Origin of the sequence: Oscillibacter sp. 1-3, from assembly GCF_000403435.2 — a bacterium.
Taxonomy (GTDB): Bacteria; Bacillota; Clostridia; order Oscillospirales; family Oscillospiraceae; genus Oscillibacter.
The window spans coordinates 1-56,601 of the sequence record NZ_KE159711.1 but is presented as its reverse complement, the minus strand read 5'-3'; the positions used below and the strand labels follow the sequence as shown (position 1 = coordinate 56,601).

Here is a 56,601-nt window from a genome sequence, read left to right as displayed (position 1 = left end):
GTCCCACTTGATCTTGACCTTCTTGTCCTTCCAATTTCAATCCACGCCCCCCGCATGGGGGGCGACCATCGTCGCCAAGGCCGACGACCGGGTCTTCACATTTCAATCCACGCCCCCCGCATGGGGGGCGACGTTGGATACCAAAAAACAACTAAGAAAGGAAATATTTCAATCCACGCCCCCCGCATGGGGGGCGACCCTCCTCAAAAGCTGCTGCTGTTACCCCATCTGGATTTCAATCCACGCCCCCCGCATGGGGGGCGACCTGCTTCATGTCCCTTGGCCAAGGTCCTCCGGATATTTCAATCCACGCCCCCCGCATGGGGGGCGACTCGGACGACAAATACCTCCGGAAAGAGCAACGAAAATTTCAATCCACGCCCCCCGCATGGGGGGCGACGACCCTAAGCCGAGTTATCTTTGGGAGAGCTCCCCATTTCAATCCACGCCCCCCGCATGGGGGGCGACAAGCTCAACATGGCCATTGAGTACTTGAGAGGCCATTTCAATCCACGCCCCCCGCATGGGGGGCGACTTTCCCTCAATCACCTTGTCCTGCATGGTCTTGGATTTCAATCCACGCCCCCCGCATGGGGGGCGACCACCCTGGTCCGGGTTAATTCCACGATTGCCGGGATTTCAATCCACGCCCCCCGCATGGGGGGCGACCCGTTCGGAGTGTTTTCATTCAAGATGTGAGAGGCATTTCAATCCACGCCCCCCGCATGGGGGGCGACGGTTTTCAAAGACCCCAATGAATATCGGACCCAATTTCAATCCACGCCCCCCGCATGGGGGGCGACACATCAGCCACAATAGGGACATCAGCCACAAACCATTTCAATCCACGCCCCCCGCATGGGGGGCGACCCTAGGGCTGGCTTCACCTTAAACTTCTCCTCCAGATTTCAATCCACGCCCCCCGCATGGGGGGCGACACCCCCACAATCATTACCCTCTATGGAAGGGCAGATTTCAATCCACGCCCCCCGCATGGGGGGCGACAGCAAAAACAGCCAAATAATGCGACCGTTTTTACAAAAAACATACGATTTTCACAAACATCATCCTGCAGTTATTCCCGACAGTGAATCTGCTGTGTATGCTCGTGAAAATTACCTAAAAAATTTGGTGCGAAGCTACCGCGCTTTTCTGTTTACTTGGACCTCGCACCTAAAGCATTAAGACATCCTCTGGACCATAAGAAGCCTTTGCTCCAAAATGCTCAATTTTGTTCTCATAACGATTCCCCAAGTAATAAAATCGAAGGCTGTCCTTCTCGGAATCCATAATCTTGCATAGCTTTGCCTGCAATATGCGGCACTGAGCCGTGTCCAGCAGGCACTCAAAGACAGAGTTCTGCACACGCTGGCCATAGTTGACACACTGCTTCGCAATCTGCCGCAGACGTTTGCGGCCGGCGGTATCCTCTGTGTTCACGTCGTAGGTAATCAAAACCAACATGATATCACTTCCACAAAAAAGGCGGGTAAGCGTCCAAGTCCCCCCGGAGGCAGCGGGCCAGCAGAAGTGCCTGGACATAGGGGATCATTCCCCATGACAGTTTTTCGCCAAGATAGGGGTGGGTCAGCGTCTCCTTCTTCTTTTCCTGCCAGCCTTTCAAAAATGCTCTCCGGCCTTCGTCGGTCAGAAGCACCGCACCGCTCTCCATATATATAAAATCTGACGCTTTGACCTGGCGGTTGTTGATAAGGGTCAGTACAAAGCGGTCTGCCATACAGGGGCGCAGTTCTTCCATCAGGTCCAGGGCTAAAGAGGTCCGTCCCGGACGGTCCCGGTGCAAAAATCCCACATAGGAATCCAGCCCTACGCTCTCCAGCGCGGAGGCACAGTCGTGGGCCAAGAGGCTGTACGCGAAGGACAGCATGGCGTTGACCGCATCCAGCGGCGGGCGGCGGCTGCGTCCGCGAAAGAAGAACGCTTCTTTATCTCCGAGGATCATCTCATCAAGAACTCCGAAGTAGGCGGAAGCGCCAACTCCTTCCAGGCCCCGCAGCTCTTCCAAATCAGTGGTCTCTTTGACCTGAGCCAACAGGCCGTGGATCTGCCGGGAAGCGGCAGTCAGCTTTTCGCTGTCCACCCGCAGGCCGTGGTCCCGGCGGGTGCGCTCGATACTCCAGCGGGCGTTGAACAGCTTTCCCAAAATCATGGTGCGGCTGATCTGACAGCACTGGACCGCATCGTCTGCAGCACGGTATTGACTCCGGCGAAGCAGGACGTTTCCGTTTCCCTCCCCACATACCCTTGCCAGGAATTTTCCTCGGGGAGTGCAAAACGCGAATCCAATCTGCCGTTCCGCACAGGCGCCCATTAAGGCGGGTGAGGCCCCGGAGTAGGAAAATGTGATAATGTTCTGCAAAGTATGCAGAGGATAGCGGGCTGCTGTCTGCTTGTCCCGGTTGGCCACAACATTTTCTCCATCCAGAGACAAGTAAATGTCCTCCGACAGGATATAAAGGGTGTTGAGCAGATGTTTCATTCCAGCTCCTCCATAGCGGTGGACAGATAATCCGCAACCTTTTTACGGCTCATCAGCTTCGGCAGGCACAAGTCCTTCAATGAGCAGGCATTGCAGGCTTTAGAGGGTTTGACCTTAGGCGTATAGTGTCTTTTATAGAGCTCATGCATCTCTGTGAGACTGTCATGGACTTGTTTGCGCAGCTCGGGTGTAAATCGAACGGTCGTCCGGCGGCGGGGCTCGCCATAGTAGAGAGCCCCCTCCGGGATGGTACAGCAGAGCATTTCCTCCAGGCACATGGCCTGGGCGCAGAGCTGCAGCTCGTCCGCGCTGTGCTCCTTGGGCTTGCCCCGCTTGTATTCCACCGGATAGGGCCGCCACAACCCCTCCCGGTCTTGCAGCGGAACGCCGGCCGGGTCCCGGTGAAATTCCACCGCGTCGCACTGGCCGGAAATGCCAAGCTCCGCCGAATGGATCGCCAGTCCTCTGACAGTCAGGCGGTCGCCCCGGCTCTCCCGAAACTCCTGATCGTGAACGTGTTCATGCATGAGATGGCCGTCCGCCGTTCGGAAATTCTCCGCCCACTGGGTTTCTATGTGGATCAGCGCCCACTGGCGGCGGCAGAAGGCAAAGTGCTGCAGCCCCGAGAGCTGGAGCCAGTCCTCCTCATTAAATCCCATTGAAGATCTCCGGCGCCAAACCGTCCAGAGGCTCCGCGATGATCTGGTAATCCTCTGCGCAGGAGGGAAGCTGACTGGGGTCCTTCAACTCGGCATGGACAGAGCGGTGGACTTTTGCGGAGGAATACTGTCCAACCTTGCAGTTGTGGCGGAACCAATAGAGCTTGGCCACCTCCATGGAACCGTCCGGCCGGGCGGACGAGGCGTCGTTGACAAAGAGTGTGCGCAGGCACTCTTTCAATACCTCGGAATCCTCCTCGGTGAAGCCGGTTTTCTCCGCCAGCTGAACATTGATAGAGCCTTTGATCTTATAGAGGCCGAAGCGTACAAAGTGCTTCATCCCCATAGTGTCGGAGGAGCGTCCCTTATCGCCGCTCTCTCCATTTACGCTTTTCGTGATCTGCATATCCTCCACCTGCACCGGAGAGACGCTAACTCCCTGATGGATGGAGACTGGGCCCCGCACGCCGATGGAAACGCCCTTGGTATCTTTGAACGCGAACACCTGACCAAAAGAGCGTACATCCAACCAGGTTTCACAAGCTTTTTGAGCGTAAGATTCTGAATCTTTGAAGTCCTTTGCCTTGCCTAGAACAGCGGAGGCCCGCTCGCTGAGGCTGCCGTATCCGTCGTCACACCGGTCGGCGGACTGGACAAACACCGCCTGTCCCAAATCCTGCATTCGGTTGCGCAGCTTGCGCTTGATACACACATCGCTCATTTCCCCCAGACCGCTGTAGTCGGTGCGGGGGCTGTTCCCGTTGAGGGGGTCGCCGTTGGGATTGGCCATAGTAACGGTCACAAAGGCCACAAAGTCAATCTTATTTTGTAAAATGCCCATTGATTCGTCCTCCTTTTTACGCTTCGGCTGGCTTGCCGTCCTTTTCGGTACGGTAAGCCCGTTGATGGTAGTATCCTAATAAGTAGATATCATCCAATTTTTGATTTAGATCACGGTCTGAAACAGAGAGCTTATCCGTGATCTCCTGAACCAGCTTTCGATAGTACTGGCACAGACCGGGGCTGAGCTGCTTGTAATAGGGCACCAGCTTTTCCTCCAGCAGCCGCCAGGTTGCCATAGGCCGCAGGGAAAAGGCCTTTTGCATCCGAAGCGCGTTTGTCTCCCGCCGGTCCTCGCTGGTGTAAGTGCTGTTTTCCACCGCGTCCGCAATGGCCAGCAGCCGGCCAAACAGGTAGCTGCGGTCGGAACAGTTTTTATCCAATGCCATATCCCACTCCTCCTTCAAATGGTCATAGTGATATTTTCGAATGGCCGCGCAGGCCGTGAACAGCAGCTTTTGCCGGTTTTCTCCCTCGTAGAGCAGAAGATGGGAGGCTTTTTCCACCAGTGCCCGCTCGATATCCAGCGGGAATCGCGTTTTGTCCACCCGGCAGGCCACCAACCGCTGCATTTGCTGGGCCAAAATGCGGTCGTCGAGTTCCGCTTTTCCGTTTCGGGGGGTTCCGAAGGCCTGGCTGACGATCTGGAACAGGGAGGGCGACTGAATCCCATAGGGGCCGTTCTCCCAGCAGCAGGAAGCCTCCCAGTCATGGAGCCGGTCCAGAAAATCAGAGGCCAGCAGTTCGTTGTAGTAGGTGACCGCCAGCCGGCCCGTGGTAGCCGCGTCGAACGCGGTGATGACCACCTCCGCCGACTGCGGCAGGTCGGCTTTCCAGCCGGAAAGCGACTCCTTCAACTGTTGACGGTACTGAGTGGGATTGGCCGCCCGCTGCGTGCCTCCGCTCCTGCGGCCCATAGGACCTGTTACCTTGGGGACTTGTACGCCCTTGGGATTCCAGCACAGAAAGGTTCGTCCGCCAAAGGGAACGCTTTGGTTCGCTACCAGCCACCGCAGGGCGCTGTGGGCCTTTTGGGAGGCGGTATAACTCACCGTCGCAGCCTGCCAGTCCTGGTCAAAGCGGCCCCGAAAGGTAAACCCGCTGGAGTCATTGGCGGAGATCAGTTTCGCGTTCCCGTTGATGGGGATGATGCCCTTTGGATGTTGGCCGGCCGGCGGCTCCACTGTGCCGGAAACCATGCACAGAGCAGACCGTGTGTCGGTCCGTTTTGCGCGGCTGTAGCTGATAAATGCCTTCATAAGTGTTTGGTCTGTCCAGCATGGGCCGCTCCATTCCTCACCCAGGCCGTTGACAATCCAGCAGACCATCCACTTCTCATCTTTTGGACCGCCCTCCGCAGTCAAGGAAAGAGTGCCGGACCCTGACAAATCGGACAGAATTGTGCCCCCGCACACATAGGTTAGGATAGGCTGCAATTTGGGGTGCGAATGCTCCGAGCTGGTCCAGTCTGACAGCGCATCCACATAGAGCGCGTGCTTTTTGGCGTCATACGGGGACACATACCCCAGTTGGTCACACAGAGGATGCGCACAGGGAGCGCTGGTCCTGCCCGCCGATTCCTCCGTTACTGGGATGATGATCTTGGGTTCCTCCTTCGCTGTGGTCCGGGCAGAGACAAACCTGCCATCCTGGTCCAGCGTAATCTCGATCTGTGCCCGCGCCATGATGTGGGAGACAGGAGCCAGCGGAACGTTTTCGCCGTCATACACAATTCCGGCCCGGTAGGCCATGACGTCATAGGTTTCACAGGCCTTTTGCAGCAATCCCATCACGTCACCTCCCCAAATTCCCGCAGACCGGAGAAATTCCCGAAGTCCTCCCCAAAAAGTTTTATCTCCATCTCCCGCAGGGGCTTTGTGAGCGGGCAGTCCTCCGGGCGGGGGAAGGTGATGACTCCCTGCTTCATGGTGGGATACCAGAACCGGGCGGTCATTTTCCCCTTGGTTTCGGGAGAATAGGCCTCGTCGGCATAGGTAATGCCGTGGTACATCAGCCCAAAGCTCAGCTCGGGCAGTTTGTCGTAGGCCCCCGGTCCCTCGCCGAAGACGCAGGGCTCCACATAGCCCTGGCATTCCCTGGCGCCCAGGAAAATATCCCGGCGGCCGCCCGTTTTGATCATCCGCCTGGCGATATTGTGGTGTTTATTTTCATTGCGGTCCTGGGCCAGCTCCGGACGGTTTTCGTTCCATTCAAAATGAGCCCGCACCTGATAGCGGCAGTTTTTCAAATAGGTGTAGTAGGACAAGTCGTTTTTGCTGTCCTGGTAATGAATCGGCCGGATACCCTTTACCTCAGTCTGAATCTGGTTCATCATCCGGACTGCGTCGATGTACCAGATCAGCGTGGGCTTCCAATAAACAGAGGACAGAATCCCCTTCAGCGCCTCATAGGTAGGCACCTGGTAGCTGCACTTCTCCCCGCCTACCCGCATGATGGGGTCGGAGAAGAGGGCGTAGTCCCCCGTGACCTGGAACTCTACAATGTTTGGATACTGCATGTTCACACCCCCAGAAAATCAAGGTTGGATTCGTCCATAGAAAAGCCGGTTTCCGCGAGATAGTGTCCGTTGAGCCCCAACGCTCCTCCCTGGAGCGGGATGAGGCTGTGCTCCGCGGTGAGACGGTCGATCTGGTACTGGTACAGGGAAACGGTATAGGGCTTTGCCTGTTCCAGCAGTGTTTTCAAATAAATCGGATCATGTTCCGCCCTTTCGCTGTTGAGATTTTGAATCAGCGCCGCCCCCTCCCCGTAGGGAACGATCACGTCGGTCGTGTTCTCCTCAAACACCTGGAACAGTGACCCGGCCGTCCGGAATGCCTGCCGGAAATAGTAGGGCGGATCGGCTGTGCAGGATTCGTTTCGAGACAGGAGGGAGAGCAGGGACGGACGGTCTTTTATGCAGTAATCATGGTGGCCCTTGTCCTCTCTGCGGTATAGGGCGCGGTAGTAGTACTGAATTGCCTCGGCTGAGTCCAGACTGTTGTGATACAACTCCGGATGAGCCGCGAATTCACTTAAAAGCTCCTGAGTTGCGCCCTGACCTTTTCTGATATCTGGAAGCTGTGCAAGTGATTCGTTTTGACACCGAACCAAATAAACCGGAGCCAGAACGCCCGGACCGGCCTCGCCGCTGCGGTTGCACCGCCCGGCCGCCTGCACAACGCTGTCCATCCCGGCGGCAAGGCGTATCACACAAGCGAAGGATATATCCACGCCGGCTTCAATCACCTGAGTGGAGACACAGACAACTTTCTGCGCGCACCGGGTCAGCGCGTTTCGGAGCTTGTCCAAGGTATCCCGGCGGTGGGCTATGCACATGGAAGCGGAGAGGGAAAAGAGCGCGAAATTCTGACCGTTCAACAGATTGTACAGCTGCTCTGCCTGACGCTTTTTGTTGCAGACGACCAGCAGGCTGTCTGCGTGCTCCAGCTTGTTCAGCGCAAAATCTGCAATCTGCTCCAGCGACATTGTTCTGGCATCCCGGATGTCCGTCCGGCGAAAAACCTCCCACAGCGCAGGCTCATAGGGCACGATTTCAGGGATCGGATTGTGGAGCGGGTGTTCAATTTGTTCTGTACAAGGTTGGGTCGCGGAGCAGAGGACTACGGTTGCTCCGCAGATTTCCGCCAGAAAATTGACGGCCAACGAGAACAACGAGAGCATTTTACTAGGTACGGTCTGTACCTCGTCAATTACGATGATACTGTCACATAGAGAGTGGAAGCGCCTGATAGCAGCCGTCTTTCCGGAGAACAGGGTGTTCAGGAGCTGGACCAAAGTGGTAATGATAATAGGGCTTTCCCAGGTTTCGGTCAGGAGTTCCCGTTCATCTAACTGCTGTCCATCCTCCTCCGTTTGGAGCAGATTGGAGTGGTGCTCCAGGATGAGACTGTCATCCTGAATGTATGTCCTGATCTCTTTTGCGTTCTGATCCAGGATGCTGAGCAATGGCGATGTGAAGATCATGCGCTGTTTCCGGTGCCGGTGCGCATGCGCCAAGGCGAACCGCAGACTGGACAGGGTCTTGCCGCCGCCCGTGGGCACATTCAGACGGAACACGCCGCCGGGCTGTTCCGCGGCCTGCTTGCACCGGTCGGAAATGGTCTGCCGGGCCTGACCGATTGGAGTCTCCCGCGGGAGCGCCTCCAGTTTTTCTTCGGTCCGTGACAGAAGGGCAGACCACAGCTGTTCCAGATCTTCCTTGTTTCGGGCCGGAGGAAACTCAGATCCCGTCATAAAGATCGCTGTATCCCGACGATCCCCCTCGATGACTGCGGAGAGCAGCAGCCGGGCGAGCAGACCGGAGTAAAAGGACGTTTCATCGTCAAAGTACGTATTGTCTTCGCTGGTCATAGCGAGGATTCGTTCCAGCACAGGTGTCAGTTCCTGTTGGGCCGCCTGGAACCGCTGGTCAAGCTCTTCTTGGCTGATGCAAAAGCGGAAGAAATTTTCGACTGCCTCTTCATAACCGGTGCCTTCCTTGACCAGACGGTGTTGAAAACCGCTTTTTTGCCGGTCATCTATACAGTCGAATAGGCCGTGATGCCCGCCAACCGCCAGGGCCAGAACTTCGCTGGCAACACTGGAAAAGTCTTCGGCGTCCTCGCTGAAAAACCGTTCCAACAGCAGATGTACACCGGCAAAGGTGTGATTCACGCTTCCCCTTTGTCCGATTTGGTTGACCAGATAATTTTGAAAGCTCGCAGTGTACTTTCCCATATCATGAAGCAGTCCGGCCAAATGCCCGCAAGAGGAGAGCGATACCGCCTCCAAGGCCTGCGCGGCATACTTTGCGGTGCTGCGGCAGTGCTCGCTGACTGTTTGGACCTCCATGGGCTGCCGGTCTCTTCTGATGTGAGCCAGATAGTTCTCCATTTTACATTCACATCTCCTTTCGTACAGCAATCGGGAACAGTATTCGAGTTTACAATCTAAACAAAAAACAACCTATTTGCGCTTAGGCCATGTTTGAAAAAAGACAAAACGCCCAAACGGTGGATCTTGATCTGCCACTCTGCGTTAAATTTTCTTGCCGGGCGTCAGCCCGCCTGCGAAAATTTGCCTTGATTGGCGAAAATATCTCTCGCCGTTGGGCATTCCGCCATTTTTCAAACATGGCCTAAATTTCGGGGAACGGCTCTCGCTTGCAGAGCTGCATCTTTCTATACGCCGCCGGGCAGGAATACAGTATCTTCAAACTGTGTACGAGCCGCCGAAAAGCAAATAGGAGCGAAAGAGGGTGCGGCCTGGGAGCGGAGAACTCCGCGCGCCAAAAAGCTTCGCATTTTTACTGACGCTATCCGATCATTCCTGCCACGCCGCAGGTCATAGCGGTTACCATCACGCCGGCGATGACTACGCCCAAGGTAACAGCCGGCAGGGCTGTCCGCATCCGGATGTCCAGCACATCCGCCACCAGCGCCCCAGTCCACGCGCCGGTTCCCGGAAGAGGAACGGCAACCAGCAGCACCAGGCCCAATGTCCGGTACTTCCGCACTTTGCGGCCTTTCAGATGCGCCCGGCGCTCTAATTGGTCGATCAATGTGCTCAGCCTGGGAAAATGCCGCAGCCAGCGAAAGACATGCCGGAGCAGCAGCAGAATAAGCGGCACGGGGAACAGATTGCCCAAAATCGCCGCCCCCATGGCCGCCAGAGGGTGCAGTCCGGCGGCCACGCCGAAGGGGATGGCCCCCCGCAGCTCCACCACCGGCACCATCGCCATAAAAAATGTTAAAAGAAGAGTCTTCAAATCGTTTTCTCCCTCGCTTGCGCTTATAGTTTGCCGCGCAATTGTAACATATCTGGCGGCACGGCGCAACTGTCTCTCCAGATCTTTTGCGGTCGGAAGCGCTTTTCTGTCCCTGCGGAGCTTCGTTACGATTGCATTACAGATACTTATTATATATAATGCATTTCCGCTTGGCGTGGTATGATCGTGAAAAAGAAAGGGCGGCGCTGGAAATACCCCGCATATTTCGCCGCATCGTGCAAACGCGAAACTTTTTTTCCGGAAATGGCGCATATTTTTCCAGAGAAGAGAAGAAAGCCCACTTTTCTTCAATGTTACAGTTAGATTACAAGCAATCGAAATCTATTGCATTTTGCTTTTCCGTCTGTTATCATGCGAAATGAACAAACGAGGAAGACCCCCCGGCAGCCCGGTATAGATACAGCTCAGGCTAGCCGCGGTATGTATACCGTGTGAAGGGAGATCCTCCGAGGGCGTTCAAGAACTTCACTGCCGGCCGGCCCCCCTGGGTCGTACGGCAAATAAAAAAGGAGGAAGATCCACCATGAAGAAGTTCCTTTCTATGGTCATGGCGCTGGTTATGGTTATGTCCCTGGTCACCATCAGCGCCGGGGCCAAGGACTTCACGGACAACGACGTCATCACCTATGATGAAGCCGTCGCCGTGGTGTCCGAGGTGGGCATTGTCGACGGTTATGCCGACGGCGAGTTCAAGCCCGCCAACACCCTGACCCGTCAGGCTGCTGCGAAGATCATCTGCAACCTGATCCTGGGTCCCACCACCGCCGCCGAGCTGCACGCGGATACCGCCCCCTATCGGGACGTTCCCGCCAACGGCGAGTTCGCCGGCTACATCGCCTACTGCCAGAGCAAGGGCATCATCAGCGGCTACGCTGACGGCGCTTTCCGCCCCGGCAACACCCTGACCGGCTATGCTTTCATGAAGATGCTGCTGGGCGCCCTGGGCTATGACGCCACCCTGGAGAGCTACGTTGGCTCCAACTGGTCCATCAACGTGGCCAAGCAGGCCATCGGCATCGGCCTGAACAAGGGCCTCGAGGGCGAGTTCAACGGCATCAAGGCCGTGACCCGCGAGGAGGCCTGCCTGTATGCCTTCAATACCCTGCAGGCCGACCTGGTTGAGTATAGTCAGCGGCTGACTACCACCATCAACGGCACCGAGGTCACCCTGTCCTCCGGCGGCGCTCACGCCAAGGAGTGGAGCACTCAGCAGACCCGGGTGAACAACATCCGCGAGGATGACATCATCCAGTTCGCCGAGGAGTACTTCAACAAGCTGGAGAAGAAGGCTGATACCGACGAGTTCATGCGTCCTTCTTACACCTGGCTGTATGACAAGGAAGAGATCGGCACCTATGTCAATTGGGAGCTGCTGGTTGAGGAGTATACCTCCGGCGTGACCGGCCGCGACCTGTATGACCTGCTGGGCGCCACCACCCTCCGCGACAGCGACATGACCTATTATGTCGACGGTCTGGAGCCCGATGAGTTCACCTCTGTCAACAACTTTGCCATCACTGGCATTGGCGACTGCGAGCAGTCCGACATTGTCCGCTCCAACACCGATGACTTCGGCGTCTCCGCCAACGGCGTTCTGACCCAGGTCTTCCTGGAGAAGGGCATTGGCCGTGACGAGCGCAACGAGCTCACCATCGTGTCCATCGACACCTGGCTGGGCCGTGCCACCGGCGATTATCAGGAGAACAAGGAGTACGCTCCCATCGACGTTTACTACGGCTGGACCCCTAGCACCAAGACTACCGTTAAGGCCGGCTGGAATGTTGACGTTGAGGACGTTCCCTCTGTTGTCGACGTGCAGGACGAGGATTACTTCCTGGTCAACATCTCCTTCAAGGAGAACAACAAGGGCGACGTGGTCTCCCTGACTGACCCCGAGGTCCTCGACAAGACCACCATCACCAAGTTCTCCAAGTCCGACAAGAAGGTCATTGACAAGCTGACCACCAACGGCACGGAGTACAAGTCCGCCCGTATGGCGTTTTATAGCGACGACGCTCTGGACGAGTACAACGCCACCCTGCTGCCCGACCACACCTACAACGTGTTCATGGATCCCTATGGCTACGTGATCGCTGTGGAGCTGGACGACGGCGCGAAGAACTACGTGTTCATCACCGGCTTTGACCGTCCCACCAGTAACCTGTCCATCAGCACCGCTAACGCCGCCGCCATCTTCCTGGACGGCACTATGGACACCATCAAGGTCAATGTCACCGAGACCAACAAGAACATCGACCGCATCAAGGCCAGCGAGACCGGCAGAGAGTACTTCATCAAGTGGACCAATACGAACTTCCCCGGCGACGAGGGTAGCTACCGTCTGAACCGCTGGTTCACTTACAGCACCAACAAGAGCGGCGTGTACACCCTGACTCCCGCTGTCCGTATGACCGCTACGAAGTATGGTGTGGCTGATGCCACCGACGGCAAGGTCACCATTAAGACCGCCAACGTGTCCCTGAAGGACAACGTTCTGGTGAGCACCAATTATCCCTACAGCGCCACTGCTGGCACTGTTGGCGGCTGGGATGCCAGTCTCGCTACCTGCGGCCATCCCAATCCCGACAGCCACGCTCCTTTCTGCAAGACCTACGTTGACAACAACAATGTCCGCGCTTACGGCAACGATGACTCCGTGTTCATCACTGTCGGCCTGGACGACGTTGACACCGACGACGGCACCCGCGCCATCACCGAGGTGAACGATGTGTTCAGCGGCGTGCAGGACGTGGAGCTGGAGATTGACGTCACCAGCGCCATCGAAGAGGCTCAGATCTACACCGTGTATGACCGCAACGGCTACATCATCGGCGCTGTGACCACCGGCGAGGCTAAGGGCGGCAACGCCACCATCGCCTACGTCCTGAGCGACGTGAAGAGCGAGCGCTATGACTCCGCCGAGGACGCCCACTATTGGGAGTTCGACGCCTTCGTTAACGGCGAGAAGAAGACCCTGACCGTTAAGGATAAGTACGGCACTCTGCAGGGCGCTGTGGACACCGAGTATGCCAAGAACACCCACAGCTCTGGTATTGGTACCAATGGTGTGACCGACTACAACCGGTACGATGGTATTGTGGAGTTGCGCTTTGACGCTGACGAGAACGTCGTTGACATCAAGAACGTTGTCGAGAAGGACATCTACAACTACTACCTGGGCGGCAAGAGCATTCAGGATAATACTGCTACTGGCATCGACGGCTACACCAAGATGAACCTGGATGACGCCAAGGTCTACCGTATGAACGTCCTGAATTCCACCTACACCAAGGGCCTCACCTGGGCTTTTGGCGGTGTGACCCACAACTATGACTCCGCTCCCGACACTGTGATGCTCCGCGGCCGTACCATGTACGTTACCGCTGACCGCCACGATGAGGGCCTGGCTCTGACCTCCGACGCTAAGGCGCTGGTCATCCAGAAGGAGAATGGCTCTTGGGAGAAGACCGAGTACAACACTGTCGCTTCCGCGATCTCCGGCCTGGCTGATGCGGATGAGACGACTGACGGCCTGCAGTACAACGGCGAGATCGTGGCTGCCATCAACGGCAGCGGCGCTGCCACTTGGGTTGTGTTCATCAACTACACTGAGTTGGTGACTGGCAGCCGTCCGGTTCCCGGCTCCGGCAGACTGACCGCGATTGATGTTGCTGGCGACGGCTTCTGGAACGACGATACTCCCGCGAGAGATTATGGCGACACCTATCGGCACCTGGGTTACAGCAATCCCGGCTATGATTACAGTGCTCGGTATTACGCTGCTGCTCCCACGGGTACCTACGGCACCGGCAAGCTGACCTATCAGCTGGTTGGCAGCGCAAGCGGCCAGACCTACAAAATGGTGCTTGAGGTTCTGGGCGCCAACGGCTGGATTGTCTACGACGAGTGGAATGTCAAGGCTACTACCGCGAACTACACTGACAGACACTATGTGGGCGTTCTGAATCCCGCTTCTCAGTGGAGACTGACCTGCGGCAATGTGGTTGCTGCTGTCTCTATCGTGCACTGATCGACAGATTCCCCACAAGCATCTAACCTCGAGTTAGAGAGACACAAAACCGGCCCCCGGACGAAAGTCCGGGGGCCGGTTTCCTTTTGAGCACCCCTGCCCAAGGCAAAGCTGATTAAACCCCCGCAGAATAAGACCCGCGACTGGATTTACTTCGCCCTGCCGGAATGTCGGGGGTAAAATTTGGGAGACCACGAACCAGAAACTCAGACCATGTCTGCCAGCTTCGCAAAACGGTACAGCATGGTGCAAAGCTGCTGGCGGGTCACGGGCTGGGTGAGCATCAGGTCCCCGTCGGCGTCCCCAGTGAGGATGCCATGCTCCACGCACCAGGCCACGCCCTCCCGGTGGGCGGGAGCGGGAGCGTTGTCCGCCGTCTGCCCGGAGACCGGCGTGTCAAACAGCGCCTGTTCCGCCGCCCGGCGGCGGACAAGGCCCGGCAGCTTCTTGCCGCCGCCCCGGTTGTACAGGGCCATGGCGTCCCGGATCTCCGGCAGGCCGCGGCCTTTGCACAGTGTTTTCAGGCGTCCCACGCCGCAGTTGAAGGTAAACGAGATCAGCGCATCCCGCTGATTGTCGTTGAGCTCCTCCGTCGGCGGGCAGTTTTTCGGATCGTCTACCGCGTCGGCGAACCGCTGACAGTCCGCCAGCAGCAGACGGTCCGCTTCCGCTTGGCTGATGGTCTGGTTCTCCTCCACATCGGGGCCGTAGTGCCCCCAGCCGATGGTCCAGTATTTTTCCGTTGGGACGGCTCTGTACGCCGTCAGGCGGCATCCCTCAAACTGCTTGATGAGGGCGAGGCCCGCCTCTCCGACAGGCCGCCCCATTATGCCGTCTCCGGCGGAGAGGGACGCTTTCTCTCTCCGCTCAGCTGCTTCCAGTCACACATCCGGCATACCTCCTTGAAAATCAGGTGTCCTTCCAGCCTATGCGGAAGCTCTCTTCCCGGTGCCCGGCGCCCGCGCTTCTGTGGGCTCGTCACCGGGCCGGTTTATTTTTTGCGGAGAATTTGAGGTAAAAAACGGGACAACAACCGCTTTTATCCTGTAAAATTGTAAAATAAGGACCTGTATTTGTAACGGGGACGTACCATATGGACGGAGAACTGTGCCGGTGGACAGCGTTCGGAGACTGCGAATACAGAGCCCATTTTAAGGATAAATAAAAAACGGAGGAGCTTCCATGGGGGAAAACACCTACGGATACATCCGGGTATCCAGCACGGACCAGAACGAGGACCGGCAGCGGATCGCGCTGCGAAAAAGGGCGGTGCCCAAGGAGAACATCTACATGGACAAGCAGTCCGGCAAGGACTTCAACCGGCCGCAGTACAAAAAGCTGGTGCGGCGACTGAGAACGGGGGACCTGCTGTACGTTCTGAGCATCGACCGGCTGGGGCGGGACTATGAGGAGATCCAGAACCAGTGGCGGGTTTTGACCAAGGAAATCGGCGTGGACATCTGCGTTATTGATATGCCTTTGCTGGATACCCGCAGCGGAAAGGATCTGATGGGGACTTTCATCGCCGATCTGGTGCTGCAAATCCTGTCCTTTGTGGCGGAGAGCGAACGCACCAATATCCGCCAGCGGCAGGCGGAGGGCATTGAGGCGGCCAGAGCCAGAGGCGTCCGCTTCGGCAGGCCGCCCAGGGCCCTGCCGGAGAATTACCACAGCGTCTATCAGCGCTGGAGGACCGGCGACATCACCGGCGTGGCGGCGGCCAGGGAGTGCGGAATGCCCCTGTCCACCTTCCGCTACCGGGCCCGAATTTATGAAAGCGCAAAGCGGCAAGATCACACTTGAAGCCCGGGGAAAAATGTGGTATATTCTTAGGGAATGTGGTATACTTTGATTCGGCACCCCCGGCGAAAGAGGTGAGTCCCATGGAAAAAAAGGGGATCAAGACCGCGGCGCAGAACCGCAAGGCCTTCCACGACTACTATGTGGAGGAGAAATACGAGGCCGGCATCGAGCTGGCGGGCACGGAGGTCAAGTCCATCCGGGCCGGCACGCTGAACCTGAAGGACGCCTACTGCACCGTGAAGGATGGGGAGCTGTTCGTCCACGGAATGCACATCTCCCCCTATGAGAAGGGCAACATCTTCAACAAGGACCCCATCCGTGTCCGGCGGCTGCTGATGCACCGCCGGGAGATCCGCAAGCTCCACGCCCTTGTCAAGCAGGACGGCTACACCCTGGTGCCCCTGTCCGTGTACTTCAAGGACGCGCGGGTTAAGGTGGAGATCGGTCTGTGCAAGGGCAAGAAGAACTACGACAAGCGGGACGCCGCCGCCCAGCGGGACGCCAAGCGGGAGATGGAGCGGGCCATGAAGTCCCGATGATGGCGGCCTGCACCGGCGCTGGACTGACGGTTCCCGCCTCCTTCAAGGTAAACGAGGGAGGCGGGGGACGGGTGATTATTGTCCAGGGTCCCGTTGTCCGTGTGGAGCCTCCGCTGCGGAAGGGACGGACCTTTTTCATCCGGCAGGCGGCGGGCCTCACCGTCCGCCGCCCCAGGGGCAGAAGCTTTGAAAACGTGCTGTTTGACGCGCAGGGCGAGACCCTCTGCCGCTTTACCACAGGGGAGAAAAACGGGCAGGTCTTCCTCCAGTACCTGCGCAGTCAGGGCGTGCCCTTTTACCGCCCCGACGGCCAGCCTCTGGAGCCTGTTCCCGCGGGCCCGGAGGAAAACGACGAGACCATCCGCCACACGGATATGGAAAAGGCGTTCGGCCCCCGTTTCACGCTCCAGCTCCGGCGGACCGAGCCCATCGGGGTGTGGATCGCCCTGGGGCTGGGCCTGGGGCTGCTGCTGTTCCTCTTCGGCTTTCCCGCCGTGGCGATTCTCAGCGGCTCCCGGGCGGCGTGGAGCCTGGACATTCTGCTGGCGGTCATTATCATTCTGATCGCCGGTCCCTGGGTTCTGGCGCTGGCGAAGGGGCAGCTCTTTCCGCCCGTCCTCGCCGTGGAGGGAGACCGGATGCGGATCATCACCTTTGGCTGCTTCCGGGAGCTGCGCCCGGAGGATGTGGGCGGCTTTTGCTTCCATCGCTCCGACGAGTGTTACATCTTGTATGACAAGAAGGGCAAAACCTTGGCGAAGTTCAGTATGCGGGACGATTTTGGCCCCCAGTTTATGGACTTCCTGACGGACCACAATGTCATCTATCGCCAGCGCATTTGAAGAGCCGCAGACCGCGGATATTCAGCCGGCGGACCAGTCGGCCCTGCCGAAGGGGCGGCGTCCTTGCGCGTTGACTACATCAGACCGCGCTCCCCAAACTGTGAGCGCCCAGAAAGGAATAAAACGATATGTCCAACCATCCCATTGTCACCATCACCATGGAGGACGGCAAGGTTATGACCGCCGAGCTGTACCCGGAAAAGGCCCCTAACACGGTGAACAACTTCATCTCTCTGGCCGGCAAGGGCTTTTATGACGGCCTGACCTTTCACCGGGTGATCCCCGGCTTCATGATCCAGGGCGGCTGCCCCGATGGCACCGGCACGGGCGGTCCCGGCTACGAGATCGATGGGGAGTTCTCCGGCAACGGATTTGCCCAGAACGACCTGGCCCACACCACCGGCGTGCTGTCCATGGCCCGCACCATGGCCCCCAATTCCGCCGGGAGCCAGTTCTTCATCATGGTGGCCCCGGCCCCCCATTTGGACGGCCAGTACGCCGCCTTCGGCCAGATCATCGACGGTACGGACCACGCCGTCGCCATCTCCCGGGTGCCCCGGAACATGATGGACGACAAGCCCAAAAAGCCGGTGGTCATCCAGTCCGTCAAGGTGGGCACCCACGGCGTGGAGTACCCCGCTCCCGAGACCCACTGAGGGTCTCCATCCATCCGAACCATTCAATGATTCATAGAGGAGGCGCTTTATGAAAACCGCTATCATCACCGGAGCGTCCGCGGGTCTGGGCCGGGAGATCGTCCGGCAGCTGTGGGATGTGTTTCCCGAGATTGAGTGCTGCTGGCTGATCGCCCGCCGGGCGGACCGCCTGACGAAGCTGGCGGAGTCCCTGCCCGGAAAGGAGGCCGTCTGCCTGGATATGGACCTGTGCGACCCCATGAGCTTTGTGCGGCTTCAGGAGAAGCTGGCGGAAGACCGGCCGGAGGTGTGCCTGCTGGTAAACAACGCCGGCTGCGGCTACCTGGGCCGCATTGGCGAGGCGGACACCGCCTCCCAGACCCGCATGGTGGATCTGAACCTGCGGGCCCTCACCGCCGTCACCAACATGGCGGTGCCCTACATGCCCGGAGGCGGGCGGATTTTGAACGTATCCTCCATCGCCGCCTTCTGCCCCAATCCCCGCATGACGGTCTACTCCGCCTCCAAGGCTTATGTCTCCGCCTACACCGTGGGCGCGGCGGAGGAGCTGCGCCCGCAGGGCATCACCGTTACGGCGGTGTGCCCCGGCCCCATGGCCACGGAGTTCCTGAAGGCCGGAAACATCGCAGGCAACTCGAAGATGTTTGAGCTGCTGCCCTACTGCGATCAGGTCCGGGTAGCGGCGGGTGCCCTGCGGGCCGCCAAAGAGGGCCGCACCATCTACACGCCCAGGCTTTTCTACAAGTTCTACCGCCTGCTGGCCAAGGTCATGCCGGTAAAACTGATGGTAAAATTTGCGAAAACCTGACAAAAATGAAAATGTCACGGAATCGTAACACATTTCGACAGAGAAATGTGTTACGATTTCAAGTAGCAGTTTCCCGCAGTACCTCATAGATACCAATCTCAAGCCCGTGCCTCTCCGCTTTGATGCAAATCCTAAAAAGAGGAGATACTCTTGCCTCGGCGGTCTCCCGCGTGAGTCCAGAGGAGCAAGCCGCGCGGGAAGAGGAGGGGCAAAGGAGCGGAGCGCAGTTTTCGCCGTAAGGCGGGAGCGGAGTGAAGCGGATTTTGCCCCGACGAGGGGGTGTACCGGTTTCGACGGGGGTATGGAGGCGGGATCAGCGGGCGGCGGCGCCTGACCGCCATAAAACGGGCAATTTATAAATCAAATAACAACAACACTGTTGCTGTTGCTGCCTAATTAAAGGCGGCCGTCCGACCCGGAAGGACCGCGAGCCGGGAAGGGCGTCGTTTAGCGGTAAATGTGCGTACGGTAAGCTTTGCCCGTGCCACACATCATGAAGCTCACCTGACCTGACGGCGTGACGGTTTGCCGTCTGGAAGGGGAACAGGAAGGAAGACTTCCGCAATAATCGTCTGCGCCCGGAGAACATCCCGTTAAAGTGCTTTCGGACGGGGGTTCAACTCCCCCCACCTCCACCAAATGGAATGCCTACAGTAAACTGGACAGTCTTTTCGGACTGCTTGTTTCTGTAGGCATTTTCTTATATCCTCTTTGCGGCGTGATACTCCGCCTCCGCTTGGTTTGGCGTAAGCTGACCAAGGCGCTGGTGTGGACGATAATCATTATAAAATTCAATATACGCATCTACAGCTGCCTGAAATTGATCTAACGTCGGATAATAGTTGCGGCGGAAATCTTCTTTTTTAATTGAGGCGAAAAAGGATTCCGCAACCGCATTGTCGTGAGGTGAACCAGGCGCAGAAAAAGATTGTGTGACGCCATTTTGTCTTAACAGCTTTCGGAACTGAAACGAGGTATATTGTGTTCCCTGGTCGCTATGGAACAGGACTCCGGCTGGGCATCCTCGAAGCAGAAATGCTTGTTGAAATGTATCAATCACCAAAGCGGTATCCATATTTTCTGATACTGTGTAACTGATTACTTTGCGGGAGTATAAATCTATGATGACACACAGATACACAAAATCCATGCCGACTTTAGCGTAGGTAATATCGCTGACCCACACCTTATTTGGCGTATCGGTCAGAAACTGACGTTTGAGTTTGTTGGGATAATACTGGTATTGGCAGTCATTCGCTGAATTCAAATGCGGTCTTACCCCTTTTGATGAAAGCCCTAATTCTTTCATCAGGCGGGATGTCCTGCGTTCGCTAATTGTATATCCAAGTTCCAGTAACTTTGTCCGAATTCTTCGTACACCGAATCGCCTGCCGCTTTTTTCAAAAATTTGGGAGATGACAGGTTTCAGGTGGGCATCCTCCTTTTGCAGTTGGGTTTGCTCGGGAGCACGCAATGTGTGATAGTAGTATGTAGAACGCCGTACAGACAAAGTGCGGCAGAGTTCGTGGATACTGAATTCGTCCTTATGGGCACAGATCGCCGCAAGCCGAACTGCCAATGGAGATGTTGGGGAACAGCCGCAGGATTTGAAAATCGCATTTTCTGCTCGGAGCCGTTCCACTTCTTTTTGCAGTAAATATTGTTCTCTTGAAATACGGTCAGTTTTATTTTGAGCGTGCTGTTTGACCCACAGGAATAGCGTGCTGCGGGCAATACCCAACTGCTGACAAAGCGCAGTAGCTGATGCGCCATTTTGATACTGCTGTACTGCTTGAAACTTGAAATCGTCTGTATATCGTTTCGCCATGCTCTCGCTCCTGTTGTTGAATTTATGATATACTGCGATTATACCACAAGGTACGTCATTTTTACTTCCGCAATTTGGGGTTCGAAAATGGGCATGTGCTCCAGATGGACATTGGACGAACACCATTATTTCAAAGTCGGCTTCGCCGTCATGGTGTGGCTCTGATGTCGAAACGAACAGCGGAGGTCAAGGTATAAAAGCCTTGGCCTCCGCTGTTTTATCGGTTTATTTCGTTTTGCCCTGGGCATCCTGCCATTCCGTAAACTCCCCTTGGCCCTGTTCGCTGTCATAGTATTTCCGTATCTCCGGAACGAGGAAGCGGGCAAAGGTTTCTATGATAGCCTGCGGCAATTCGATTTGACAGATTTCAGTTTTGATTTCAGTCTGTTCTTCTGACAGATAATTTCCCCCTTTCCCAAATGCAGGACAAGGCCCGCAGGCGGGAGGAACATGGAAAGGGTAAGCTGTTCCTCCCAGCCGGGGCCGGTTATCAGTTCACGCCGAGAATGGCGCGGATGAGCTTGTTTTCCAAGCGGCTTTTCATGTACTCGTCCAGACAGGCGTGGGGACAGCCGCTTTCGTCATAGACCGTCCGGGTACAGAGCTTGTTTATGTAGCCCTCGTAGTACCGTAAGACCTGCTCCACAGCGTCAGTGTCCCCAGCCTGGGCCGCGTCGCTCACCGCCAACGGCAGCAGTTCACGGTACTTGTACTTCCGGCGCTTCATGGGCGCTAACCTCCTTTCCTCGCTGTCAGTTTCGTCCGCAGGACATTCAGCGATTTTGTTCTGCGCCGCTGGACGGCACTCCGGGACAGCCTCAGGGCCTCGCCGATCTCACTGACTGTCAAATCCAGCACCAGACGCAAAATCAAAATGCTTTACTCCTGTTCCGGCAGACCGGCAAAGGCGTCGGCCACCTGCTGGCTTCTGATCGGCAGGTCACAGCCGCAATACGAGAACACATAGCTGTGCTGTCGCTGGGGTAATCATCAGCCGAACACAGCTTGTTCATCGCCGTCTGGGGCAGCCGCTCCAAGGACGTTTCCCGGCTGGCCTGCCGCTTCATTTCCCGGATGTAGTCGATTGCCTCATGCTTCAACACGGTCTTGCAAAAGGCATCAAACCTGTACCGTTCGCCATAGTAGCGGGGGTTGGTTTCCATCTTCTCACCCCCTTTCGCTGGGGGATGGTGGTACTTTCCCTTTCCGCTAACAGAGCGTTCAGCGGTACAGGTTTTGCGCGAAAAACCGCTTTCCGCAGAGAAAAAAGTGAAGAAAATTTTCCGGGCCGCAGGAAACGACAAAAATTGCCCGGCAGGTTAAAGACCCGCCGGGCGGTTTGCACTGTATAGTTTGCTATATCTATACTGTATAGTATAACCGCATGGCCGCAGTTCCCCCAGGTGGGGAACGGGCTTTTTTTGACGGTTCAAACTCTGTCAAATCGTGTCGAACGGTTATGTACTTCATGGCGGCTGCCTCCTATCAGTCGACGTATCTGTCAGCGTTGCCGCGTCATTCTTTTGGGGGATAAAAGAACAGCGGCTTTGATTTGTAAGCCGTCGTTCGCAAATGAGCGTGATTATAGACTGCTGCACGACGGCTTTTTTCTTTTGCCGTCGTGCGGCAGTTTTTCAAATATTGGCTATATGGCAGTCTCCCGATCTGTTATTACTGCAAGAAGTTGAGAAGCAGAGCAAGGGCGACAATCCCCAGCATCATCAGCACCAGCGCCACGCTAATTACCGTGGACATGATATTGACAGCGCTCCGGCTTTCCTCGTTCTTTACGCAGATCACGGAGAGCAGGAGGCCCGCCAGCACAAGGACGATGTTGCAGATCGCCCAAACCATGCGTACACCATCCGGCAGGGTAATTTTCAGAAACACCGGAACAAGGGTTGCCAGCGGCAGCAGACTGATAATCAGAGCTGCCAGACTGAGCTTTTGCAGTTTCTTTGTGACTTCCATACGATTACATCATTTCCTTTTTTCCAAATCGTGTAATTGACAGGGCAAGCAGAGCAGCGAATACAGCGATTGCACAGGGCAGGAAAGGCATCAACGCAAATGCGGCATCAGAGGTTTCCGCCGTAAAATCGTGCAGGGAGCAGGACACCAGATAGCCGCTGTAACAGTAGGGATAAGCAATCCAGAGCGGCGTGTTGGCGGCCAGAGTACCGGGGATAACCAGCAGCAGGTTTAGCCCCACGGAAAGCAAAGGTTTTTCAAACAACACCGTGATGGCCCACATCGCCGCCAAGCAGGGAAGCATGGTCAGAAACAGCCCCACGCACCATTTCAGAAGATAGAGAACGGGCAATGTTTCCGTAATACCTATTATGGAAGCGGCCAGCATACCGGCGACTACGAACACAACCAGAAAGACAACCATTTCCATGAGCAGATAGAACATCAGGACACAAAATTTTGTCAGGGAAAGGGCTTTCCGGCTGACCGGCAGGGCCAGCATTTTCAGGATGCCATTGTTCTGCGTTTCCCGCCCCGCAATCATCACGCATACCACGATCATGCTGAACGGCAGCAGATAGTAGGCGTAGACCAAGGCGCTTTGAATAAACATAGCAGGCCATGCGTTGGTGTACTCCGGAGTGAAGTACCGGCTTAATGCGGCCACCCCGGAGGCCACTACTAGCAGCGGGGCAATAAAAATCAGCGGAACGATCTTTGAGCGTTTCACTTTCATAAACTCAATGCCGAGCAAATCCGAAAAGTTCATGTGGCTCCCCCCTTACTCATAGCGCAGATTTTTTGCCATCCACAGCCCAAGGCCAAGGAAAAGGAGCGTTTCGACCAGCGCGAATATGACCACCAGCATATCGGGCTGTGCGCTCATAGCCACCGCAGGCTTGAACATCACAATGAACGGATGCTCCATCAAGACCGCTGCCGCTGAAGATGCCAGGGCATCCCGCTTAAAAAACCGGCAACTCCCACGCCAAGGGGAACCCACATATTTTCAAAGTGGGAGGAGATTAGCACCATAAAGGACAGCACCGGCATGGATGTGATAAACGAATAGGCCGTAAAGCGGAGCAGCGTTCCCATTTCAAATGTTCCCTGCGGCAGATCGCTCATCCCGATTTTTATGAGCGCCAGATTTTCCAGAGCCACCGCCACAAAGAGCATGACGGTCAAGATCAGGAATTTGCAGAGATACATCCCCGGTACGCTCATGGGGAGCATATACATCTTTTTGATTGCGCTGCCCTTAAACTCCATGTTGTAGACCATGCAGGAGGCGACAACAATACCGAACAGGTTCAGTATCATAATCATGCCGTAAAGCTGGGTCAGCAGTACGTCCATCGGGGCCAGCGGGAGACCCAGCAGCGTATCTTTTCGGACAAGGAAGTTGACAAAGGCATAGGCCGCACCTAAAATACCGACAGCCAGCAGCACCGGGATCACCCCTGTCCGCTTCTCTTTCCGCAGTTCGATCACAAGCGCCCTCATAGCTTTGCCCTCTGCTTTCTGGCGGCGTTGTCCTGCTCCACGATGGAGAGAAACACATCTTCCAGGTTGTCGGCGGACATTCCCGCCTGCCTTGCGCTGTGCCGCAGATCATCCAAGCTGCCCTCAAACAGCAGCTGCCCATGATTGAGGATACCGATGTCGTCCGCCATCAACTCAATTTCCGACAGCATATGGGAGGAAATGAGGATGGTGCAGTCGTACAGATCCGGGAGTGACAACATTTGTGACAGGAGGCCCTTGGCTTTCAGGGACAGAGATTTGTCCCGAGATGGTAGTTTGCCATGACGGTGTAATCTGTGGTTTTCCCTTTGAAATACTGGCATTGACTTCACATTTCCCTTCTTCATAATTCATAATTTGAATTGACAGAAACCTCACTTTCTGCTATGCTATTAGTATGACAGGAGGTGAGCAATTTGAGCGATATAGGCAAAAGAATGAGAACGCTCCGGGAGGGTATCGGTCTGTCTCAAGCCAAGTTCGGAAAAATTGCTGGTATTCCCCAAGCTACCATCAACCGATACGAAACAGGCTACTCCGCCGCTCCCATCAAAGTGCTGATCTGGTATGCGGATTACTTCGATGTGTCGATGGATTATATCTGCTGCCGCACTGAAAAGCCCCAGGGTAAGCTGTACAAGTACAAGCCAAAAATTTTGGAAGAAGATAAGGACATGAGGCGGTTTGTGGAGATGTGCTTTGACCCCGCCTCACCCATGAATGACCGCTTGAAAAAAGCCATCGTTGAAATGCTGGAGGAGGTGAAAGAGTGAATGTCGTCATTTACGCCAGGTATTCCAGCCATAGCCGACGGAGCAATCCATCGAGGGCCAGCTTCAAATCTGCTACGAGTTCACCAAGAACAACGGACATATTGTGCATCGACTGGGCGCAGAGCGGCACGACAGACAGCCGGACCGAGTTCCAGAGCATGATTGCCGACAGCGACAAACACATTTTCGAGGGCGTGCTTGTCTATCAGCTTGACCGCTTCGCCCGGAACCGCTACGAAGCGCCATCAACAAGGCCAAGCTGAAAAAGAACGGCGTCCGGGTGATTTCCGCCAGGGAAAATATCAGCGACGAAGCCAGCGGTATTTTGGTGGAGGGTGTGTTGGAGAGCATGGCTGAATACTACTTCGGCGGAGCTGTCCCAAAAGATACGGCAGGGCATGGACATCAACGCTGAGAAGTGTTTGAGTAACGGGAGCAATCCCGGCCTTGGCTATTAAGTGGACGAGGAACGCCGCTTCCATGTTGACCCGGAGGGCGCTGCCGTCGTCCGGGAGATTTTCGAGATGTACGCCAGCGGAAAGACGGTCGCTGAAATCACGAAATACCTCAACGCGAAACAGGTCAAGACTTCCCAGGGCAAGGAGTTCAACAAGAACAGTCTGCACCGTCTTTTGCGGAACAAGCGGTACATCGGCTATTACATCTACAAGGACACGGAAACGCCGGGCGGGATGCCCCGTATCATTGAGGACGAACTTTTTCAGCGGGTACAGCATATCCTTGACCGCAACAAAAAAGCTCCCGCCCGTTCCAGGGGGCGAGAGGAATATCTGCTGACGACGAAGCTGTTTTGCGGCTACTGCCGGGAGGTGATGACCGGCTACGGCGGGACGGGAAAATCCGGGACTACCTATCGCTACTACGCCTGCAAGAGCGCCAAGAAAAAGACCTGCCGGAAGAAAGTTGTCAACAAGCAGAAAATTGAGGACAGGGTTGTTTTAGAGTGCCGCAAGCTGTTGACGGACAGCAATATTGAGAAAATCGCCCTTGTGGTTACCGCCGCTTGTGAGGCCGACTATGACAGCTCCGCCATTAAACGCATCAAGGCGGCGATACAGGAGGCGGACGCCGCCATAGAAAACCTCTGGAAAGCCTTGGCGCGTGGGCAGGCGGTGGATATGATCACCGAGCGCATTGAGAAGCGCAAGTGGGAAAAGGACGAGTTGCAGGGCCAGCTTGCTATTGAGATGGGAAAACAGGTCACATTTACTGCACCGCAAATCAAGGCGTTTCTCTACTCGCTGAAACGGGGAAATATCAACGACGAGAACAACCGCCGGGGAATGGTGAATATTTTCCTGCAGCCATCTACCTTTACGACGATAGAATGATGCTAATCCTCAACGGCGGGGACAGACCGATTTCCATTGGCGATATTCTGCTGGACGAGATAGAGGAACACTTTGGAAGCGCCGTTTCCTGCCATGCGGGGTGTTCACCGTTGGTTGCTTCCGCTCCACCATAATCTGGATATTTTAGGCTGAACGCTTAGAGTACCAATTGTTTCACCTTTTTGATTTTTGGGATTTCAAAATCCCGCGAAATAGATATTTTCAGGGTTTCAGCACAACTGGAGAGGTTTGAACTCCCCCCTTTTTACGGACAAACGGCATTTTGAGTGAAGCGCCCTTTTTCAGCGGCCTGAATCGTCCGTTTTTCACAAGATTATAATACACGAAATTTTGGTGCCGAAGTTGTTGACTATGCACAGCCATTTGGGGTGCCTACTTCGGGTGTCGATCCGTTAGTTCCAAGGGAACTGACAGACCGGCGCTTTTTTCTTTTCCAAAAAGATGCCTGAAAATTACCATTACATTGGAAGGAGGATGAACATGAATACAGAAGAAAAGAGCCGGTATTTCCGAGAGCTGATCCTCAATCTCCAACACGAAGGATTCACCGTAAAGCCGGAAACGGAGGAGGGCCTCCTGCCGGTGGAGTTGGACGGACAACACCTCTGCTTCGCGCTAGATACTGGCGCGGTGAGGTATTGGCGGGAGGACGCGGCAGATGACCACAGAAGCGCCGCACTGGACAAAGTGATCTCTATCACCGAAACCACTGCCGAGTATATGCGCCAGATGGAGGCGGCGCCCCAGCTGACGGTCAGCGGCCTGACGGGAGACTACAGGCTGCTGGCGGATTTCAACGATGTGGTTCTGGCGGACCACCCGACCAAGTACGGCATCCAGTTTGCTACTTGGGAGTGGGTGCGGGAGCGCACCGGATTGTATCAGGGAAACTACTACGGCCCTGGCATTGGCACAGACAGCTACGTTGCCGCCAAGCGGGACTTCGCCACCCGCTCCGGCCTCGTCCCCCGCAGCGCCCTTTTAACCCTGGAGCAGTTGACAGAGATTTACCGCAGCATCCGAGAGACCTTGGAGAATGACTACCCTCTCACAGATGAACGGCGGAAATGCCTGGAATCCACCGCAGGACAAATCGAGAGTGGTGTCCCAGATCTGGAGGCGTAGGTAGAACTGTCCCATCAGAAAGAGGTGGAACTGGCGGCTATGGAGTTCCCCCAGGATGGCGGGATGCAGTTCAGTTAAAATCCAATATTTGTACCACTTAAGGCCGTTTCCATGGAAAAAGGGCCGCGCTTTTTTTGTTTTGTCCTTTTTTGGGGAATCAAGAACACCAAAAACGAGGAGGACAAAAGAAGATGGCGCGATATTTTATGGGCGATACCCGTCTGGGCAGACTGGAACGGATGACGATGGATTCGTCTAGGAGGCCCCCTATCCACACCGACAGCTGGAGGAAGAGACCCCAGAAGAAGCCGCCCTGTAATCGAACGGCCAAAACCCAATCTTCCGGGCGGAACGTGCGGGAGGGCGGCGCATGAGCTATGTGATCCAGGCGGTGCTGAGTAATCCCCGGCACCCGGAGTGCGGGCAGATCACCATCCCCTTCCCCATCCCCACGGATCAGTACGATCAGACCATCGAAATGATCCAGGCGGTGGATCTGGGGTTTTCGGTGAAACGGGACTGCGTGGTGGATGCGGTGGACAGCTACTATCATGTGCTGGGTGCTCTCAAGGGGACGCTGGTCAACGTGGATCAGCTGGACTACCTGGCGAAGCGGCTGGACAGCTTCTGCACGGGCGGGGACGCCCAGTTTCAGGCCATGGCTCACAAGCTGGAGCTGACCAACGTCCAGGACTTTATCAATCTGACCTTCTGTTGCCAGCAGGCCACGGTAATCACCGACTTTTCTGATCTGGAGGCCGTAGGGCGCAGCCATTATTTGAATCTGAATGGCAGAAGCGCCAGCACGGAGGAACTGAAAAATTTGGATGCCGCTGAAACCGCCTGGCTGCTGATTGATGGCGGCGGCGAAACAGTCACCCCCTTCGGCGTGGTCTACGACAACGGTATGGAGCTGAAGCAGCTCTACAACGGGCGGTAGTTCCCCGCGTATCTCTATGACAGCCACCCCTTGGTGCTGGAAGTGACGCCGGAGCGTGGCCTCGCGGAGGGGAAAAATCCGGAATACCTGTACTTCCCCTACTCGGAACACCAGCTGGAGCGGACCCTACTCCGCACCGGCACTGATTCCTCTGTCGGCGTGTAGCTCCGGTGTACTTTTGACGAACTGCCGGACAAAGTATCGGAGGCCCTGGATTTGGAGGATCTGTCCAGAGGTGACCTCCCCGGCCTGAACCGGCTGTGCCGGGTCATCGCGTCTCTGAATGAAATGGACCAAAAAAGCTGAACGCGGCAGTCTGCATGGCGGAGCCGGGAGATATGATGGCTGTTCGCTGTCTGGCGGAGAATCTGAATCAATTTAACTTTGTCCCCGGCGTCCAGACCCCGGAGGAATACGGCAAGCACATGATTCGGGAATCTGGACTCTTCGACTACGATGAGGAATTGGATGGCTTCTACGGTTACCGGCGCTACGGAGAACAGCGCGCCCAGAAGGAGGGCGGACAGTTCAACGAGTGCGGCTATGTGGCCTACCAGGGAACGGTTCTGCTGGAGGAGTTGCTTCGAGATGCTCCCACAGAGCAGTGGCAGGGACCGCAGATGGGAGGGCTGTCATAATGAGGATTCATGTAGCCGATAACGGCGGAGTGATCGAGCAGCGGATTCCAAAGGAACAGGGCGTCATTCATCTGACACTCACCACATCAAAGGGGACATTCCCCCTCAGCCTCCCCGCCGCGGACGAGCGGCTGGAACAGGCAAAAAGGGCGCTGGACGTGTGAAGTGCCCCCTGTCAAGTAGACAAAACAGAGAAAAAGAAAGGCAGGAATGGCAATGAGATAGCTTTTGCCTCTATTTCACCCCAGCTGCCAAGAATTCCATAGGCGTCACACACCCAAGCTTTTTTTGGTATCGTTCATGGTTGTAGAAATAGATGTATGCGGCGACCGCCTCGCAAAGCTGGCTGTAGTCATCAAAATGATGTAAATAGTACATCTCGGATTTCAAAGTACCCCAAAATCCTTCCATGGGCGCATTGTCCAGGCATTTTCCTGGACGGGACATACTTTGACAGACACCGGCCTCCTTCATCCTTTTTTGAAAGGCGCGGCTGGTATATTGTGCGCCCCGGTCGCTATGAACCAGCGGATGCGCATCGGGATACTGCCGGAACGCCCATTCAAAGGCTTCGAAGACCAAAGCGATGTTATTACGCTGCCCGAATGAAAAACCTACAATATTCCTTCCGTACAAATCCAGGACTGCGCACAAATAAGCTTTTCCGCTTGTCCCATATTTGAATTCTGTTACATCCGTCAGCCACTTTTCATTTGGTTTCTTTGCCGCAAAGCCCCTGTTCAAAATATTTTCCGCAAGATATTCATCCGAAGACTTCTTCCTGCGTGTCCGCTTTCTTCTCCTGCATACAGAGCGGAGGTCAAGGAGCCGCATCAGCCGGTATACCCTCTTCAGATTACACTTGATTCCATACCGTCGTTCCAAAATGATCTGCATCTGCCGGTAACCGGGAACGCCGTGCTGGCTTTGGTATATTTCAACAATTAGATGAGCCAGCTTTTCGTCTTCCCTCTGCTTGGGACTTGCCGCTCGGTTGAGCCATTTGTAATACCCAGCCCGGCTGACGCCTGCTGCCATACAGAGCTTGCACACAGGCCAGTGATACGTCTCATGCAGTTCCTTGACGGTTTGATAGGCCGTTTCATGCCGGACCCCGCTGAAGTCCGGCAGCTGATTTCTGGGCCAGCATATCTGCTGGTATCTCTGCTGTACCGCCATTTTCATTTCCAGTTCCAGGCTGTTCATCCGCAGGCGCTGGTTCTCCGCGGCAAGGCCGGACGAACGATGGTCACCGTCCAACCCCTCCAAGCCTGCCTTGTGGTATCGCTGTACCCAGCCATAAACCTGCTGATATGTGAACCCGAAGCAAGCCGCGGTCAGCTTGTAGTTTTTTCCATGAGTGATGCAATACTCCACCGCTGCTTTACGCTCTTCATAAGATACCATGGTCAACGGAACACTCCTTCTGCCTCCGGGAGAACGGAATCCTTTTTGACCATTATACAACTTAATCCACTGTTCCAGCTGCGATCTTGACCGCAGCTGATATTTTTTGCAGACTGCCTCTATACTTATCTGACCGGACAGATACAGCTCTGCCGCCTGCTGCTTTACGATTGCGGGATAGTGATGATTCCCCTTCCGGTGACGCAGCCCTTCCTCACCAAACAGATCATAATTCTGAAGCCATTTCTGTAGGGTGCTGCGCTGCACCCCAAATCTTGCTGCGATTTGATTCAGGCTCCCGGCTCCGGCATAGCACTGCTTCACTGCATCGATCTTTGTTTCCGCACTGATTGCTGACATAATGATGCTCCCCTTCGAGTAGTCTGCAAGTTTTTCTCGCTTTGTCTACTCTATGGGGAGCATATCACCTCCAGAACGCCGCCGACCCCAACAGGCCCCACACCCACATCTGGTATGTGATTGAGAACATCAACACTCCGTCACTGCAGTCAGTCCATGCGCTGCCGCTGGAAGAGGCGCTCCGGCTGTACCGCGGCCTCGACTGCGGGGACAATCTGTATTACATTCATTACAGTTTTCCTCCCACAAATAGAAATGCCGCAGTGAAACCACTGCGGCGCAACAAGTTTAGTATGCTCAATATGAAAAGTTGACAAACTACTCCCTTGATGTAGTTTGTCAACTTTTCATGGTGGAGACTACTGGACTCGAACCAGTGGCCTCATGCGTGTGAATATTCGATAGGGAAGAGGAGAGCGTCCTATTCCCTCCATCCGGACCTTTTGTGCCCAAATTTTGTAATGTCAGCGTCCTGTCCGCTCCACTGCTTGCGCCTGGATTTTTTCTATTGTGGGTCAAGTTGTGGGTCAACGCTCCAGAATCGCCTCACAAGCAACTTTCAAAGAGGGGATGTCATGTTCCAGTGTATCCCAAACGGCAGCAACATCAATCGCACCATAAGCGTGGACATAAAAGTTCCGAGTATCTTTGATAATTCGCCAAGGCACGGCAGGTTTTTTCTGCTTGACATCATCCGAGAGCTGGGAAACCAGTTCACCAATCTGAACAACGCACATACAGCAGGCATCCTGGAAAAGGTGGTCATTTTCAAATGCGGAAAAGTCATGATGATACCGCTCCAGATTATCCGCAATCCGCCGGCAGTACATAATGATTTTCCTGAGAATAACCTCATCACGCATTTTGATAGAGCAACACCTCTTCTTTCCGAATCATTTCCAAAAAGTCGGGATCGGAAGCCTCCGTTGTGACCATATCCACCGGAAGGTGCAAAGCATCCTCTACAGCCAGACGGAATCCGCTCAGCTGAAAGAGAGAGCGGAGGCGGCCTTTTTCAATCTTCAAGTCCACATCACTGTCCGCCAAGGCCTCACCCCTGGAATAAGAACCGAATACCGAAACGCTTTCCACACCATGTGCATCAGCAATCGGTGCAATGATGTTCTTTAATTCATCAATGCTGTATGGAGCCATGAAAACACCTCTTCTTCATTTTTATTGCAGTATACCACGAATCTATAGAAATGAAAAGAGTCAGTTCAGCGTGTGCCCTTCCAAATGGAGCGAGGAAATGTATAAATAATAAGCCGTTGCGCCTTTAACCGCGTGAGGCTCAGTTCTATTCCAACCGAAGCGCCTCTACAGGCATCAACCCCGAAGCCTTTGCCGCCGGGTACATCCCGGGTCCAATCCCTAGCAATACTGAGAACAGGAATGCCCCAACTGCCAGTCCTGTGTTTGGAAATAGTAGCATTTTCAGCAGCTGCTTTCCCGCAATCAAAGCCCCAAGCACTCCAAGCCCGATTCCAATAGTGCCCCCGACGCCGCACAGCACAGCAGCTTCCACTAGGAACTGCGCCATGATAGAGGCCCTGGGCGCGTCGATATCCCGCCGGACGCTGATCTTCCTGGTCCGTTCTGGCACCGTTACCAGCGATATTCATGATTCCGATGCCTCCCACTAAAAAAGAGATGCCCGCAATGCCGCCTAAGACCAGATTCATCATTTTGTTTAGCTACGATAACCAGAAGTGACGGAAAGCGACAGTGCCTACACAGCGTTGTACTGTGCAGGCATATGAAGTGACATAGTTTTTAATGTACTTACAGATTTCATGTTCGTGGCCAGAGTAACCCGGCGGAGGGTCTATGCTTTTTTTGTCAGGTTAGAGGGGGCCAGGATAAAAAAAGGACATGACGATATCTTCCGGATACCGCCGTGTCCTAAAAATGGGCGACTTTAACACACCCTCCGTTTTCCATTTTTTCAAAAGAAAGCGGCGGCCTTGAACTTGGTATTTTAAAACCGCCGTCAAAATTAGGGCATGAGAGGACATGAGAATGCAGCTGCTGCATGACGTTTTTTCTTTTGCCGTCGTGTGGCAACATTTTTATAAATGACTATTGTGTATCAATTTTAATATAATGCATGTTTATCATATATATCACGCAAAAATAGCACAGATATAGAACAAAAAAGCAAATCACAAAGCCGCCAACAGATTTAAGGATTAGATTGTACATGAACGCCGGAAATATCAAATTAAATTTATAGTTGATAAACAGTGTGGCTGTCAAAAGCACAATAAAAGACATTACCACTGGCAGAAACATTCGCATAAGCGTTTGAGTGTAAAGTAAGGTCTTTAGCTCAGGCCGATTTTTGCCCATATGAAATAATAGCTTGATATTTCTTGCTTCCCTTTTTAGATCAATAACCTGCAATAACGAAATAATAGAGAAGTAGATAATCATAAAAATGGTGCAGATGCTGATTTGTAAAATTCCCATCCATTGTTGCCTATCTTGCTCAAAAATGTGAATATCTGAGTTGAGTAATAACGTTCCAAATACAGAGGAAATTGCCGAAAAAATGATACATGCACAAAAAATGGTATTCATATTTGCGTTTGTCTTTGAGCCTGTTGTCATTTGGGCAATTCGGTATAGCCGATTGCCCTGATATAAAGCATCTGCCTGTGATAGCCGTAAAAAGGAGATAAAAGCATACAGCCATTTATAAAACGAGAAAACACATAGCAATATTGGTAAGGTAATGAGCGAAATAGAGATAGACATTAACTCGTCAGACATAAAGGAAATACCAAGCAATAATGCCATATAGCAAGAAAAGCTGATAACAAGCATCAAGCCCCAAAAATCCTTTTTGTCAGCTCTGAGCGGTTGATTATGCTGCTTTTCACGCATAAGTTGGACGATCTGCAATTTGTAAATTTTTCGTTTTATAAAAAGCAACGACAAAACTTCTACACAACAAAAATAAGCAAGCGTCTGTAAAATGCTTTTCAAGATAATTTGGAGCATGGATTGTTCTCCAGCCCCTTGTAGTATCGTACAGCAACAAACAGAAAATATCCCCACACCTAAAGCGGCCCCAAAGAGAAAACACATCAGTCCGATTACAAGCAGTTCACACAGGAAAACTAGGGACAATTTCTTCTTTTCCATTCCAAGCAACATATATGTGGCAAACTCTTTTGCTCGTTGTTTGACAATAAAAATATTGATATAGTTTACTGATGCCACCATAATCACAACAATCAATAGTGGCAGCGCCATTGTCTGAAAGCCCGCCTGCATATCTCCCCAATTTGCAATACAGTTTGAAAGGCAGATAACAGATGTCAGCAAAATCATGGAGACAATATATAGAACATAATCAAGCATGGATCGTTTTGCGTTGCGGATTGCCAATTTAAGATACATAGTGAACGCCTCCTGTTATTTTTGCCATAGCGTCCAATATTCTGGTAAAGAACTCTTGTTTTCCCTCCTTACCACGCTTCAGCGTAGCCTTAAATTCACCGTCCTGCATGAATAGAATTTTGTCGCAGTAGCTGGCGGATAGAGCATCATGCGTAACCATTAAAATGGTAGCGGTATACTTTTGGGAGAGCATAACAAAAGTTTCTAACAACTGTCTTGCAGAGTAACTATCTAAAGCGCCTGTTGGTTCGTCCGCAAGAATAAGGCTTGGATTTGTAATGATTGCTCTCACACAAGCGCATTTTTGCCGCTGACCGCCTGAAATTTCATAGGGGAACTTGTTCAAGATTTCAGATATGTCTAGCTTTTCGGCCCAATCAATAATCGTTTGTCGTACATTCTCTTTTGCTGTCTGCTTAATTGTCAATGTCAATGCGATATTTTCATAGACAGTTAGCGTATCTAACAAGTTGTATTCTTGAAAAACGAACCCTAAATGCTCCCGGCGGAAAGACGCCAAGTCATTTTCGGATAGCTCAGAAATAGTTTGCCCATCAATTTCTATCTGGCCGCTGGTGGCCTTGTCGATGGTCGCAATCATATTAAGCAAAGTCGTTTTTCCTGAACCGGATGCACCCATGATACCAACAAAATTTCCTTTGTTGATTTCAAAGCTAACATCTTTGACTGCCACAGTCGAAGTGCTTTCTGTTTCATATATCTTTCTGATATTTTGTAGTTTTAGAACAGGCGAAGCGTGAGGGCCTGTTTTGCTTTCCCATTGATCCTTACCCAGCCAGCTCGTCACCACTTCAAACAGAACTTGATTGGATTTTTCTTTCAGATTTTCATCCGATATAAATTCACCTAAAAGCAATTCGTTCAAAGTGATTTGAAGTAAATCGCACAGAGGATTGAATAAAGACAGGTCAGGCATAGATTTACCTGTTTCCCATTTTGAGATCGCTTTGTCTGTAATCCCTAATTTTTCTGCCAGCTGACTTTGGGTCAGGCCATTATCCTTCCTCCGGGCTGCAATAAAGCTGCCGATTTTCTTTTGATCCATATGCTAAAAACCTCCCTTTCGCGTTTCATTATACCTGGGCCGGAGAAAATGCACACCTACCAGCGGTAGAGTTGCCAAAAATCCACATGTTTTTAGCTTTACCACGCTGAAATAGATAAGGGACTTATTTATATAATCCTTCTCTCAAAAATTTGATACCGGGAATGCCAGCGCTGTTTTGAACCCCTTCTGCGGTTCGCTCTCCATGGTCACGGTTCCCTTGTGCGCTTCCATGATCTGCCAGACCAATAAAACACCTAATCCATGCCGCAGGTTCAGCTTTTCATCCGTACTTTCCAGCCGGTGACCGCCTGCAGTCAGTTCCTCCAGTTTCTCGGACGATACCCCTGCGCCATCGTCCGCAACCTCGACCATAATACTGGTACCCCCACACAGGACCGAAACAGAAATCCGGCAGCCCTGGGGATTATGGACGATGCTGTTCTGGATCAGGTTGCCCAGTGCCCGCTTCAGCAGGGCCTCGTCGCCCGGGATGGTCACCGGCTCGCTCTCCTGATCGGCGCTGAACTCTATCTCGTACCGCTCCTCCAGACCGCCGTCCAGAAACTCGCAGACCACCTGCCGGGCCAGCTCCACCGGATAGACCTTCTCCAGCCGCAGGGGCTGCATGGCGTACTCCAGCCTGGACGTGAGGTTCAAATCGGAGATCAGGCTCCGCAGCTTCTCCCCCTGCCTACGGATATAGGACGCCTGTTCACGGGCAGAGATTGGAAGTGTTTGGTCATCCTCCAACTGTCCGGCAAAACCCAAAATCACCGAGAGGGGCGTCCGCACGTCATGGGAAACACCGCTGATCCAGTCGGCGCGGGCGCTGTCCTTTTTGGCAATAAAAGCCCCTGCCTTGTTAAGCTGACGGTTGATCTCCGCCAATTCTCCCTTCTCCGGGAGACTGACCGGCTGGCCGGAGGAAACCGTTTCAATCCCCCGCAAAATAGGCGTGACTGCCTTTTCAACGTGCCGGGTGTTCTTCCAGATCAGCAGGACCACCACAATGATATTGGTCAGAAAGACGGCAGCCAGCCCGACAAGCAGTTTTCTCGCATAGCTCTCACTGACGGAAAAGTAATACTTCGCCTGACTGCCCTTTTCGCCGCCCACTACCAATAGCCCCTGGGGATGCTCCTGCACATAGACCGGATAATCCCCCAAATACCACCGGCTGAATTTTGCCACATCCGCTGCCGTGTACTGCCGGGGCAGTTCCTCCGGCAGTTTGCTCTGAAAAATGACCGTTCCGGTATCGTCCAAAATCATCGCCCAGGCGTGATGTTCTTCCAGAATTTCGTCCAGCGCCCCAGCCGCCGTCAAATGTCCGGTTCCATCCAGAGTAATGCTGTCACAGATTTTGCTTATAGAGATTTCCGGTACCTCCGAGGTCTGCCAGGCCCAGATCAACACAGAGAAAAGCAGGACAACATTGAGCAGCAGGAACAGTGCGATAATGCCCACCATGGATAAAAAGTATTTCCGAAAGAAGCGTTCCACAGGTTTCATTTCTCCGGCTCCTTTACCACCAGCTTATACCCCAGGCCCTTCACCGTCAGGAGCGATACGGGCCTCGACGGATTTTCCTCGATCTTCTCCCGCAGATGCCGGATATGGGTCATTAACGTCGTTTCATACCCCTGCCAAATCTCTCCGCACAGCGTTTGACAGAGAACGCCGATGGTGACGATCCGGCCCGCGTTCTCCGCCAGCTTTTCAAAAATGCTGTACTCCTTGGCGGTCAGCGGCATCCGCTGTCCATCTCGGATAACCTCCGCCCGGTCTAAATCCACCGCGGCAGCGTTCAGCGTAACAACCCGCTCTTTTTCAGGATAGGCCCGTTTCAAAATCGCCTGAACCCGCAGCAGCAATTCCTTCGGGAGAAAAGGCTTGACCAGATAATCGTCCGCCCCCAGCTCGAACCCGGCAAAGCGGTCCTCGGCTTCCCCCTTCGCGGTGAGCATAAGAACGGGAACTTTGCTGACAGCCCGAATTTCCTGGAGCAGTTCAAACCCGTCCATATCCGGCATCATCACATCCAGAATGATGATGCCGGGTATTTTTTTCGCCATCACCGCCAGCGCCTCTTGCCCGGAGGCCGCTGTTGTAATCTGTGTATATCCGGCGCTCTCAAAAATGGAGCGGATCATTGTCCGCAAATCTTTTTCATCATCTACAACGAGGATTTCTCTGTCCAGCATATAAGCCCCTCCTGTCCGCACTCATTATAGCGCAGAAACTAAAAATTGTATATGCCGCCAGCGTAATCTCAAGGTTATCTCAAGGTTCCCTCAAGGATCGCTCAAGGATGGTGTTGTATATTGACCCTACAAAGGAGGTAACCGCTATGAGCGAAATAGTCATCGAAACAAAACAACTGACCAAACAGTACGGAACGCAAAAGAGCGTGGCGGAGCTGAACATCCATGTTCAAAGAGGCCGCATCTATGGTCTGCTGGGCCGAAACGGAGCCGGAAAAACCACCACCATGAAGATGCTGCTGGGCCTGACCCAGCCCACGTCCGGGAAGGTGACGATCTGGGGGAAGTCCCTGCTGGGCAATGAGAGGAAGCTGCTGCCCCGCATCGGCAGCCTGATTGAATCCCCGGGCTTTTATCCCAACCTGACGGGAACGGAGAACCTGCGCATTTTCGCTGCCCTGCGGGGACTGAAAAATCAGGGGGCTATTAAGAACGCCCTGGATTTGGTAGGACTGCCCTACCGGGATAAAAAGCTCTTTTTCCAATACTCCCTGGGTATGAAGCAGCGGCTGGCCATCGCCCTGGCGGTGATGCACGACCCGGAGCTGCTGATCCTGGACGAGCCCATCAACGGCCTGGACCCCATCGGCATCGCGGAGGTGCGCTCCTTCATCCGGGCGCTGTGCGATGAGCGGGGCAAGACCATCCTGATCTCCAGCCACATTCTCTCCGAGGTGGCGCTGCTGGCGGACGACATCGGCATCATCGACCACGGTGTGCTGCTGGAGGAGGAGAGCCTTGCGGACCTGGAAGCCAAGAGCGACCGGTATATCCGCTTCACAGTCTCCGACACGGGGCGGGCAGCGGAGGTCTTGAACAGTGCTTTCCACGAAAATCAGTTTACCGTACAGGACGGCCAACATCTGCGGCTGGATTCTTCCAAGGTCCCCGTGGCAAAGATTGTTTCTGCCTTTGTGCAGTATGGTCTGGAGGTGTCGGAGGCCGCAACTGTGGAGGAAAGCCTGGAGGATTACTTCAAACGGGTGACCGGGGGTGAGGGGATTGCTTAAGCTGATTTCCTGTGAGCTTCAGAAGCTGAAACGGAAGAAGTTCTTTCCTTTTGTGATCCTCTCCGCGTTCCTGTTCCCGCCCCCGCTGGCACTGATGATGCTGACGCCCCGCATGATGGAGCGGTACGACACGAAAGCCGAGCTCTTTGACGACTTTTACCAGTTTGTCCTGGGCTATGGGGTGGAGCTGCTTCTGCCCTGCGTCATCGGCGTCATCGCCGCTATGCTGTTCTTTATGGAGCGGGACAACGACACCTTCAAAAACCTGCGGACCATTCCGGTGACCAGCACCCAGATGATTTTTGCCAAAATGATCGTTCTGTTTCTGTTCGGACTGATCTTCTGTCTGTCCACAGCCGCCGTCACCATTGTCTGCGGGGGCCTGATTGCCGAGGTGGGCGGGCTGGGCTACAAGCTGTGGGTGGCGGTAGAGATGGGAGTTTTCGTCACGGCGGGCACCCTGCCGTTGGTAGTGCTGGTGGTCTTTTTCAGCAAGACCTATATCTTCTCCGTTCTGCTGTGCATCTTTTACAGCGTGTTAAGCCTGACCGCCGAAAGCAGCTTCGGTGCCCTGCCGAAGTTTCTGTGCTGGCTGATGCCGATTCCCCTCACAAACCTCTGGTGCGCGGGGGATATGGTTCGGCATGGCGTCAAGGGCAGCTTGGGGGAACTGCAATACCTGATTCCCTCAACAATGCAGACCGTCTTGATTTTGAGTGCAATGGCTGTCCTGTCCATTCTGCTGATTGACCGGCTGTATAAAATGAGAGGGGGAGATTGAGATGCTGGTACTGCTGAAAACTGAAGTTTGGAAACTGAAACGGTATCACATGGTCTGGGCAGGGGTTTTCCTGATGCTGCTGTCCGTCCTGCTTACGGTTTTCTCCGCCACCGCCCAGGATGGAAGTGTATGGACCTTCTCCTTTTTCGTGGAGCAGGTCCTGAAGAACAACATCACAACGATTTTCCCTATGTGCATCGCTTTGATTACCGGATATATCATCAGCCGGGAGGGAACGGACGACACACTGAAAAACATCCTGACGGTCCCCCTGTCGTTTTCCGCTCTGCTGGCTGGCAAGCTGGCCGTCTGCGGACTGCTCTCCCTGTTCCTGGGGATCGTCAGCACCGTGTTCACTGTGACGGCATCCTCCCTTTTGGGCTTCCCCGGCGGCGATTTTCCGGCAGTCATGCAGGCCGGGTTGCAGATTACGGCCAACTGCCTGTTCCTTTATATCGCAGTTCTGCCAATCATCGCCATCGCCGCCCGCATTCCAAACGGTCACTTGATTGGAGCAGTGGTAGCCTTTGTCTACGGCTACGGCGGGATGTTCGCGGCGGGGAACATGACCTTGGCGAATTGGTATCCCGTGACCGCAAGCATGGGGCTGATTGGATACCGCAGCTATGATGCGGCTGTCCATTGGAATCCACTGCTTTGTATGTTCAGTTTGCTGGCCGCTCTGCTGATTGCCGCCGCTTTTGTAGCGACAGCAAAAAAAGGCGCGGCTCCAAAGACAGCAAAAAAGCCCAAACGGGTCATCACTAAAAAAGGTTGGTAAGGGGTTTCAAACAACATGAAGAAAAAAGTGAAAATCACAATAGGCGTCGCTGCCGTCCTGCTCATTGGTCTGGCCGGCTTTTGTGCATGGTTCCTCTCCGGCTCCGGCAGCGCCGAGTATTACGCCCAGATCGACAACACCAAGGTGGAACAGGTGGATTCTAATGGAGGTGTCATTAACTTCAAAGGCAACCTGCCCTATTCCTACACGCTGCTGTCCTATGACGAAAACGGGAGCGAGAAAGAGATCACCTTTGGGACATCCAGAGAACTGCGGGAGGGGGCCTTTATCCGTCTGACCGTCATGCCGGTCCGGGGAGTCCTGGATTGGAGCGAGGTGCAGTATGACGAGCTTCCAGCAGCAGTACAGAATCATTATTCTGCTCCATCGGATGATGAAGGGTAATTTCAGCGAATAACAGAAGTTCTATCCATTTAGGGCTTATTTTCTGCGGCGGTTTATTAAAGCCGCCGCCTTTCCATTTGCTTTCTCGACATATGGGAGAATGCCGCCATGCGATTACAGATAGATAGGCACTTGTCAAAAAAAGCCTGACACTTGCGACGGCACCCCCTACCCAGGCTTGCGAAAATATATGAGTATATTGGATTCCAATTTGGCGTATTGATTCCCAGCCTATTGGTGGTGCTTATTTTAGCGTGTTACTATGGAGCAACGATTTATGCAATAAAAAGGACCTTGGCCGATTCACTCAACGGTATCAAGTAAATAAGGGCATATTCCATAGACTCAATTCGTAACACCAATCTGAAAAGGGAGAAGAAAACTGCCGTGAAGTTTCTGTGACATTTCTGTAACATTTTCATGTTATCCTATAAGGGAAAGGAAGTGAAGCCATGAGGCTTTTAGTCGTTGAGGATGACCGCCTTTTGAACAATACCCTTTGCTACAATCTTTCGGCGGCGGGCTACACAGTAGATGCTGCTATGTCAAAATCAGCGGCAGCTAATTTCTGTGAAGCGCAGGACTATGATCTGATCGTGCTGGATGTCAATTTGCCTGATGGAAACGGCTTTGATTTCTGTACGGAAATCAAAGAGCGTCGTCCTGATACCGCCGTGATTTTCCTGACCGCAAACGATATGGAGAGCGATATGCTGAAAGGCTTTGAACTGGGAGCAGACGATTATGTGACGAAGCCGTTTCCGATCAGCGTATTCCGAAAAAAGGTTTCGGCCCTGCTGGGCCGCATTGAGAAGCAGACAGGCGGCGATTGCTACACAGACGGCACATTATCCATCAATTTTTCGGAATTGACCGCCACCCTCGCAGGGGAGCCGGTTATCTTCACACCGATGGAATACCGCTTGCTAAAGGTGCTGGTGAGAAATCCGCAAATCGTTCTGACCCGGCAGGTACTTCTTGAAAAGCTGTGGGACGCAGACGAAAACTTTGTGGATGAACACGCGCTGACCGTTGCGATCAGCCGCATCCGGGGGAAAATTGAAGTAGACGGCCTGCAATATATCAAGACCGTCTACGGCATGGGTTATATGTGGATTGGGGGAATGAAAAAGTGAATGGAGATAAACTTTCCATCAATCGTGCCTGTGCAGTTGGGGCAGCTTTTTTAGGTTTGCTCTCCATTATGACCATTACAGCGGCTTTTCTCTTTACCAGAAATCCGGCAATCGTGTGGCTGGGCCTGTTGTTTATCCTGCTGGTGTTTATCTGTGTAGTTTTTTTCGTGGCCTTTTTGCGCCGAAAGCTGGTGTTATTTTCGGACAGGCTGTGCGAAACAATGGATAATATGCTGGACGGGGCATCGGCCCTGCCGCAGGTCTATGAGGAAGAAAACCTGTTTTATAAAATCAATCACCGGCTTATCCGCCTATATGAAGCTATGCGGGAGAACCGGGAGAGCGTAGCAAAAGAGCGGGCCGATTTGCAGGAATTGATCTCCGACATTTCCCATCAGGTAAAAACACCCATTGCAAATCTCAAAATGGTAAACGCCACTTTGCTTGAACAGCCTGTGACAGAAGAAAAGCGGCAGGAATTTCTACAGGCATCCAGCGGCCAGATCGAAAAACTGGACTTTCTTATGCAGGCCATGATAAAGACCTCCCGCCTGGAAACCGGTGTGATCTCGCTGGACAGAAAGATGCAGCCGATTTACGACACTTTGGCGGCGGCGCTGGGCGGTATTCTGCTGAATGCTGAAAAGAAAACAATTCAGGTCAGCGTAGATTGTCCATCCGATATACTGCTGGCCCATGATAAGAAATGGACAAGTGAAGCCCTGTTTAACATCTTGGATAATGCTGTGAAGTATACGCCAGCGGGCGGCGCTATTCGGGTGTCCGTTCAAAGCTGGGAGCTGTATGTGAAAATTGATATTGCGGACAGCGGCAAGGGTATCGCGGAGAGCAGACAGGGGAAGATCTTCAAACGCTTCTATCGTGAGGAAGAAGTACATGATGTTGAGGGCATCGGCATAGGGTTATATCTTGCCCGTGAGATCGTCACCATGCAGGGCGGATATATCAAAGTAACTTCGGCGGTGGGCAGCGGCTCTACATTTTCTGTATTTCTTCCTCGCGGATCATAATTTGTAATCCGATCAGGATTGGGGGGAGTTTGAACATGATTGAAACAGAAAGCCTTATTTTAGATAAAGCAAAGTTTTCGGATTGGGCGGGAATGTACCACAATGTTTGGTCACAGCCGGAAAGCGCGAGATATATGGAGTGGACGATTACCACAAGCGAAGAAGCCGCTAAAATAAGAATCACGAAAACCATCATATTTCAGAAGGAGCATGACACTTATTTGGTTTATGAAAAAACAAGCGGTAAGGCGATTGGGTTTGCGGGTGTAGAGAAAATCGAGCCTTTCATATATCAGGAGGCCGGAATATGTTTGGGGCCGAACTATGTGGGGAAAGGATTTGGCAGGCAGATTCTTCAAGGTCTGATTCAATATTGCAGAGAACAATTTGGCGCAAAAGAGTTTATCTATTCAGCGAGAGATGAAAACACAGCTTCCAACCGATTAGCAAAGTCATTCGGCTTTTCATTGATTTCTTCAGCAGCTAAAACAGACAGCAAAGATGGCCACCAATATAATCTTTTGCGATATAGTTTGAAACTATAAATTTGTGTGGACATTTTGCTTCAAAAACCTTACTTGCTTTCAAGTACGGCCACTATAATAAAGGGGGACACCTAAATGTCAGAATTGCACGACATTCCACTCATCTGCAAAGCAGGCACGTACAGCCTCGCCGGTTTCAGCAAGGACATTGACTGTGACAACGCGATTTCCTTTGATTATGACGCGCAGTATCAAATGCTCACCTATGACATTCCTGTCGGGAAGGACTGGCGTGGGATGACGCTGTACAATGTGCCGGAGGACGATCTCATCCGGACACTCCGTGCCGTCTATGGTAAAGATGGAGCACTCCAGAACATCACCGCCATATTGGGCGGCCATGAGACGCTTTTGTACATCCGCTATGAAAATGAGGAACACGCCAGACAGGAAATCCGGAGATTTGCTATCCAGAATGCAGATGCCATTATTGAACAGATTCGACAATGCACAGATGTTGTGGCAAGGCTTTTCATTGAGTATTATTGTGATTCCGATAACATGGATTACCACGCCGTGATTGGCACAGCGGATCAAATGGAAGCGGTAAGGCAGAAATACCGTGACGAGGATTCCTGCAACTGTGCCGGCAACTATCCGTCTGAAAACATCGAAGGCGATAACAAGAGACTGATTACAATGGTGCGCTGTGCTATGGGCCATCCATGCGAGAATTTCCAATATGCTGTGGAAATTATGTCAAAACACATTGAGGAACACGCATTATCAGCGATAAACAGGACGGCGGATTTCAAATATATCTGTGCGGAATATGATTAAGAAAAAATGCGGCCTGTGACATTTCTGTGAGAATTGGCTGTTATGATAGCAGTATCACAGAAAGGATGGTGCAACCCATGAGCATTTTGCAGACAACTGACCTCAAAAAATACTACGGCACAGAGCCGAACATCACAAAGGCGCTGGACGGTGTGACCCTCTCCATTGAGCAGGGGGAATTTGTCGCCATTGTGGGGACCTCCGGCAGCGGCAAGTCCACTCTGCTAAACATGATGGGCGGTCTGGACGTGCCCACCTCCGGCAGCGTTCAGATCAAGGGCAAGGAGCTGTCCGAGCTGAACGATGAGCAGCTTACCATCTTCCGCAGGCGCAACATCGGCTTTATCTTCCAGAACTACAACCTTGTCCCTGTCCTGAATGTCTATGAAAACATTGTCCTGCCCGTGGAGCTGGACGGCGATACGGTGGACAAAAAATTCATGGATGAGGTGGTGCGCCTGCTGGCCCTGAGGGACAAACTGAACAGTATGCCGGGCAACCTGTCCGGCGGACAGCAGCAGCGCGTCGCTATCGCCCGCGCCCTCGTTTCCAAGCCCGCCATCGTTCTGGCAGACGAACCCACCGGCAATCTGGACAGCCGGACGAGCGGCGATGTGCTGGGGCTTTTGAAAGCGACCAGCAGCAAATTCCATCAGACGCTGGTGATGATAACCCATAACAACGAGATCGCCCAGCTTGCCGACCGTATTATCCGCATTGAGGACGGCAGGATTTTTGAGTAAGGGGGCACTGACGATGAATGACATTTTATTCGGCAACAACAACGGCGCGGTAATCAAAAAGCTGTCAAGCCGCTACTTCAAGGCCAGCAAAAGCAGAAATATCATTGCTATTATCGCAATCGTTCTGACAACCATACTCTTTACCACGATCTTCACCCTTGGGTCTGGCCTGATGGACACCGTTCACGATCAGAACATCCGCAAGGCTGGCGGTGATGGGCAGGCGGTCTTAAATTATATCAGCGATGAAGTTTACAATGATATAGTGGGAAATCCTTTGATTGACCGTATCGCCTATACCAAAGCGGTATCCTACCGGCTGAAAAATCCGGGCTTGGAGCGTTGGCGGTCTGACCTGTGGTATATGGATGCTACCGCTCTGGAATTTGCCCGCTACACCCCCACAACAGGTCACCGGCCCGAAGCGGAAAATGAGATCATCGCAGACACAAAGACGCTGGACGCCCTAGGTGTACCGGCGCAGATCGGGGAAACCGTTTCTCTGACCTATGAAGTAAAGGGGAAGTCATATACCACCGATTTTACCCTCTGCGGCTTCTGGGAAACAGACAGTTTGAGCAACATCGGGCGGCTGATCGTATCGAAAGCCTTTGTGGATACTCATTCGGATATTTTGACCTATACCTATCCAATGGACAATGATTATTCTGGCATTGTCACCGCCTATGTGATGTTCAGAGGGACAGGCGATATAGAGGCCCAGCTCCATCAACTGCTTTCCGAAACCGGCTATACCTGCGATACGATGGGCGGCAGCAAGGAGGACAGCAATTATGTGATCGCCCGTGTCAGTCCGGCCTATCAGAGCGGCGCATTAACGGACAATCCCGCTATGCTGATTTCCGGCATCATTGGCGTTGCGCTGATTATCGTAACAGGGTACTTGATTATCTACAACATTTTCCAGATTTCTGTCATTCAGGATATACAATCCTATGGACAACTGAAAACGCTGGGGACAACAAAGCGGCAGATCAAGCGGCTTATCAACCGGCAGGCGCTCCGGCTGTCCCTAGTTGGTATTCCCATCGGCCTGCTGGTGGGCTTCTTCATTGGCCGGGCCTTGGTGCCTTTCCTGATGAACGGAACGAGTTATACCGCAGACGCCGGTATTAAGGTAACGGTAAACCCTCTGATTTTCATTGGTTCCGCCGCTTTTGCCCTTTTTACTGTCTTTGTCAGCGTCCGCAAGCCCGCGAAGATCGCCGGTACGGTTTCGGCAATCGAGGCCATCCGCTACACGGAAAATGATACGGCAGCGTTTGGAAAGCGCAGGGCCAAGGACAAAAACTCGACCCACGGCGCGAAGCTCCACTTTATGGCGCTGGCAAACCTGGGCCGCAACCGCAAACGTACTGTGCTGGTGATTGTGTCCATGACATTGAGTTTGGTGCTGTTCAACACGATATTCACCCTGTCCAGCGGCTTTGATATTGACAAGTATATCGCTAAATTTTTAGATACGGACTTCGTGATCTCTACCGCAAGCTATTTCCAGTTCCAATTTGAAAAAAGCGAAAGCGACCTTTCGGAGAGCTTTATTGAAGCTGTCAAACAAAATGATAGTTTTGAGGACGGTGGCAGGCTCTATACCTCCCGTATGCTGGAAGAACCGTTTTCCACGGAACACAATGCCTTTTCCAGCTATAACAAAGACCAGAATGGAAATCCCCTTGTAGCCCTGTATGGCGCGGACGATTTTCTGTTAAACGGCATGGAGGCCGTAGAGGGAAGTATTGACCTGGAAAAGCTGAAAACGGGACAGTATATTCTTTTGAGCGTGGATTGCAACGATGATGGAACGGTCATAGAGAACCCCAATATCAGCGTGGGTGATACAGTGCGGATCAACCATCTGAAAGCGGAGGAACTTTCCACCACCATTACAGACAGCTATGACTTTATCATCATGGCAAAGGTTCGGGCCAACGAGAACACGGCCACCACCCGCAACACAGGCGAGTCTCGGTTCTATCTCCCGACAGAAATCTTCCTGCCGCTGTGTGATAACCCCCATCTGGTCAGTTTCCCCTTTGATGTGAAGGAGGGAACGGAAGCAGAAATGACAGAGTTTTTGAACAGCTATATCGACAGTGTGGAGCCAAGCATGGATTTTGAATCCAAGGCAACCTATACCAGCTCCTTTGACGACCTCACTTCCCTTATCATCACCATCGGAGGGGCGTTGAGTATCATCATCGGAATTATCGGCATCGCAAACTTTGTCAACTCCGTCCTGACAAGCGTTATCACCCGCAAAAAAGAATTTGCCATGCTGCAAAGCATTGGCATGACAGGAGAGCAGTTAAAGCGTATGCTCTCTTTTGAGGGGCTGTATTACGCCCTGGGAACGATTATCACATCGGCTGTCCTTGGCGTTCTGTTTTCTGTGGTAGTCGTGCGGGGGATTTCCAGCGGGATTTGGTTCTTCACCTATCAATTTGTCATGTGGCCCATGTTGGTGATTTATCCGTTTCTTATCCTCCTGACCGTGGCGATACCGGCGCTTTTGTACCGGCAAATTGCTAAAGTCAGCATCATAGAGCGGTTGCGGCAGTGATGAAAACAGGTTTCCCTGGAAATTGAACCATTCAACAAACAAGGAGCGATGTAAAATGAAGAAAATATTGAGATGGGCGGCGTTATTGGCTATGCTGCTGATACTTGCGAGTTGTGCTGGGAAGGAACCGGCAGAGCCTAAGTGGGAAGAACCCCTTTACCGCACAGTGGTTTATAACAGCGGAGAAGATGAAAGCGATGCAAAATATTTGGAAATCGCACAGCGCAGCCAGAAACTATTGTCTTTGCTGGAGGAAAAAACAGGTGCGTTTGTCATGGACGCATACAATTATCAGACGATGGATGATGAGGGTACGCCCCTATATACTATGAATACGCCAGAAGTCCCAATCGAAATCGCTCCCGCTGGAATGTCTATACAGGTGAGCCGGGAATATTTCAAGTGGAATCCTATTGAAACAGAAGATGGTTTGGAATTGGAAAAACAGCTTGTACTGGATGATTTGACACTGAATCTGTTAGTGCCGAACCAGTACCGTGATATGGAACAGGAGATATTGGCCGCCTGGAGGAAATACTTTTATTTTGAAAAAGTGGAAGCCGAGAATAATTACAATGAAATGGCCGGTAAAGAAGAACGGCTGGACATCACAGAAGATCAACTGACTGTGAACATAATATTTGTAAAGGACGGACAGCGGTACTTTACTTATCGGAGTGACTGTGCATCTGCTGACGGAAGCTGGATCACCGATCCTCTGGTACAGATTTATACCGGAAATATTCACTGCAACTATGCTCACAGCTTTCTGACGCAGTGGACATATATTCCTTCGGAAGCAGGTTCGCCAGAAAAGGCTTACGAAGAAATTACTCCCTATATTTTAGAATGTGAAGCTCAAGAGAGTTTGAAGGAAGTGCGTCCTCTGCGGAATCAGTAAGATGAATTAGAACGGTGGCATTTCTTTGATATTTGTGGCTTAGCATGCCGAACAGTACGGTTATAGCAACAAATATTTTTTTAGTTAGTACGTTCGCGGGTATTCACACCAACCAAAAATGGAACGGGTGAACTTCTTAAAAGTACACTAATCAGCCGGGGAACCTATCCAGCGCACTCCGCAAGGGCCAGGATTTCCCCGGCCCTTTTGCGTTTACGGCCCTTTTCCTCCGGCTCCAGATAAAGAGCCTGAAATTCCTCGAAGGATACATTGAACTCAATATCCAGCTCATAGCCCCGCTTGACGCGGACGGCTTTCACAAACTGAGCCACAATCATTTTCTTTGCTTCAAGGGAACAGTTGTCATACAGCTCGGCCCAATTCATCAGCTGAGTGTATTCCTTCTGTACCTGCTCGGCGCAGGACACGGTTTCCCGTACTTCCAGTTCTGCCGCCTGTATCTGGCTTTCCAGCTCCTTCAGTTGGGCGGCGGTTTCGTCCATCAGGCTGTTCAGCAGGTCGGCGCTGAAACGGCTGTTGCCCTGGATAACTTTCAGTGTCTCGGCTCGTAAATCCTGATAAGCCCTCTGCTTCTGTTCGTACTCGTCATGCAGGCGCTTCGCTTTCATTTTGGCAAGGTCAACTTCCCGGCTTCTCTGCTTCGCAAGCAGCGTTTGGGGCGGGGCCTTTTGGATTTGCGACAGCTGGATGCGGATGATCTGCTCCACAAGGTTGTCCAGCTTTTCAACACTGAAAGAAGTCTGCCCGTCACATTTCCCAGGGGCGAATGTCCTGTTGTAGCACTTATAGCTGGAACAGGTGCTTGTGCTTACAGTGCCGTCCTTCTTCTGATACTTGTGGCCGGAGGTTGCCAGCATGAGACGTGCCCCACAGCAGCCGCAATAGACATTTCCCACCAAAAGGGACCGGCCCCTTGTAGTGAGGGGGACTTCTCTTTTTTGCACCTTCCGCTCACCGGCGATTTCCAACGCCCTGAAAAACAATTCCTCGTCAATGATTTTCAGGTCTGGCAGCACTTCCGATTTACTGTCGCCTCTGTGGATCACACCGATGTAGATGGAGTTTTTCACGGCCCTGTTAATCATGCCCACGGTCACTTCGCCGCCGTCCTTCCTTCGTATGCCCTGCTCCCTGAAATAGCGGCAAAGACGGAGCGCCCCGTAACCCTCATAGACATATTTCTGAAAAATCAGCTTGACGATCTCCGCGTCCTCCGGGTCTATCACGAGGTCTCGCACGTCCTGATTTTTCTTGTTCATGCGGCCTGTCTTTTCGGCCCGGTAGCCAAAAGGCGCGCGTCCGCCGGTAAAGTGGCCCTCCTGGGTCAACTGTTCAATCCGTGTTTTGACACGCATGGAGGTTTTGATACTCTCCCCGGACGCCTGCCAGTAGCGGATGTAGTTTAGCAGTTTATCAACGTGATTGTCAAATCTTTGTTGGCCCTCCATGGCGCTCCATACTTCGATGTTCTGCTTGACGAACCACTCTACCACAAAAGGCGTTTCATCGTCCCTGCGGCCCAGCCGGTCAAACATGAACACCAGCAGGATGTCAAACCTGCCTTGCAGGGCCAGCTTCTGGATTTCCTGAATAGCGTCCCTGTCCTTTGCGGACTTCTTAAAACCGGATACGCCCTTCTCGGCAAATTCCTTGACGATTTCCCAGCCAGTTTGTTTTTTGCCAAATTCCCGGCAGTATTGCTTCTGCATGGGAATATCGTCCTTCTCTACCTGTCCCACAGAGGACACCCGGTACAGGCAGACAACCCGCCTTACATTGTCTCGGGCTTCTCCACCAATGACGCCGCTGATATTCTGTATCATTTGCTCTGCCATAATATACTCCTCACTTTCCGAGTGAACGGTGTATATATGGCGGCCAGAAATATTCTGTTTTCAAGGTGCCGTCTACTACACCATTATTATCTCATATTTCAACAAAAAATGCAAAAAATCAGCTTTTCCCGGCAGTCGCGCCAGCAATCAGCGTGTCCTTGATACGTTTGACCGCAGACGGGTTTTTCTGCCCGCTGTATCTGACAGTGACCTTACAGCCGCCAATATAAACCACTTTCGGCTGTTCTGCGGATCGATCTGCTCTCTTGGAAAAATTATCCCTCTCCATTGCACGGCCTCCTTGTAGAAAATGCAGGGCTGCCCCCGGCTGTCGGACGCGGCCCTGGTATGTCAGCCGGACCGGAGATATTGCGTCATGCGGCAATATACCGGCCCGGCTGTTTCGCTTGGAATAGGGAAAATGATGCTCCCGTTCTGTTTCACCCCCTGTTTCATAAATTGCCGTTCTGTCCAAAGTCGTTCCTGCCCCTGGTTCGTCAGCGGCGTATCATCCCCCAGGCACGCAGACGGCATACTCAAAAGGGTACATATCCTCTTTGGTCGGTCATTCCGTTTTCAAGGTGCATGGGCCGGACTGTCGCCAGTCCGCACGGACGCGCCGGGGACGGTGCGCCCGTGCCGCTTGGCGGCGTGTCGAAATGTGTCTCAATTTGAGCCGCATTTCTCTGGCCCCGGCTGGGGCTTTTCACCCCAGCCGGGATAGGTTTTTTGGGAAGCTATGCCTCCCGCCGCCGCAGAAACGCAGCAGCCATATCCAGAAACATCCCGTTGGTGGGCTGGTATGTCAGGCGAGTACCTGCCACCTCGTCAAAAAACTCCCGGTTCCCACGGCTCCAGCAGATATGGATAACAGTACGCAGATTGCGCTCCACAACACTGGGGGAAACATTGAAATGTCTGGCTGTTTCCGGGTAAAGGTATTTTGTGACCTTTGTAACTGCGGTCGGGTCCTGTTCTGCCAATTCGATCATATGGACGGCATACCGAAACCCTTTCAGGTTCCCGGTAGCGCTGAGACTTCTCAAAAGCTGTTCTGTGTTCATTTCTACCTCCGACTAAAGCCAATCGTCCACAATGTCCAGCAGAGTGGCGGGGGTAACGCTGTTCCGGGAGAGCTTGTCCGCTAAAGTGTAGATACGCTCCGGCTCCGTGGTCAGATCAAAGGCCAGGGACTGTGCCCCGCTGTTTTTCTCAATGACCTTGATCCCATACTGTTCCGGTTCGCCGTCTCTTACCAAAATGAAGTAGTCCAGGGCCAGGGGCCGTCCGTCCTCCGCGTGGTCCAGCTTGGATGTATAGGGAATATCTCTCATACTGCCGCCTCCTTGGTGATTATGTTGTAGGGGCTGTGGCCGCTCATGCGGCCCGGAACGCCAGGATGCCGGTAATCAGCTTGATTTCCAGCCTGCGGCGCATAGCCTCGTCCACGCAGAGATAGGTATTGCCATACTCGTCATGGAGCTGGCGCATGGCCAAACGGGTGATGTAGCCCTCATAGTGCCGCAGGACGGCGTTCACAGCGTCGGGGTCGCCCTCGGATGCCGCCCGGATGGTGGCGTAGGGCAGCAGGCGGCTGTGGGGCTTGCTGTTGCGGCGATAATTATTCATACTCATATCCCTCCATCAGTTTTCTTAGTTCTTCCAGGGTGTTGGTGCGTTGGTACTGTACGGTGGAGCGGTTCATCTGGAGCCTTTGGGCGATCTCGTCGTCCTTCATTTCCAGCAGATAGGCCAGCAGGACGATACTCCGCCGCTTCAGGGTCAGAGCGGCCAGCGCCCGGACAAGGTCGGCGTCCTCAATCTCAAAGTCCATATCCAGAACGGTGAACACCCGGCGTTCCGGGGCGTAGCGGTCTGTGCAGCAGAGACTTTGCAGCTCCCGCTGGGTCAGTTCGGAAAAGACTGCTTCCCGTTTCCCCTGGCGGGCATACTCCAGATGGATGTTGACCGCCTCGTTTTTCACCAGCCGCTTGCAGTAGGCGTCAAAAGCGTGCCGCTTGTTCTGCTCCATGCTCATGCTGTCACCCCCTTTTCCGGGAGGGGCTTGTTTTCCCCCTCTATCCTTATTACAAGTGCCAGGGGGTGTTTTGCCAAACTTTTGGAAAGAATTTTTTTATTCGGCGAAAGAAGATACTCCTCGACAGTTTTAGCGGCAGCGCGTTGACCGTCCCCTCTGCAAAAACGCTCGTTTTCTGTCGAATAGAAAGAAGCCGCCGCCCCTTGTTCCGGGGCGGCGGCCTGTTCTGCCAGCGATATGTACTTGACGTGGAAAAATGAAAAGCGTTTCATGGTGGTCGTCCTTTCTTCTGTGTAAGGACAATGTACCACTCGTTTCTAACACTACTCTAACAATGCGCTAACACCGCTCTAACACATATCGCAAGTTTCGACACAATACGCGGTAAAGCAATAGCCAACCCGATAGACTGTTTTGATATAGACCGGGTTGATCGGGTCCGGTTCGATAGCCTGCCGGAGTAAACGGACCGGATGGGAAACACCTTGATTATAGCTTCCCTCCATCCCCCAGGCGTGTTCACATATTTGCTCAGAGTTCAATACAATGTTGGGGTTTCGCATGAAGTACAGGAGCAGCGAAAATTCCCGTGGGCGGAGATTTACCAACCTTCTGCATACTTTCACAATGCGCCGGGCCGGGTCTATAAATATATCACCCATTTGAAAAGAAGAAGTCTCTGTACGTGCCGGGTCATTGTAATGATTATATTCCGTATATCGCCGGAGCTGGGCACAGGCGTGATTGGCAATCGCGGCAAAAGGCGGCTTTCCTGAAATGCACATATCAGCGCCAAGCTGCACCATGTTATTTATATCTTGCTCCGGGGTGTCGGACAGGACGATAAGCGGCACAAAGCTGATGTGCCGAATATCTGTCAGCCAGTCGGCTTGCTGGATTGTCCGCAGATAGTCCAGACCAATAATCAGCAGATGGAATACTCGACGCTCCAATAAGCGGTTTGCCTCCCGCGTGGTCAAGGATGTAGTGAAGTTCAAATCATACTGGATGATTAAGTTTTGCAGGGCCGCAACCAATTTATCAGACAATCCCACGGTCAATACGCTGTATATCATGTCGGATAGTCCCCCCTTTCTTTCCAAAATGCGTCTCAAATTGAGACATATTTCTACAATTTTTGCGGAAATGCTTATATTGAAAGCGGGACGGAAAAACACCGTCCCGCTTTCGTGGTACTATGCGTCTTTCAAGAAAATACAAGTTTTTTAAGCATCGGGCTCCCGATTCTCAATAAAGTTTTTCAGCATCTGCGCCACCTGCGCCCGTGTCGCCTGCCCCTGGGGGCCGAGCAGCCCATCGCCGTAGCCGTTCAAAATGCCGTTCTCCACAGCCCACCGCAGGGCCTCCAGCGCGTAGCCGCTGGCCTTGTCCGCATCGGTAAAGTGCAGTTCCTTATCGGTAGCGGCGGGGCTTCCGGCGTACCGCCAGAGCATGACGGCCAGCTGCTCACGGGTGATGTTGTCATTGGGGCCAAAATTCCCGTTTCCGTAGCCGCCAATAATCCCCCGGCTGGTGGCCCAGCGGATGGCCTCGGTGTACCACGCGCCCTCCGCCACATCGCTGTATTGCAGCAGGTAATTGACAACCGGCCTGCCCTCCTTGTTAAAGAGGATTTGAGCAAATTGGGCGCGGGTCAGGTTGTTGTTGGGGCCGAAGGTCCCGTTACTGTAGCCGTTCATCAGCCCATTCCGCAGCACATAGTCCACCGCCTCGTGATACCAAGTCCCCACGGTGCCAAGGTCTGTAAAGCCGTGGGAGGGGCAGTCCGCGCCGCCATCGCAGGGCTTTTGCGTATCGTCCGGCAGAGGAACAAAGGATGCCTTTACCGTTACGGCCCTGCTGGGCATAGTGAAGGTGTATTTGCCGCCGCCCTGGGCCGTCAGCTTGATTTCATTCCCCCGGCTGTCGGTGACGGTCAGGGTGTCCAGCACATAGCCGCTGTCCGGGGTGACAGTCAGGGTGACAGTACTGCCATTGCTGGCATTGGTGCGGTTGGAGGTCACTTTGCCATGTTCCGATTTCTCTACGGTGACGGCGTAGGTGCTGGAACTCCAGCCCCCGCCGCCGGAGTTGCCGCCTGGATTCGGCTGGGGATTGGGCTTTGTGGCTGCCTGATAGCCGATGGCTACCGGGGACAAGCTGCTGAACTTACATTGCAGGCCGTCCGCTGTCGGTGTATAGGCCAGAGTCTCCATTGTCCCGGCCTGCGCGCCGCTGGAAATGAGGTGCTGGACGGTGAAGGTGTAGCCGGTGGCCCCGGTCCCCGCCGGGTAGGGCAGGACCGCCGTCACGCCCTCCGCCGGGAAATGGTTGGGATCGACGTTGCGCCACACGCCGCTTTCGTCCTTGTACTGGAGGGTCACATCGAACACCGCGATCTGCTCTCCCACATTGGACATCACCTCGGCCACTCTGGTCCGCAGGGCGGTTTCGATCTTCCCCGGCGTATTGAACTGCTCATTTGTTTTCAGCGCCTCCGGGACGGTGGACAGCCCGGTTTCCACCTCCAGCCGCAGCTCGTGGCCGTCGTCGTCCTTCTGATCCAGCGGTTTCTGCTCCACAGGATTGATGATAAATACCGCTGTGGCCGTTCCTGTGTAATTGCCTTTGCCGGTGAGGGTGACGGTATATGTACCCGCTTCCGTTCCCTCCGGGATCGCGGCGGTGTAGTCCACGTCCGCCGTCAGCGGGGTCCCATTCAGCGTCACACTGGTGATGCCGGGGCGGTGGGGCTGGCCGTCGTACTTGAACGCCGTATGGTCCAGCACGATCACAACACCCATAATGGGAGCCGGGAGGACCTGGATCAAGGCGGTTCCGGTGACAATGGCGTAGGTTTTGTTATCATCTGGCTTGAAGATCCATGCCGCCGCATAGTTTTCCTGCACAGCAGGCCGGTTATCCGGGTTGCTCCACTCAAATTTACCGGGAACAGGCGTTTCACCGTCCTTCATGTTGCCGGACAGGGTAATGGAGCCGAGGGCTTGCCCATAGGTGAGGGTATTCCCGCTCAGGTTGGGTCCGCCGGTGGGGATGATCTTGTTGACGCTCCGCACGTCGAGGGTGGCGGTCATATCCTCGAAGTTTTGGGTATGGATGGTGACAGTGATGGTTCCGATTTTAGTTTCGCTGTCGCTCTCCACCGCCTTAATGGGCAGGGTGAGGGTCTGGCCGTCAATCATTGCGCCGCTGTCGTAGTAGCTGCCCAGGCTGACCGTACCCAGCTCGTAGGTGACGGCGGTGCTGCCCAGGCTTATGCCCTCCGGCACATCGGGCCGCAGAGCGCCCAGGCCGTAGGTGTAAGTATGCTCCTGCTTATTGGCAACCGCCAGATCGCCGGTCTTGGGGGTGAGGGGCGCAGCTTTGCGGATGGTCACGCTGGCCGGGACCGCTCCTGCGGGCCGGGTCACAGTGTAATTCTCCGCGTCCGCGCCGGTGAGGGTCATTGCGGGCAGGGTGAGGTTGGTATAGGTTCCCGCGTTGGAGCCGTTCAGGGTTCCGGTCAGGCCGGTGGTATCAACGGATACATCATCGCCGTTCAAAATCCCGGCCAGCGTCACGCCGGTGATCTCCACCGAATTGGTGCCGTCATAGGCCCTGCCCTCCGCCGTTGCTCCGGTGGCGGTCAGCGGGGCGGGAAGGACACTTAAATAGCCACTTTCAGACATGGTCTCGCCATCCGAGCCAGTCCACGTTACGCGAGCATTCCACATGTACTCACCTACTGCCAGCGTCTCCGGCAGGGTAAAGCTGGCTCCCGTCCCCTCGGCAGTGCTTCCATTAAGGGACCAGCTAAAAGTTGCCCCCGGCAGGGTGGAGGAACAGGTAAGTGTGATGGGCTTTCCATATTGCATGGTTTGGACGTGGGCCGGTACTGTGAACGTGCCATCCGTTTTCGTATAGCCGCAGTTTTCACAGCTGCGCCGGATGGTAACAGCGTTCTCATTATGTTCCGGCGTCCACGAGCCGTAGGTATGCGCCTCTGTTTTGGTCCTGCCGCAGAACTGACAAGCAGTGATGTGATGCTCCCCGCCGCTGTCGGGCGTATAGGTGTACTGACAGTCCTCCGCAGCTCCCGCATACCCGCAGGCCAGACAGGTCATGGCGTGGGTTTCCGCACCTTCATTCGGCGTGTACTCGCAGACGCCCTCGCCGGTATGGTTGCACTTCTTCACCGTCACTGTGCCGGTCAGTTCTTTGTCGTCCAGCTTGCCCGTAATGGGTTTGATGCCGCTTTCGTCAAAATAGGCGTACCGGGTGTCGCCGCTGTGGGCCAGCAGACCGCCGAGGGTGAGAGATGAGGATTGGCTCGTTATGACAATTGCCCCCGCCGTCCCGGAGTATTTTCCACCTGAGAGTTGAACAGACTGTGCATTGCTGACGGCCAATCCATAACCGCCGCCTGTGTTCTGTATGGTCACATTTTCGGTGACGGATAGAGATCCGCTCTCATCATTGACATTTACACCAGCAGATTGCGATCCCCCACCGGTAAAGGTTCCACCTTTCAGCGTGACATTTCCCCCCACATCAAGAGCGGTGTTGCTTGCAGAAACAACCTCGCCCGCACCCTGAATGGTCAGATTTGCGTTACGCCAAATGCTGATAGCTGTTCTACCAGTGCAGGTGATGGTATGCCCACCCAGGTCCAGGTTGCAGGTGATTTGGATGTCGAGTACTGGTGTTCGCGTCACATCCTTCAGCAGCGTAATGGTCGCGCCATCGTTTTCCGTTTTGAACGCATCGTCCAAATTGCCCACATAGGTGGTGGTGCTGCCATTTTCAATCTTCGCTACGGCGGAGATGCTGACATCCACCGTCCCCGCGCCGTCCGCCATATT

59 protein-coding genes, 1 other RNA gene, 2 pseudogenes and 1 CRISPR repeat array are annotated in these 56,601 nt (G+C 53.6%); of the genes and pseudogenes, 28 read left to right on the top strand and 34 right to left on the bottom strand.

The genetic code is table 11. From position 1 onward, the window contains the following. Positions 1 to 33 precede the first annotated feature (33 nt). Positions 34 to 1,005: a CRISPR direct-repeat array (repeat unit 33 nt; unit sequence ATTTCAATCCACGCCCCCCGCATGGGGGGCGAC). 168 nt (positions 1,006 to 1,173) lie between these two features. From cas2 to C816_RS18550, 8 genes are all read right to left on the bottom strand, one after another. Then, positions 1,174 to 1,464, bottom strand: coding sequence for a CRISPR-associated endonuclease Cas2 (gene cas2 / locus C816_RS18585; RefSeq protein WP_016323954.1), 291 nt, complete (start codon positions 1,462 to 1,464; stop codon positions 1,174 to 1,176). Positions 1,465 to 1,468: 4 nt separating this feature from the next. Continuing rightward, on the bottom strand, positions 1,469 to 2,500 hold the full coding sequence (cas1c, locus tag C816_RS18580) for a type I-C CRISPR-associated endonuclease Cas1c (RefSeq protein ID WP_016323953.1): 1,032 nt from the start codon (positions 2,498 to 2,500) through the stop codon (positions 1,469 to 1,471). Continuing rightward, positions 2,497 to 3,159, bottom strand: coding sequence for a CRISPR-associated protein Cas4 (gene cas4 / locus C816_RS18575; protein WP_016323952.1), 663 nt, complete (start codon positions 3,157 to 3,159; stop codon positions 2,497 to 2,499). Before cas4 ends, cas1c begins: the two co-directional genes overlap by 4 nt. Beyond that, the gene (gene cas7c / locus C816_RS18570) at positions 3,149 to 4,000 is read right to left on the bottom strand and encodes a type I-C CRISPR-associated protein Cas7/Csd2 (protein ID WP_016323951.1); all 852 of its coding nucleotides are present in this window, start codon (positions 3,998 to 4,000) and stop codon (positions 3,149 to 3,151) included. Before cas7c ends, cas4 begins: the two co-directional genes overlap by 11 nt. Positions 4,001 to 4,016: 16 nt before the next feature. Beyond that, entirely contained in the window at positions 4,017 to 5,789 is a 1,773-nt protein-coding gene (gene cas8c / locus C816_RS18565) for a type I-C CRISPR-associated protein Cas8c/Csd1 (protein ID WP_016323950.1), read from the bottom strand. Continuing rightward, positions 5,789 to 6,517 carry a type I-C CRISPR-associated protein Cas5c gene (gene cas5c / locus C816_RS18560; protein WP_016323949.1) on the bottom strand — a complete coding sequence of 243 codons (729 nt, stop codon included), beginning with the start codon at positions 6,515 to 6,517 and terminating at the stop codon, positions 5,789 to 5,791. Before cas5c ends, cas8c begins: the two co-directional genes overlap by 1 nt. 2 nt (positions 6,518 to 6,519) lie before the next feature. Beyond that, a complete protein-coding gene (locus tag C816_RS18555) occupies positions 6,520 to 8,895 on the bottom strand; it encodes a CRISPR-associated helicase/endonuclease Cas3 (protein ID WP_016323948.1) in 2,376 nt (791 codons plus the stop codon). Between the two features lie 421 nt (positions 8,896 to 9,316). Beyond that, positions 9,317 to 9,769 (bottom strand): COG2426 family protein, encoded by a 453-nt coding sequence (locus C816_RS18550; protein ID WP_016323947.1) that lies wholly within the window; start codon positions 9,767 to 9,769, stop codon positions 9,317 to 9,319. 544 nt (positions 9,770 to 10,313) lie between these two features. Here C816_RS18550 and C816_RS18545 point away from each other — a divergent pair. Next, the gene (locus C816_RS18545) at positions 10,314 to 13,820 is read left to right on the top strand and encodes an S-layer homology domain-containing protein (protein ID WP_016323946.1); all 3,507 of its coding nucleotides are present in this window, start codon (positions 10,314 to 10,316) and stop codon (positions 13,818 to 13,820) included. A gap of 206 nt (positions 13,821 to 14,026) precedes the next feature. Here the strand turns inward: C816_RS18545 and C816_RS18540 are convergent, their stop codons facing one another. Beyond that, positions 14,027 to 14,647 carry a lysozyme gene (locus tag C816_RS18540; protein ID WP_016323945.1) on the bottom strand — a complete coding sequence of 207 codons (621 nt, stop codon included), beginning with the start codon at positions 14,645 to 14,647 and terminating at the stop codon, positions 14,027 to 14,029. A gap of 355 nt (positions 14,648 to 15,002) precedes the next feature. Between C816_RS18540 and C816_RS18535 the strand changes: the two genes are divergently transcribed. The 6 genes from C816_RS18535 (at position 15,003) to ssrA (ending at position 19,106) form a co-directional block, all read left to right on the top strand. After that, on the top strand, positions 15,003 to 15,623 hold the full coding sequence (locus tag C816_RS18535; protein WP_016323944.1) for a recombinase family protein: 621 nt from the start codon (positions 15,003 to 15,005) through the stop codon (positions 15,621 to 15,623). 80 nt (positions 15,624 to 15,703) lie between these two features. Further along, positions 15,704 to 16,162 carry an SsrA-binding protein SmpB gene (gene smpB / locus C816_RS18530; protein WP_016323943.1) on the top strand — a complete coding sequence of 153 codons (459 nt, stop codon included), beginning with the start codon at positions 15,704 to 15,706 and terminating at the stop codon, positions 16,160 to 16,162. Beyond that, a complete protein-coding gene (locus tag C816_RS18525; RefSeq protein WP_016323942.1) occupies positions 16,159 to 17,004 on the top strand; it encodes a hypothetical protein in 846 nt (281 codons plus the stop codon). The genes smpB and C816_RS18525 overlap by 4 nt, the downstream gene beginning before the upstream one ends. 128 nt (positions 17,005 to 17,132) lie before the next feature. Then, positions 17,133 to 17,660, top strand: a complete 528-nt coding sequence (locus C816_RS18520; RefSeq protein WP_016323941.1) for a peptidylprolyl isomerase — start codon at positions 17,133 to 17,135, stop codon at positions 17,658 to 17,660. A gap of 49 nt (positions 17,661 to 17,709) precedes the next feature. Beyond that, complete coding sequence (locus C816_RS18515) at positions 17,710 to 18,468, top strand: SDR family NAD(P)-dependent oxidoreductase (protein ID WP_016323940.1); 759 nt, start codon at positions 17,710 to 17,712, stop codon at positions 18,466 to 18,468. 275 nt (positions 18,469 to 18,743) lie between these two features. After that, positions 18,744 to 19,106: a transfer-messenger RNA gene (gene ssrA, locus C816_RS23090) on the top strand. Between the two features lie 62 nt (positions 19,107 to 19,168). On the opposite strand, the gene C816_RS18510 is transcribed toward ssrA, so the two are convergent. The 8 genes and pseudogenes from C816_RS18510 to C816_RS18480 all read right to left on the bottom strand — a co-directional run. Then, complete coding sequence (locus C816_RS18510; protein ID WP_016323939.1) at positions 19,169 to 20,296, bottom strand: IS3 family transposase; 1,128 nt, start codon at positions 20,294 to 20,296, stop codon at positions 19,169 to 19,171. Positions 20,297 to 20,786: 490 nt separating this feature from the next. Then, complete coding sequence (locus C816_RS18505; RefSeq protein WP_016323938.1) at positions 20,787 to 21,023, bottom strand: helix-turn-helix domain-containing protein; 237 nt, start codon at positions 21,021 to 21,023, stop codon at positions 20,787 to 20,789. A 5-nt stretch (positions 21,024 to 21,028) separates the two neighbouring features. After that, entirely contained in the window at positions 21,029 to 21,169 is a 141-nt protein-coding gene (locus C816_RS25745; RefSeq protein WP_016323937.1) for a sigma factor-like helix-turn-helix DNA-binding protein, read from the bottom strand. Further along, a complete protein-coding gene (locus tag C816_RS18500) occupies positions 21,166 to 21,459 on the bottom strand; it encodes a hypothetical protein (RefSeq protein ID WP_016323936.1) in 294 nt (97 codons plus the stop codon). The genes C816_RS25745 and C816_RS18500 overlap by 4 nt, the downstream gene beginning before the upstream one ends. Positions 21,460 to 21,967: 508 nt before the next feature. Then, positions 21,968 to 22,267 (bottom strand): hypothetical protein, encoded by a 300-nt coding sequence (locus C816_RS18495; protein ID WP_016323935.1) that lies wholly within the window; start codon positions 22,265 to 22,267, stop codon positions 21,968 to 21,970. A 4-nt stretch (positions 22,268 to 22,271) separates the two neighbouring features. After that, entirely contained in the window at positions 22,272 to 23,036 is a 765-nt protein-coding gene (locus C816_RS18490; protein ID WP_016323934.1) for an ABC transporter permease, read from the bottom strand. 12 nt (positions 23,037 to 23,048) lie between these two features. After that, positions 23,049 to 23,773 (bottom strand): annotated as a pseudogene (locus C816_RS18485) (ABC transporter permease). Further along, a pseudogene (locus C816_RS18480) lies at positions 23,770 to 24,009 on the bottom strand (ABC transporter ATP-binding protein); the annotation flags it as partial. The pseudogenes C816_RS18485 and C816_RS18480, both read right to left, overlap by 4 nt. Before the next feature lie 201 nt (positions 24,010 to 24,210). Here C816_RS18480 and C816_RS18475 point away from each other — a divergent pair. The 9 genes from C816_RS18475 to C816_RS23980 all read left to right on the top strand — a co-directional run bounded on the left by C816_RS18475 (position 24,211) and on the right by C816_RS23980 (position 28,807). Next, positions 24,211 to 24,567 carry a helix-turn-helix domain-containing protein gene (locus tag C816_RS18475; protein ID WP_016323930.1) on the top strand — a complete coding sequence of 119 codons (357 nt, stop codon included), beginning with the start codon at positions 24,211 to 24,213 and terminating at the stop codon, positions 24,565 to 24,567. After that, on the top strand, positions 24,564 to 24,830 hold the full coding sequence (locus C816_RS25165) for a recombinase family protein (protein WP_016323929.1): 267 nt from the start codon (positions 24,564 to 24,566) through the stop codon (positions 24,828 to 24,830). The genes C816_RS18475 and C816_RS25165 overlap by 4 nt, the downstream gene beginning before the upstream one ends. A gap of 195 nt (positions 24,831 to 25,025) precedes the next feature. Beyond that, positions 25,026 to 25,919 (top strand): recombinase family protein, encoded by an 894-nt coding sequence (locus tag C816_RS18470; protein WP_016323928.1) that lies wholly within the window; start codon positions 25,026 to 25,028, stop codon positions 25,917 to 25,919. A 501-nt stretch (positions 25,920 to 26,420) separates the two neighbouring features. Next, positions 26,421 to 27,065 carry a hypothetical protein gene (locus C816_RS18465; RefSeq protein ID WP_016323927.1) on the top strand — a complete coding sequence of 215 codons (645 nt, stop codon included), beginning with the start codon at positions 26,421 to 26,423 and terminating at the stop codon, positions 27,063 to 27,065. Positions 27,066 to 27,256: 191 nt separating this feature from the next. Then, complete coding sequence (locus tag C816_RS24635) at positions 27,257 to 27,439, top strand: hypothetical protein (protein ID WP_016323926.1); 183 nt, start codon at positions 27,257 to 27,259, stop codon at positions 27,437 to 27,439. Further along, complete coding sequence (locus C816_RS25160; protein WP_016323925.1) at positions 27,436 to 28,005, top strand: hypothetical protein; 570 nt, start codon at positions 27,436 to 27,438, stop codon at positions 28,003 to 28,005. The genes C816_RS24635 and C816_RS25160 overlap by 4 nt, the downstream gene beginning before the upstream one ends. A 30-nt stretch (positions 28,006 to 28,035) precedes the next feature. Then, entirely contained in the window at positions 28,036 to 28,170 is a 135-nt protein-coding gene (locus C816_RS25395; protein ID WP_256378438.1) for a hypothetical protein, read from the top strand. Between the two features lie 173 nt (positions 28,171 to 28,343). Next, positions 28,344 to 28,643, top strand: a complete 300-nt coding sequence (locus tag C816_RS25155) for a hypothetical protein (RefSeq protein WP_016323924.1) — start codon at positions 28,344 to 28,346, stop codon at positions 28,641 to 28,643. Beyond that, entirely contained in the window at positions 28,643 to 28,807 is a 165-nt protein-coding gene (locus tag C816_RS23980; RefSeq protein ID WP_016323923.1) for a hypothetical protein, read from the top strand. Before C816_RS25155 ends, C816_RS23980 begins: the two co-directional genes overlap by 1 nt. 70 nt (positions 28,808 to 28,877) lie before the next feature. Here C816_RS23980 and C816_RS23085 read toward each other — a convergent pair whose 3' ends face one another. Continuing rightward, positions 28,878 to 30,410: an IS3 family transposase gene (locus tag C816_RS23085; RefSeq protein WP_016320743.1), complete on the bottom strand. Its 1,533-nt coding sequence runs from the start codon at positions 30,408 to 30,410 to the stop codon at positions 28,878 to 28,880. A gap of 116 nt (positions 30,411 to 30,526) precedes the next feature. Between C816_RS23085 and C816_RS25150 the strand changes: the two genes are divergently transcribed. Beyond that, positions 30,527 to 30,724, top strand: a complete 198-nt coding sequence (locus tag C816_RS25150; RefSeq protein ID WP_242832269.1) for a hypothetical protein — start codon at positions 30,527 to 30,529, stop codon at positions 30,722 to 30,724. A gap of 213 nt (positions 30,725 to 30,937) precedes the next feature. Here C816_RS25150 and C816_RS18445 read toward each other — a convergent pair whose 3' ends face one another. From C816_RS18445 to C816_RS18415, 7 genes are all read right to left on the bottom strand, one after another. Then, on the bottom strand, positions 30,938 to 31,273 hold the full coding sequence (locus C816_RS18445) for a HepT-like ribonuclease domain-containing protein (protein WP_040656194.1): 336 nt from the start codon (positions 31,271 to 31,273) through the stop codon (positions 30,938 to 30,940). Continuing rightward, on the bottom strand, positions 31,266 to 31,565 hold the full coding sequence (locus C816_RS18440; RefSeq protein WP_016323921.1) for a nucleotidyltransferase family protein: 300 nt from the start codon (positions 31,563 to 31,565) through the stop codon (positions 31,266 to 31,268). Before C816_RS18440 ends, C816_RS18445 begins: the two co-directional genes overlap by 8 nt. 145 nt (positions 31,566 to 31,710) lie before the next feature. After that, a complete protein-coding gene (locus tag C816_RS24630) occupies positions 31,711 to 31,977 on the bottom strand; it encodes an ABC transporter permease (RefSeq protein WP_371254434.1) in 267 nt (88 codons plus the stop codon). A gap of 515 nt (positions 31,978 to 32,492) precedes the next feature. Then, on the bottom strand, positions 32,493 to 33,818 hold the full coding sequence (locus tag C816_RS18430) for an FtsX-like permease family protein (RefSeq protein WP_016323920.1): 1,326 nt from the start codon (positions 33,816 to 33,818) through the stop codon (positions 32,493 to 32,495). Then, positions 33,808 to 34,884, bottom strand: a complete 1,077-nt coding sequence (locus tag C816_RS18425; RefSeq protein WP_016323919.1) for an ATP-binding cassette domain-containing protein — start codon at positions 34,882 to 34,884, stop codon at positions 33,808 to 33,810. The genes C816_RS18430 and C816_RS18425 overlap by 11 nt, the downstream gene beginning before the upstream one ends. Positions 34,885 to 35,028: 144 nt before the next feature. Next, on the bottom strand, positions 35,029 to 36,399 hold the full coding sequence (locus C816_RS18420; RefSeq protein WP_016323918.1) for a sensor histidine kinase: 1,371 nt from the start codon (positions 36,397 to 36,399) through the stop codon (positions 35,029 to 35,031). Further along, positions 36,396 to 37,091 (bottom strand): response regulator transcription factor, encoded by a 696-nt coding sequence (locus C816_RS18415; protein WP_016323917.1) that lies wholly within the window; start codon positions 37,089 to 37,091, stop codon positions 36,396 to 36,398. The genes C816_RS18420 and C816_RS18415 overlap by 4 nt, the downstream gene beginning before the upstream one ends. Before the next feature lie 146 nt (positions 37,092 to 37,237). Between C816_RS18415 and C816_RS18410 the strand changes: the two genes are divergently transcribed. The 11 genes from C816_RS18410 (at position 37,238) to C816_RS18360 (ending at position 47,845) form a co-directional block, all read left to right on the top strand. Further along, a complete protein-coding gene (locus tag C816_RS18410) occupies positions 37,238 to 38,161 on the top strand; it encodes an ABC transporter ATP-binding protein (RefSeq protein WP_016323916.1) in 924 nt (307 codons plus the stop codon). Then, positions 38,154 to 38,942 (top strand): ABC transporter permease, encoded by a 789-nt coding sequence (locus C816_RS18405; RefSeq protein ID WP_016323915.1) that lies wholly within the window; start codon positions 38,154 to 38,156, stop codon positions 38,940 to 38,942. The genes C816_RS18410 and C816_RS18405 overlap by 8 nt, the downstream gene beginning before the upstream one ends. A gap of 1 nt (position 38,943) precedes the next feature. Then, complete coding sequence (locus C816_RS18400; protein WP_016323914.1) at positions 38,944 to 39,723, top strand: ABC transporter permease; 780 nt, start codon at positions 38,944 to 38,946, stop codon at positions 39,721 to 39,723. 15 nt (positions 39,724 to 39,738) lie between these two features. Beyond that, positions 39,739 to 40,128 carry a YxeA family protein gene (locus C816_RS18395; protein WP_016323913.1) on the top strand — a complete coding sequence of 130 codons (390 nt, stop codon included), beginning with the start codon at positions 39,739 to 39,741 and terminating at the stop codon, positions 40,126 to 40,128. Positions 40,129 to 40,580: 452 nt separating this feature from the next. Continuing rightward, positions 40,581 to 41,264, top strand: coding sequence for a response regulator transcription factor (locus tag C816_RS18390; RefSeq protein WP_016323912.1), 684 nt, complete (start codon positions 40,581 to 40,583; stop codon positions 41,262 to 41,264). Next, entirely contained in the window at positions 41,261 to 42,295 is a 1,035-nt protein-coding gene (locus C816_RS18385; RefSeq protein ID WP_040656189.1) for a sensor histidine kinase, read from the top strand. The genes C816_RS18390 and C816_RS18385 overlap by 4 nt, the downstream gene beginning before the upstream one ends. A gap of 35 nt (positions 42,296 to 42,330) precedes the next feature. Then, a complete protein-coding gene (locus C816_RS18380) occupies positions 42,331 to 42,840 on the top strand; it encodes a GNAT family N-acetyltransferase (protein ID WP_016323910.1) in 510 nt (169 codons plus the stop codon). Positions 42,841 to 42,915: 75 nt separating this feature from the next. Beyond that, complete coding sequence (locus C816_RS18375; RefSeq protein WP_016323909.1) at positions 42,916 to 43,620, top strand: hypothetical protein; 705 nt, start codon at positions 42,916 to 42,918, stop codon at positions 43,618 to 43,620. Positions 43,621 to 43,697: 77 nt separating this feature from the next. Continuing rightward, a complete protein-coding gene (locus tag C816_RS18370) occupies positions 43,698 to 44,363 on the top strand; it encodes an ABC transporter ATP-binding protein (RefSeq protein ID WP_016323908.1) in 666 nt (221 codons plus the stop codon). A 13-nt stretch (positions 44,364 to 44,376) separates the two neighbouring features. After that, a complete protein-coding gene (locus tag C816_RS18365) occupies positions 44,377 to 46,944 on the top strand; it encodes an ABC transporter permease (RefSeq protein ID WP_016323907.1) in 2,568 nt (855 codons plus the stop codon). Between the two features lie 55 nt (positions 46,945 to 46,999). Next, a complete protein-coding gene (locus C816_RS18360) occupies positions 47,000 to 47,845 on the top strand; it encodes a hypothetical protein (RefSeq protein ID WP_016323906.1) in 846 nt (281 codons plus the stop codon). Between the two features lie 164 nt (positions 47,846 to 48,009). Here the strand turns inward: C816_RS18360 and C816_RS18355 are convergent, their stop codons facing one another. The 9 genes from C816_RS18355 to C816_RS22090 form a co-directional block, all read right to left on the bottom strand. Further along, positions 48,010 to 49,701, bottom strand: a complete 1,692-nt coding sequence (locus C816_RS18355) for a recombinase family protein (protein ID WP_016323905.1) — start codon at positions 49,699 to 49,701, stop codon at positions 48,010 to 48,012. A 118-nt stretch (positions 49,702 to 49,819) separates the two neighbouring features. Then, positions 49,820 to 49,990 (bottom strand): hypothetical protein, encoded by a 171-nt coding sequence (locus C816_RS23975; RefSeq protein WP_016323904.1) that lies wholly within the window; start codon positions 49,988 to 49,990, stop codon positions 49,820 to 49,822. Positions 49,991 to 50,438: 448 nt separating this feature from the next. Beyond that, complete coding sequence (locus tag C816_RS18350; RefSeq protein ID WP_016323903.1) at positions 50,439 to 50,765, bottom strand: sporulation initiation factor Spo0A C-terminal domain-containing protein; 327 nt, start codon at positions 50,763 to 50,765, stop codon at positions 50,439 to 50,441. Between the two features lie 12 nt (positions 50,766 to 50,777). Further along, positions 50,778 to 51,035 carry a DUF6514 family protein gene (locus C816_RS18345; protein WP_016320909.1) on the bottom strand — a complete coding sequence of 86 codons (258 nt, stop codon included), beginning with the start codon at positions 51,033 to 51,035 and terminating at the stop codon, positions 50,778 to 50,780. A gap of 43 nt (positions 51,036 to 51,078) precedes the next feature. Continuing rightward, on the bottom strand, positions 51,079 to 51,330 hold the full coding sequence (locus C816_RS18340; protein WP_016320910.1) for a helix-turn-helix domain-containing protein: 252 nt from the start codon (positions 51,328 to 51,330) through the stop codon (positions 51,079 to 51,081). Next, entirely contained in the window at positions 51,323 to 51,739 is a 417-nt protein-coding gene (locus C816_RS18335; protein WP_016320911.1) for an RNA polymerase sigma factor, read from the bottom strand. Before C816_RS18335 ends, C816_RS18340 begins: the two co-directional genes overlap by 8 nt. Beyond that, positions 51,736 to 52,011, bottom strand: a complete 276-nt coding sequence (locus tag C816_RS18330) for a hypothetical protein (RefSeq protein WP_016320912.1) — start codon at positions 52,009 to 52,011, stop codon at positions 51,736 to 51,738. The genes C816_RS18335 and C816_RS18330 overlap by 4 nt, the downstream gene beginning before the upstream one ends. A gap of 78 nt (positions 52,012 to 52,089) precedes the next feature. Next, on the bottom strand, positions 52,090 to 52,815 hold the full coding sequence (locus tag C816_RS18325) for a winged helix-turn-helix transcriptional regulator (RefSeq protein WP_016320913.1): 726 nt from the start codon (positions 52,813 to 52,815) through the stop codon (positions 52,090 to 52,092). Positions 52,816 to 52,965: 150 nt separating this feature from the next. Further along, a partial coding sequence (locus tag C816_RS22090) for an S-layer homology domain-containing protein (RefSeq protein WP_016323902.1) occupies positions 52,966 to 56,601 on the bottom strand: 3,636 nt, incomplete at its 5' end.

Coding starts and splice junctions, on each gene's coding strand:
- C816_RS18420 (WP_016323918.1), bottom strand. CDS start 36,399: ATGAAACCTGTGGAACGCTTCTTTCGGAAATACTTTTTATCCATGGTG.
- C816_RS18345 (WP_016320909.1), bottom strand. CDS start 51,035: ATGAGAGATATTCCCTATACATCCAAGCTGGACCACGCGGAGGACGGA.
- C816_RS18400 (WP_016323914.1), top strand. CDS start 38,944: ATGCTGGTACTGCTGAAAACTGAAGTTTGGAAACTGAAACGGTATCAC.
- C816_RS18395 (WP_016323913.1), top strand. CDS start 39,739: ATGAAGAAAAAAGTGAAAATCACAATAGGCGTCGCTGCCGTCCTGCTC.
- C816_RS18375 (WP_016323909.1), top strand. CDS start 42,916: ATGTCAGAATTGCACGACATTCCACTCATCTGCAAAGCAGGCACGTAC.
- C816_RS18360 (WP_016323906.1), top strand. CDS start 47,000: ATGAAGAAAATATTGAGATGGGCGGCGTTATTGGCTATGCTGCTGATA.
- C816_RS18410 (WP_016323916.1), top strand. CDS start 37,238: ATGAGCGAAATAGTCATCGAAACAAAACAACTGACCAAACAGTACGGA.
- C816_RS18540 (WP_016323945.1), bottom strand. CDS start 14,647: ATGGGGCGGCCTGTCGGAGAGGCGGGCCTCGCCCTCATCAAGCAGTTT.
- C816_RS18440 (WP_016323921.1), bottom strand. CDS start 31,565: ATGGCTCCATACAGCATTGATGAATTAAAGAACATCATTGCACCGATT.
- cas7c (WP_016323951.1), bottom strand. CDS start 4,000: ATGGGCATTTTACAAAATAAGATTGACTTTGTGGCCTTTGTGACCGTT.
- cas4 (WP_016323952.1), bottom strand. CDS start 3,159: ATGGGATTTAATGAGGAGGACTGGCTCCAGCTCTCGGGGCTGCAGCAC.
- smpB (WP_016323943.1), top strand. CDS start 15,704: ATGGAAAAAAAGGGGATCAAGACCGCGGCGCAGAACCGCAAGGCCTTC.
- C816_RS18350 (WP_016323903.1), bottom strand. CDS start 50,765: ATGAACACAGAACAGCTTTTGAGAAGTCTCAGCGCTACCGGGAACCTG.
- C816_RS18370 (WP_016323908.1), top strand. CDS start 43,698: ATGAGCATTTTGCAGACAACTGACCTCAAAAAATACTACGGCACAGAG.
- C816_RS25160 (WP_016323925.1), top strand. CDS start 27,436: ATGAGCTATGTGATCCAGGCGGTGCTGAGTAATCCCCGGCACCCGGAG.
- C816_RS23975 (WP_016323904.1), bottom strand. CDS start 49,990: ATGGAGAGGGATAATTTTTCCAAGAGAGCAGATCGATCCGCAGAACAG.
- C816_RS18325 (WP_016320913.1), bottom strand. CDS start 52,815: ATGATATACAGCGTATTGACCGTGGGATTGTCTGATAAATTGGTTGCG.
- C816_RS18505 (WP_016323938.1), bottom strand. CDS start 21,023: ATGAAGCGCCGGAAGTACAAGTACCGTGAACTGCTGCCGTTGGCGGTG.
- C816_RS18355 (WP_016323905.1), bottom strand. CDS start 49,701: ATGGCAGAGCAAATGATACAGAATATCAGCGGCGTCATTGGTGGAGAA.
- C816_RS23980 (WP_016323923.1), top strand. CDS start 28,643: ATGAGGATTCATGTAGCCGATAACGGCGGAGTGATCGAGCAGCGGATT.
- C816_RS18390 (WP_016323912.1), top strand. CDS start 40,581: ATGAGGCTTTTAGTCGTTGAGGATGACCGCCTTTTGAACAATACCCTT.
- C816_RS18445 (WP_040656194.1), bottom strand. CDS start 31,273: ATGCGTGATGAGGTTATTCTCAGGAAAATCATTATGTACTGCCGGCGG.
- C816_RS18335 (WP_016320911.1), bottom strand. CDS start 51,739: ATGAGCATGGAGCAGAACAAGCGGCACGCTTTTGACGCCTACTGCAAG.
- C816_RS18340 (WP_016320910.1), bottom strand. CDS start 51,330: ATGAATAATTATCGCCGCAACAGCAAGCCCCACAGCCGCCTGCTGCCC.
- C816_RS18380 (WP_016323910.1), top strand. CDS start 42,331: ATGATTGAAACAGAAAGCCTTATTTTAGATAAAGCAAAGTTTTCGGAT.
- C816_RS18465 (WP_016323927.1), top strand. CDS start 26,421: ATGAATACAGAAGAAAAGAGCCGGTATTTCCGAGAGCTGATCCTCAAT.
- C816_RS18515 (WP_016323940.1), top strand. CDS start 17,710: ATGAAAACCGCTATCATCACCGGAGCGTCCGCGGGTCTGGGCCGGGAG.
- C816_RS18510 (WP_016323939.1), bottom strand. CDS start 20,296: ATGGCGAAACGATATACAGACGATTTCAAGTTTCAAGCAGTACAGCAG.
- C816_RS18330 (WP_016320912.1), bottom strand. CDS start 52,011: ATGAAACGCTTTTCATTTTTCCACGTCAAGTACATATCGCTGGCAGAA.
- C816_RS18430 (WP_016323920.1), bottom strand. CDS start 33,818: ATGTATCTTAAATTGGCAATCCGCAACGCAAAACGATCCATGCTTGAT.
- C816_RS18500 (WP_016323936.1), bottom strand. CDS start 21,459: ATGGAAACCAACCCCCGCTACTATGGCGAACGGTACAGGTTTGATGCC.
- C816_RS18495 (WP_016323935.1), bottom strand. CDS start 22,267: ATGGAAGTCACAAAGAAACTGCAAAAGCTCAGTCTGGCAGCTCTGATT.
- C816_RS18415 (WP_016323917.1), bottom strand. CDS start 37,091: ATGCTGGACAGAGAAATCCTCGTTGTAGATGATGAAAAAGATTTGCGG.
- C816_RS18520 (WP_016323941.1), top strand. CDS start 17,133: ATGTCCAACCATCCCATTGTCACCATCACCATGGAGGACGGCAAGGTT.
- C816_RS18490 (WP_016323934.1), bottom strand. CDS start 23,036: ATGAACTTTTCGGATTTGCTCGGCATTGAGTTTATGAAAGTGAAACGC.
- C816_RS18555 (WP_016323948.1), bottom strand. CDS start 8,895: ATGGAGAACTATCTGGCTCACATCAGAAGAGACCGGCAGCCCATGGAG.
- C816_RS24635 (WP_016323926.1), top strand. CDS start 27,257: ATGGCGCGATATTTTATGGGCGATACCCGTCTGGGCAGACTGGAACGG.
- C816_RS18365 (WP_016323907.1), top strand. CDS start 44,377: ATGAATGACATTTTATTCGGCAACAACAACGGCGCGGTAATCAAAAAG.
- cas2 (WP_016323954.1), bottom strand. CDS start 1,464: ATGTTGGTTTTGATTACCTACGACGTGAACACAGAGGATACCGCCGGC.
- cas1c (WP_016323953.1), bottom strand. CDS start 2,500: ATGAAACATCTGCTCAACACCCTTTATATCCTGTCGGAGGACATTTAC.
- C816_RS23085 (WP_016320743.1), bottom strand. CDS start 30,410: ATGTCAGCAATCAGTGCGGAAACAAAGATCGATGCAGTGAAGCAGTGC.
- cas5c (WP_016323949.1), bottom strand. CDS start 6,517: ATGCAGTATCCAAACATTGTAGAGTTCCAGGTCACGGGGGACTACGCC.
- C816_RS18525 (WP_016323942.1), top strand. CDS start 16,159: ATGATGGCGGCCTGCACCGGCGCTGGACTGACGGTTCCCGCCTCCTTC.
- C816_RS25155 (WP_016323924.1), top strand. CDS start 28,344: ATGATGGCTGTTCGCTGTCTGGCGGAGAATCTGAATCAATTTAACTTT.
- cas8c (WP_016323950.1), bottom strand. CDS start 5,789: ATGGGATTGCTGCAAAAGGCCTGTGAAACCTATGACGTCATGGCCTAC.
- C816_RS18535 (WP_016323944.1), top strand. CDS start 15,003: ATGGGGGAAAACACCTACGGATACATCCGGGTATCCAGCACGGACCAG.
- C816_RS18545 (WP_016323946.1), top strand. CDS start 10,314: ATGAAGAAGTTCCTTTCTATGGTCATGGCGCTGGTTATGGTTATGTCC.
- C816_RS18425 (WP_016323919.1), bottom strand. CDS start 34,884: ATGGATCAAAAGAAAATCGGCAGCTTTATTGCAGCCCGGAGGAAGGAT.